This is a genomic window from Haloparvum alkalitolerans, from assembly GCF_055381565.1.
Genome location: NZ_AP043938.1, coordinates 1,329,668 through 1,385,550, shown reverse-complemented (window position 1 = coordinate 1,385,550; position 55,883 = coordinate 1,329,668). Strand labels below are relative to the sequence as shown.

The following is a 55,883-nucleotide window of genomic DNA, read 5'->3' as shown; positions in this document are numbered from 1 at the left end:
GTTCTCGGTCGTCGCGAACGAGAGCGGCGCCTCCTTCTTCTGTGCCTCGATGGTGAGTTGCTCCTCGGCGCGGAGGAGGAAGCTCGCGGCCTCCGTCTTGACCTCATCGATCTCGCTTTCGACGGTGTCGAGCTTCGACTCCAGTTCGCGGATGCGCTGTTCGCGCTCCGCGACGTAGCTCTCGGGGTCCGCGCCCGACTCGGGCACCTCGAGGAAGGTGATGTCGACGCCCACGAGCGCGTCCTGCAGGACGCCTTCGTCGGCCTCGTCGGCGGGGCGGGCGAAGATCGCCGCGGTGTCGCCGCCGGAGAAGACCTCGAAGGCGTCGATGCCGGACGCCGTCGCGACCGCGGACTCCACGTCGTCCGCGGACGCCTGACCGACGACCACCTCGAGTTCGTCGTAGCCGCGGAGGAGGTCGAGCTCGATCCCCAGCTCCGCGAACGGTTCGACCGCGGCGACCTCCTCCTCGAGGTCGCGGATCTCCGTCCGGAGGTCGTCACGGCGGTCGTTGAGGTCGTTGACGCGCTCGCGCACGTCGTCGAGTTCGGCCTCCAGCTCCTCGTCGCCAAGCGCGCCGCGGCCGTCGGCGTCCGCGTCCTCGACCTCGAGGATGCTCTCCAGCGAGCGGACGGTCACGAGCTTCTCGTTGACCGCCTCGGCGCCCTCGAGGGACTCGCCCGGCTGGAACCCCTCGTAGCGGCCGTCGTAGTCGGTGACGTGGAGGCTGTGGTGCTCGTAGGCCGTCTCGATCACGTCGTCGATGACGCGCTTCGAGCCCGTCACCGACACCTTGCTCATCTGCTCAGGCCTGAGCATTCACCGCCTCCTCGAACTGGTCGACGGCGTACTCGACCGCCTCGTCGACGCGTTCGCGCGCCTCGCTTTCGAGCTCCTCGCGGTCCTGTTCTCCCTCGGCGAGGATCTCCGATTTCCGCTCCTCGATATCCTCGCGGGCGGACTCGAGACGCTCCTCCGCCTCGGCGGACGCCTCCTCCTCGGCCTCGGAGCGGATCTCCTCCGCCCGTTTGCGGGCCTCGGAGAGGCGCTCCTCGGCGTCGGCCTCCGCCTCGGCGATGATCTCGTCCGCCTCTTCCTCGGCATCCTTGATCCGTTCGAGAACCTCTGGTCTCGCCATACTCACTAATCGTCCGAAAGTACCGACAGCGCCGTATAAGGTGTTTGCGAAAGCCATCGCGGCTCGCGCGGCTCTCGCCGCCGGTCGCGACCCCGCGTCAGTGGCGTGGTTCCCCCGCAGGACGGCGGGAGGAACGGTCGCTCGCGCGTACATTTAAGTGGTCGCTGCCGGTGGATGGCCGTATGGCAACGGTCTATGCGGTCGCCTCGGCGAAGGGCGGCGTCGGCAAGACGACGACGACCGCGAACCTCGCGGCGATCCTCTCCGCGGCGGGCGAGGACACCGTCGTCGTCGACGCCGACCTGGGCATGGCGAACCTCGCGGGCGCGCTCGGCGTCGACGCCGCCGAACCGACCCTCCACGACGTGCTCGCGGGCGAGGCGGACCCGGCGGACGCGGTCCGCGAGGGACCGTGCGGGCTTCGGGTCGTCCCCGGCGAAACGGAGCTGGACGCGTACGCGGCCGCGGACCCGGCGGGGCTCCGCGAGGTGATCGAGGCGTTCGACGACGCCGACGTCGTCGTGCTCGACTGTGGCGCCGGGCTCGCGCACGACTCGGCGCTCCCGCTCGCGCTGGCCGACGAGACGCTGCTGGTCTCGACGCCGGAACGCGACGCCCTGATCGACACCGACAAGACCGCGGACCTGGCCGATCGCCTCGGCGGAACCGTCGCCGGCGCGGCGCTCACGCGCGTGACCGCGGAGAACCACGACGAGGCGCTCGTCGAGAAACACCTCGACGCGCCCGTCCTCGGCAGGATCCCGGAGGACCCGACCGTCGGCGAGGCGCTGCGCGCCGGCGAGCCCCTGGCGACGTTCGCGCCCGACGCGCCGGCAACTGCGGCCTACCGCTCGCTCGCGACGGAGCTGACCGGCGTGACGCTCGAGCCCGCACCGGGCGCCGAGAAGCAGGCGGAGCCGACCGAGGCGGAACTGGCTGAGGGGGACGAAGGGGACGCCGCCGAAGCAGAACCCGAGGCGGAATCGGACGAGACCGGAGCCGACGAAGCAGAACCCGACACGACGGACGCGGAGGCCGAGGCGGAGTCGGACGAGACCGGAGCCGACGAAGCAGAGCCGGACGCGACGGAAGCGGAGGCCGAGGCGGAGTCCGACGCGACGGAAGCGGAGGCCGGGACGGGCGAGCCGCCGATCGCGGAAGCGGAGCCGGAACGGGCGGACCCGGACGCCCCCGAACCGGGTCCCGTCGACGAATCGGCCGAGACGGAAGAGGCCGACGCGGACGACGGCGGGAGCGAGGACGAGGACCTCGAGGGAAGCGTCCCGTTCCGCGACGCGGACGGCGATGACGACGGCGCGGAGGCGACGCCCGAGGACGACGGCGACGGCGCCGGCGACGCGGACGGCGAGACCGAGGAGAAGAAGGGCTTTTTCTCGCGGCTGTTCGGCCGGTGACCGCGGTGAGGGGCCGTCGCTCCCCGCGGACTACATCGACTCGGGGGCTTCGACGCCGAGGACCGCGAGCGCGTTCGCCATCGCGTGTTTCGCCAGCGCGACCGCCGCGAGCCGCGCGTCGCGGCGCTCGTCGGTCTCGGCGGTCAGGACCGGACACTCGCGGTAGAAGGCGTTGAACGCCTCGGCGAGGTCGCGGGTGTAGGTGGCGACCGTGTGGGGTTCGAGGTCGTCGGCGGCCTCCTCGACGACCGCGGGGAAGCGGGCGGCCTCCCGGAGCAGGGCCTCGGCCTCGGGCGCAACGAGGGCGTCGGCGTCGGGCGCGTCCGGGACCGCGGCGCCGGCGCGCGCTGCCTCCTCGAGGATGCCGCAACAGCGCGCGTGGACGTACTGCACGTAGGGGGCCGACTGCGCCTCGAAGTCGAGCGCGCGGTCCCACTCGAAGGTGATCGCCTTCGCGGGCTGCTTCGAGACGATGTCGTAGCGGACCGCACCGATCCCCACCTGTCGGGCGATGCGCTCCACGTCCTCGTCGTCGAGCTCGTCGTCGCGGATACGGTCGTCGAGGCGGTCCTCGACCTCCTCTCGCGCGCGGTCGATGGCCTCGTCGAGCAGGTCGTCGAGCTGGACGCCCGTCCCCGCGCGCGTCGACATCTTCCCCTCGGGGAGGTTGACGTACGAGTAGATGACGTGGCGGAGCTGGTCGGTGTCGTTGTCCAGCAGCTCCAGCGCGGCGTCGAGCTGGTCGGCCTGGAGCTTGTGGTCCTCGCCGAGGACGGTGACGGCGCGGTCGTAGTTGTCGAACTTCCACTCGTGGTGGGCCAGGTCGCGGGTCGTGTAGAGGCTGGTCCCGTCCGAGCGCAGGAAGACGAGGTTCTTGTCGATGCCCCACGCGTCGAGCTCCAGTTGCCACGCGTCCTCCTCGTAGACGGCGTGGTCCGTCGCCTTGAGCCGCTCGGCGACCTCGTCGGTGGCGCCGTCGCGCATGAACCGCGTCTCCTTGACGAACTCGTCGAACGTCGCGGGCAGGCGCGCCAGACACTCCTTCATCCCGCCGAGCACCTGGTCGACGACGGTCTGGACGCGCTCGTAGGTCTCCTCGTCGCCGGCCTCCAGCCCCTGGAGGATCGACTGGATCTCCGCCTCGGCGGCCTCGACCGCCGCCTCGTCGGCGTTCTCGAGGTAGGCGTTCCCCTTGCGGTAGTAGCGGACGAGGTCGTACTCGATCCGGTCCCGGGCCGGCTCCTCCTCGAGGTCCGACTCGTCGAACGTCTCGTAGGCCCACGTGAAGACGGCCATCTGGCGACCGGCGTCGTTGACGTAGTAGTGGCGGTCCACGTCGTAGCCGGCGAAGTCGAGCAGGTTCGCGACCGCGTCCCCCACGATGGGGTTGCGCGCGCGGCCCACGTGGACGGGACCGGTCGGGTTCGCGCTGGTGTGCTCGACGACGACGGAGGTGTCGCGGTCGGGGAGCGCGCCGAAGTCGGCGTCGACGCCCGCCGAGAGCGTGTCCGCGAGGTAGGCGTCCGTCGTGCGGAAGTTGACGTAGGGGCCGGCGGTCTCGACGCCGCCGAGGTAGTCGAAGGCACCCTCGGCGAGGACCTCGGCGACCGCCTCCGCCACCTGCTCGGCCACCTGCGGCGGGGGCGCCCCGACCTCGCCCGCGAGTCGAAACGCGACGCTGGAGGCGAGCGTCGCGTCGGTGTCGGCGGGCGGCTCCTCGATGCCGAGGTCGTCCGTCGGCAGGTCGCGGCGCGCGAGCGCGTCGGCGAGCGCCGTCTCGACCTCCGAGCGGAACTGTCTGAACATGTGGACCCGTTCGTGGGTCCCGCTAAAAGGCCCTTCCGAAGCGGGACGCCCGGAGCCCCGGCCGGACCGCGAGTCCGAGCGACCGTCGCTGTCCACGACCGCGGCCGGAACCGACGCGACCGACGGCTTTAGGCCGCTCCCGGCCGGAGTCGGGGGTAGACCGCGTGCGGTCCGCCGCAGTCCCGGCCGTCCCGCTCTCGAAACCCCGTCTCGATTCTGAGATGCTTACCATATTCGGTATGCTTTTACCGGCGAGTCGCCAAGTCGCAGGTATGCAAGACGCGGCGACGGCCACCGACGTCGGTCCGGACGAACTCGCGGCGCTGAAACACGTCGCGCTCGCGGACGGGCTGACGGAGACGAAGGTGTCGTGTGCGGCGCTCGGGGACCGCCTCGACGCCTCGACGCAGACCGCCTCGCGCCGGCTCCAGCGGCTGGAGGCCGCCGACCTGATCGAACGCGAGGTCGTCGGCGACGGCCAGTGGGTCCGAGTGACCGAGGCCGGCGAGGCGGCGCTCCGAAGCGAGTACGCCGACTACCGGCGGATCTTCGAGACGGAGACCGCGCTCACCCTCTCGGGCGTGGTGACGAGCGGGATGGGCGAGGGACGCCACTACATCACGCTCGATGGCTACATGCGCCAGTTCCGCGAGCGGCTCGGCTACGAGCCGTTCCCCGGGACGCTCAACGTCGACCTCGACGAGGCGAGCGTCCGCCGGCGGGCCGAGCTCGGCGGGATCGACGCCGTTCCCGTCGACGCGTGGGAGGGCGACGACCGGACGTACGGCGCGGCCACCTGCTTCGCGGCGACCGTCGTCGCCGGCGGCGCGACGGACGGAGACGGTACGGACGAGGAGGGCGGCCGCAGCTACGAGGGCGCCCACGTCATCGTCCCCGACCGCACCCACCACGACGAGTCGCAGATCGAGGTCATCGCGCCCGATCGGCTACGGGACGAGCTCGACCTCGACGACCGCGAGCCGGTCGACGTGCGGATCGAGCCCACGAGCCGCGCCGACGAGGAGGGCGCCTGATGCGGGCCGGCAGCGACGCGGAGTCGGCAGCGGCGGGCGAGGGGGACCGCCCGGGAACGAGCCACGCGGCCGTCGAGCGCGCCCTCGAGGCCTTCGCCGCGGGCGAGCCGGTCTGCGTCCACGACGCCGCCGACCGCGAGGGCGAGACGGACCTGATCTACCCCGCGGAGGCGGTCGGCCCGGCCGCGGTCCGCCGGATGCGTAACGACGCCGGCGGCCTGATCTGCGTCGCCGTGGGCGACGCCGTGGCGGACGCGTTCGGCCTCCCGTTCCTCGCGGACGCGCTCGACCACCCCGCGGTCGACGACAACCCCGACTACGACGACCGCTCCTCGTTCTCGCTCCCGGTGAACCACCGCGAGACGTTCACCGGCATCACCGACGACGACCGCGCGCGGACGATCTCGGAGTTGGGCAACGCCGCGGCGGCCGTCGCCCGCGACCCCGGCGGCTACACGCCCGAGGACTTCGCCGCCGAGTTCCGCGCGCCGGGTCACGTCCACGTGCTCCGCGGCGCGCCCGCGGGGCTGGCCGACCGCGAGGGCCACACCGAACTCGGGCTTGCGCTCGCGGCCGCGACCGACCGCGCGCCCGCGGCCGTGGTCTGCGAGATGCTCGACGGGGCGACCGGCGGGGCGCTCTCGCCCGCCGACGCCCGCGCGTATGCGGCCGCGAACGACATCCCCTTCGTCGAGGGCGCCGCGCTGCTCGACGCGCTCTGCTGACGGGACAGGTGTCGTCTGCCCCGCCGACTGCTGATTGCTCGTCCCGCCGACTGCTGATCCTGCTACATTTATCACGACCGCTGCCGACCCTCCGATCATGAGCTTCGACGAGATGGATGTCGACACCATCTGGAAGAACGGCGAGTTCCTCGACTGGGAGGACGCGACGACGCACGTCCTCACGCACGCGCTCCACTACGGGACCGGCGTCTTCGAGGGCGTCCGCTGTTACGACACGGAGAACGGCCCGGCGATCTTCCGGTGGGAGGAGCATCTCGACCGCCTGTTCGACTCCGCGAAGGTGTACGACATGGACATCGGCCACTCCCGCGAGGAGCTGACCGAGGCGACGCTCCGACTGCTGCGCGACCAGGACCTGGAGTCCTGCTACATCCGGCCCATCGCCTACTACGGCTACGACACGCTCGGCGTCTCGCCGAAGGACTGCCCGACCGACGTAGCCATCGCCGCGTGGCCGTGGGGCGCGTACCTCGGCGAGGAGGCGCTCAACGACGGCGTCGACGTGATGGTCTCCTCGTGGCGCAAGCACTCCTCCTCGCAGATCCCGACCAACGTCAAGACGACCGGGCTGTACGTCAACTCCATGCTCGCGGGCGAGGAGGCCCGCCGCAACGGCTACGTCGAGGCCATCGTCCTCAACAAGGAGGGCAACGTCGCGGAGGGGCCCGGCGAGAACATCTTCATGGTCGACGACGGCGAGATCTACACGACCGGCCGCGCCCAGTCGATCCTCGACGGGATCACCCGCAACACCGTCATCCAGCTCGCCCGCGAGCGCGGCTACACCGTCCACGACGAGGCGGTCATCTCCCGGGGTCAGCTGTACACCGCCGACGAGCTGTTCTTCACCGGCTCCGCGGCCGAGGTGACGCCGATCCGCTCGGTCGACGACACGCAGATCGGCGCCGGCACGCGCGGTCCCGTCACGGAGGAGCTCCAGGGGGCGTTCTTCGACCTCGTCGAGCGCCGGACCGACGACCACGACGACTGGTTCACGTACCTCTGAAAGCGCGGTCGTCCCCGCCGCGGAGGCAGGGAGAACGCGCCCGCCGACGCCTTTACGACGTTTTTGTTGACGGTTCTGGATCCTGTGGATCGGGACGGCGCCGCCTCGAAAGCCCCAGCCGGCTCGACCGCGTTTGCGGGGGCGCTGGCGCTCGTGATCGGGCGCGTTCGCGGAACCGACCGCTTATGACGCGCCGGGCCGTGAGCGTGGACAATGACCGACGCCGACACGACAGTGACGCGACTCTTCGGCGGACCGGGGAGCGGGAAGACCACCGCCCTCCTCGACCGCGTGGAGTCCATTCTGGAGGACGACGCCGCCGAGGTCCGCGACGTGCTCGTCGTCTCCTACACCCGGGCCGCGGCCGCGGAGATCCGCGAACGGCTCGCGGAGCGACTCGACATCTCGCCGCGGAGCCTGCAGGGCAACGTGGCGACGATGCACGCGAAGGCGTACGAACTGCTCGACCTCTCGCGGGGCGACGTGGTCGGCGAGGACGACAAGGGCGACTTCTGTGAGGAGTTCGGGATCGAGTTCGAGGACGAGTACGGCGGCGCCGGTCGCCGGACCGCCCGCTCGACGACCATCGGCAACAAGATCATCGCCACCTCGCAGTGGCTCCAGCGGACGAAACGCGACGTGGCCGACTGGTACGACGTGCCCTTCCAGTGGAACGTCGAGGAGGTCCGGCTCCCGCCGGAGGAGGACCCCAACGCGCAGGAGGGGAACAAGTACACGCCGACGTGGCCCTCCGACGACGACCGCATCGACGTGCCGGAGGCGATCCGCGCGTGGCGCGCCTACAAGGGCGAGCACGGGCTGGTCGGCTTCGCGGACATGCTCGAGCGCGTGAAGCAGCGCTCGCTCGTCCCGAACGTCGACTACCTCGTCATCGACGAGTTCCAGGACATCACCACGCTCCAGTACGAGGTGTACGAGGAGTGGCGTCCGCACGTCGAGAAGGCGCTGATCGCCGGCGACGACGACCAGGTCGTCTACGCGTGGCAGGGCGCGGACCCCGACCTCCTGCTGGACACGCCGGTCGACGAGGACGTGATCCTCCCGAACTCCTACCGGCTCCCCTCCGACATCCTCAACGTCGTCAACGCGGAGATCCGCCACATCGACAAGCGACAGGAGAAGGACCTCAAGCCGCGCAAGGAGGGCGGCGTCGTGGAGGGGATCGAGAGCCCCTCGATGATCGAGCTGGTGCGCAACGTCCGGTACACCGTCGACGACGACGAGGGAAGCCTGATGATCCTGTTCCGGGCGCGCTACCAGCTGTTCGACTTCATGGATGAGTTCATCGACTACGGCATCCCGTTCACCCTGCTGACGGACGGCCGGATGTGGACCGACCGCCTGCGCGACTACGTCCACGCGGTCGAGAAGTACGAGGCCGAGGAGCCGGTGAACGGGCTCGAAGCGCGCCGACTCGCGGACATGCTCCAGGAGTCCGCCTTCGGGACCAACGAGCGGGACGACTTCTACGACTTCCTGGAGGACCGCGAGGACAACGCCGGGGTCGACGACGCCGCGGAGTTCGAGGTGACCGCCGACGAACTGAAAGAGTACGCGCCGTTCATGCCCGACACGGCCAGCGCCAGCGACATGGTGCGGAAGGTGACGAGCTTCCAGCGCAACTCGATGGAGGCGTACTTCGACGGCGACTACCGCGACGCCGACCCCGACCGCGTCCGCGTCGGCACCATCCACTCCGCGAAGGGCCGCGAGGCCGACCACGTGTTCGTCTCGACGGACCTCACCGAGAAGGTGGTCGAGCAGATGGCCGCGACCGTCGACGACCCCACGGACGTCGACGGCGTCGAGGAGTTCACCAAGACCACCAGCCCCGTCCCCATCCTCACCGACAACGAACGCCGCGTCTTCTACGTCGGCATGTCGCGGGCCCGCGAGCGCCTCGTCCTGCTGGAGAACCTGATCAACGGCGCGCCGACGCTCCCCGTCAGCGTCCTGCTGTTCGACGAGTTGCGCGACGAGCCGGTTCAGGAGCTGATCGACGAGGTGCAGGAGGAACTCGCGGTGCCGGAACCGGAGCCGTGAGCGAGGGGAACGATGCGGCCGGCGGCGCGCCGGACGGCGCGGCCGGCGACGACCGGCCCGCGAGCAACCGCTCGGCACCGGGACGGGAGCCTGCCGACGCTCGCCCGCGCCCCGACGCGCCGGCGACGGACCTGCGGGTCCTGACCGACGCGCTGGCGGCCGCGGACGCGGACGCGTTCGTCGCGGTTGGCGACCGCTTCGACGACGACCTGCGCTATCTCACCCGGTTCGCGGGCCCCGACCGGGACTTCGCGCTCGTGGTCACCCCGGAGACGGCGACGCTGTGTGCGCCGACGCTGTTCGCCGAGCAGGCGGAGCGGGAGTTCGCGGCCGCCGCACCCCCGGCCGAGTCGGGCGACCTCGACCGACGCGTGGAGACGGGGACCGCCGGCGACCCGGCCGGCGAGCGCGCGGCCGCGGTCGTGACCGAACGGGCCGGCGAGGAAAGCGCCGTGCTGGTCCCACAGTCGATCCCCCACGACGCCGCGGTGTATCTGGAGCAGGCCGGGCACGCGATCACGTCGACGGACGCGGTCGCGGTCGCCCGCGAGCGGAAGGAGCCGGACGAACTCGAGTGCCTGCGCCGCGTCCAGCGCGCGACCGCCCGCGGGATGGCGCGCGCCGAGACGGTCCTCGCGGAAAGCCAGGTCGGAGCGGAGTCGGGGCCCGGGGACGACGCCGAGCCAGTCCTCGTCTGGGAGGGCGGTCCGCTCTCGACCGAGCGCCTGCGCCGACAGGTGAACGCGACGCTCGCCGCCTACGGCGTCCGCGACGCCGGTAACACGGTGATCGGCGCCGGTCCCTCCGCGGCGGACCTCCACTACACCGGCGTCGACCTCGTCCGGCCCGGAGAGACGGTGCTTCTGGACCTCTCGCCGCGGGGACCGCACGGCTACTACGGGGACATGACGCGGACGTTCGTCGTCGAGGGCGAGGGCGGCTGGGAGCGCCGCGCGTACGTCGCGGTGCGGGCCGCCCGCGAGGCGGCGCTCGCGGAAGTCGAGCCCGGCGCGACGGCCGCCACGGTTCACGAGGAGGCCGCCGCCGAGCTCGCGGCGCACGGCTTCGACCCGACGGCGGGCGAGGGGGAGGCGGGCTTCACGCACGGCACCGGCCACGGCGTCGGCGTCTCGCTGCACGAGGGGCCGTCGCTCTCCGCGGCGACCGAACTCCGACCGGGCCACGTCGTCACGGTCGAACCGGGCGTCTACGACCCGGAGACCGGCGGCGTGCGGCTGGAGGACCTGGTCGCCGTCACCGAGGACGGCTACGAGATCCTCCACGAGTACCCCCTCGGAAGCGTTCCGGAGCGGCGGTAGCGATCCCGACGCGGACCTCCCGGTCCGTCGCCACGGTCGCCGTCTACCGTCGGTCCTCGCGACGCTCGATCCGGTAGTCGATGCGGAGGAACGTCGCGCCGAGGACCCACATCTCGTGCGTCGCCGTCAGCGACGCGTCCGCGGCGGGGCCTCGGTCCGCGTCCGTCGCGGCCGCATCCGTCCGGCGCACCACGAACCGCTGGCCGACCGGGAGCCGGAACGCGCCGACCGGCGTGACCAGAAACAGGCCGGGGTCGCCGCCGCCCTCGGTCGTCCACTCGACGGCGTCCTCGCGCCCGTCGGTGCCGGCCTTCCCGGTCCCGTCCACGTTCCGCGGGCGGAGGACCGTCGAGAGGTTTCCGCCCGGTAGCGGGACCGCGACGTTGACGAACCGCTCGCCGTCGGCCTCGTGAGCGCCGTAGAGCGCGACGAAGACGGCCTCGCCCGCGAGGTTCTCGCGGACCCAGCCGCGCACCTCCTCGCGCGGATCCCCCGGTACGTCGACCGGGACGAAGCGCCCGCGGAGCGGCCGCCAGCCCGACCCGCCGCCGGGGAGGTTGAGCTGTCGGACCCGGCTCGTGATCGGTCCGACGAGGCGCGCGCCGAACCGGAAGCCGCGACCCCAGCGAACGCGGTAGGTCATCCGGTAATCGCCGGTCCGCTCGTAGAACGCCCGCACCGCGGGCGCGACCGCGTCGGGGTCGAAGGAGGGGCGCGCGAACGCGCCGAGGTCGTCGAGTTCGCCCGCCGGCGTCGGCGCGTCCGGGTCGACGTAGCCGGCCCGGCGGAGGTAGTCGCTCCCGACGTACGTCCCCGCCCGAACCGGCGAAAAGGGGATCCCCCGCGCGCCGCGGCGCGCCCGTCGGAGGAGGTCGACCAGCGCGAGCAGGGCGGCGACGAGGGGGTTCCGCCTGAGCAGGCGGCCGACGACCCAGCCGCGAACGAACCGCGAAACGCGTCCCATACCGGCGGGCGGTCCCGCACACAGTTAAGTGATCGCGGGCGGCAGTTCGCGGCGTATGAAGGAGATCGTCCACACCGACGAGGCGCCGGCCGCGGTCGGCGCGTACAGCCAGGCGACGACGAACGGCGACCTCGTGTTCACCGCGGGACAGATCCCGCTCACCCCCGACGGCGACCTGCTGGACGACGCGGACGTGGCGACCCAGACGGAGCGCGCGCTCGACAACCTCGTGGCGGTGCTGGCGGAGGCGGGCGCCGAGCCGTCGGACGTGCTCAAGACCACCGTCTTCCTCGCGGATATCGACGACTTCGACGAGATGAACGAGACGTACGCGGCGTACTTCGAGGAGGCGCCGCCGGCGCGGTCGGCGGTACAGGCGGGGGCGCTCCCGAAGGGCGTCGCCGTGGAGATCGAGGCCGTCGCCAGCGTCGAGTAGATGGACGGGGCGGGAGGCGGCCGCGACGACGACGGCGAACGCGACGGCGAGCCCGGGGGCGGACCCGCGACCGCGACTCACGCGGGCGCGCTCCCGACTCCGCGGGCCCGCGTGAAGTCCGCGACGCTGTGGGGCGCGGTCGGCGCGCTCGCGTTCCTCGCGCTCGCGCAGGGGTACGCGCTCGTCGTCGGCCCGCTTCCGGTCGGCGTTCTCGGACTGCTCCCGATCGCGGCCCTCGTCGGCGTCGCCGTGAGTGGGATCGCCTACCAGACGGAGCACCGCCTGCGGGCGAAAAGAAGGGTTTAACAGTCCGACCGCAGTACGTCCAGTCGGGCCAGGATGGCCGAGTGGCAAGGCGCACGCCTGGAAAGCGTGTTCCCTTCCGGGATCGGGGGTTCAAATCCCTCTCCTGGCGTTTTTGTTTCTGATTCGCATAAATAGTCACGGCTTCGTCCGACTCGACGGCGGATTTCCGAACGAACGGCGTCCGTGTGGCCACCGCGGAAAGGTTCATAAGCATGGGTAGTGTTACCACGAGTGACGATGCCAGACACGAAGGACGGCCGCGAACGGAAGGGGCGCAACAAGCGGAGACAGCTGGAGGCTCGCCTCAACGAGCGGGAACTCACGGCCGAGGAGGAGCCCCCGGAGCCGGACGGGGTCGACTCCGACTATCTGACCGACCCGACCGAGCTGGATAGCTGATCCGCCCGGTCGCGGCCCGCGGATTTTCCGATACGCTGCGTCGCCAGCGACCGCATCGTCGGTCTCCGACCGTCGCCGCCCGCGAGAGGGCTGGCCGTCAGTAGTAGTGGCTCCGTCGGTGGGACGCCGGTCCGGACGCGGAGGCGGCGCGGGCCCACCGAGACATGTACTTAAACGTCGGCGGAGCCGCACCTCATCGCGGCGTCGTATCGTGGTAACAACCAACATGGATTCGTGCAGAATCGACCGTAGTACGTCGTTTTGTCGCATCGGACGAACACGGCGCGGTCGTGACCCGAATGGCCCGCCGACGAAGGTTTTATATAGAATCACAAACAATCCGTGGGTGTACATGAGCCAGCGAATGCAGCAGGGTCAGCCGATGATCATCATGGGAGAGGACGCGCAGCGCGTCAAGGACAAGGACGCGCAGGAGTACAACATCTCCGCGGCGCGTGCGGTCGCGGAGGCCGTCCGCTCCACGCTCGGTCCGAAAGGGATGGACAAGATGCTCGTCACGTCGATGGGCGACGTCACCATCACGAACGACGGCGTCACCATCCTGCAGGAGATGGACATCGACAACCCGACCGCGGAGATGATCGTCGAGGTCGCCGAGACCCAGGAGGACGAGGCCGGCGACGGGACGACGACCGCGGTCGCCATCGCGGGTGAGCTCCTCAAGAACGCCGAGGACCTCCTCGAGCAGGAGATCCACCCGACGGCGATCATCAAGGGCTTCCACCTCGCGAGCGAGTTCGCCCGCGAGGAGGTCGACGAGGTCGCCGAGCCGGTCGACGCCGACGACACCGAGATCCTCCAGCAGGTCGCCGAGACCTCCATGACCGGCAAGGGCGCCGAGCTCGAGAAGGACGTGCTCGCCGACCTCGTGGTCCGCGCGGTACAGGGCGTCAGCGTCGACGCCGACGACGGCTCCACGGTCGTCGACCTGGCGAACCTGAAGATCGAGACCCAGACCGGCCGCTCGGCGGGCGAGTCCGAGCTGCTCTCCGGCGCGGTCATCGACAAGGACCCGGTCCACGACGACATGCCCTCGAGCTTCGATGAGGCGAACGTTCTCCTCCTCAACGAGCCGATCGAGGTCGAGGAGGCCGACGTCGACACCTCCGTCTCCATCGAGTCGCCGGACCAGCTCCAGCAGTTCCTCGACAAGGAGGAAGAGGAGCTCCGCGGGAAGGTCGACCAGATCGTCGAGTCCGGCGCGGACGTCGTCTTCTGTCAGAAGGGCATCGACGACCTCGCGCAGCACTACCTCGCGAAGGAGGGTATCCTCGCGGTGCGCCGGACGAAGAAGTCCGACCTGAAGTTCCTGAAGAACGTCCTCGGCGCCAACATCGTCTCCGACTTGGACGACCTGACCGCTGACGACCTCGCGGTCGGCAGCGTCACCCGCGACGACGAGGACGAGCTGTTCTACGTCGAGGGCGCGGACGCCCACGGCGTCACGCTGCTCCTCCGCGGCTCCACCGAGCACGTCGTCGACGAGCTCGAGCGCGGCATCAACGACGCCATCGACGTGGTCTCGACCACGGTCTCCGACGGCCGCGTCCTCGCGGGCGGCGGCGCCATCGAGGTCGAGCTCGCCAGCCGCGTCCGCGACTTCGCCGACTCCGTCGAGGGGCGCGAGCAGCTCGCCGTCGAGGCGTTCGCGGACTCGCTGGAGCTCGTCCCGCGCGTGCTCGCCGAGAACGCCGGCCTCGACGCCATCGACCTGCTCGTGGACCTGCGCGCGGCCCACGAGTCGGGCGACTCCCGCGCCGGCCTCAACGCCTTCACGGGCGACGTGGAGGACACCTTCGAGGCGGGCGTCGTCGAGACGGCCCACGCCAAGGAGCAGGCGCTCTCCTCGGCCACCGAGGCCGCGAACCTGGTCCTGAAGATCGACGACATCATCGCGGCCGACGAGCTGTCCACCTCCGGCGACGGCGAGGAGGAGGGCGGCGCGCCCGGCGGCGGCATGGGCGGCATGGGCGGCGGCATGGGCGGCATGATGTGAGCGTCCGGTAGGACAGACTCACACCCAGCCGACCGACCGAACCGCCTTTCGATCGACCGCTTCTTTCGACCCGTCTCCGACTCGTCAGCAGTCGCGGCGCCGTCGGCCCGCCGCGTTCAGCATGACCTAAATACCCGGCCGGAAAATTTTGCGGCATGGAGACGCTGCTTCTCAACAGTGCCGACGTCGACGAGAACGCGCAGATGGACCGCGTCATCGCGGCGGTGTCGGACGCGTTCGTCGCCTACGAGGAGGGGAACGCGCAGATGCCGGCCAAGTCGTACATCGACCTGCCGGAGTACGACGGCGACTTCCGGTCGATGCCGGCCTACCTCGACGCCGGCGACTGGGACGCCGCGGGCGTCAAGTGGGTGAACGTCCACACGAACAACCCCGAGGAGTTCGGCCTCCCCACCGTGATGGGGACGATGGTCTACTCCGAGCCGGAGAACGCCTTCCCGCTGGCGATCATGGACGGCACGGAGCTGACGATGAAGCGGACGGGCGCGGCGGCCGCGGTCGCGACCGACCACCTCGCTGTCGAGGACGCCTCCTCGATGGGGATCATCGGCGCCGGCGTACAGGCGTACACCCAGCTCGAGGCGATCGCGGAGATACGCGACATCGAGACGGTCGTCGTCTCGGACCTCGACGAGGGGCGCGTCCGCCGATTCATCGAGACGTTCGAGGACCGCTTCACCGTCCGCGCGGGCTCGGTCGACGAGGCCGCCGCCTGCGACGTGCTCTCGACGGTCACGCCGGTCGAGGACCCGATCGTGCAGGCGGCGGACGTGGGCGAGCACACCCACGTCAACGCGATGGGCGCGGACGCCGAGGGGAAACACGAACTCGCCGACGAACTGCTGCTCGACGCGAAGATCGTCATCGACGACCACGAGCAGTGCACCCACTCCGGCGAGATCAACGTCCCCTACGCGGACGGCACGCTCACGGACGACGACATCTACGGCGAGATCGGCCAGATCGTCACCGGGAAGATCGCGGGGCGGACGGCCGACGACGGCGTCACCGTCTTCGACTCGACGGGGCTCGCGATCCAGGACGTGGCCGCGGCCCACGTCGTCTACGAGTACGCCGACGACAACGACAACGGCTACCCCTTCGACCTGCTCGGCCTCGCGGAGTAGGCGCAGTCACCGCTCCGGGTGCGTCGGCGCGTCGAACCCGCCGCGGACGAGCGGCTTGGCGACGTGGCGGCGGGCGCAGGGCGGCACCTCGTACCAGCCGCGGTCGAGCGCCCGGTCGACCGACGCTGCAATTTTTCCGGGCGCCGCGGTCCCGCAGTCCCGGCACCGATATCCCTGCCCGCGGCCGGCCGAGGACATCGTCCGGCCGCAGTCCGGACACGTCGGCGTGACGAGTTCGGTCCCCACGAGCTCGCGGACCGCGAACTTCTCCAGCTTCAGCGTCCCCGCCTCGTACTCGCCGCAGGCGGTCAGCCGGTCGCCCGGACGGAGCGCGCGCACGCGGTCGCGGAACCGGTCCGTCGGCGCGAACGCGGCCCCCTGCGCGGTCGCGTCGTCCGGGAGGTCCGCGTCCGCGACCGCCGAGGGGTGATCGCGGTCGTCGGGCACCGCGTCGGGACGCGCGAGGGGGACGAACACGTGGCCGCCGCGGCGCGTTTCGGGGGCGCCCGCGACGACGCAGTCGACGCGGTAGCCCGCCCCCTCGCGGAGGTCGCCGAGCCGCCCGGGCGCGAGGTGCGCGTCGGTCCCCTGGTTGGTCAGGAACGTCGCGGCGCGGTCGACGGACTCGGCGTCGATGCGGGCCGCGACCTCCCGGCATGCCTCTGGCTCGTCGCCCCGGATCCCGTAGAGGATCGGTCCGGGCGCGTTGGGGACACAGACCGCCTCGCCCGTCCCGCGGTCGACCGTGTCCCAGACCGTCGGGTAGCCGAACTCGGCGGCCGCGAAGACGGACTCCTCGTCCACCCTCCGAGGCGTCCCGCACCGCTCGAACCGCCGATACGCGACGTGCTCGTGAGTCCAGTCGTCGAAGGCCGCGAGCGCCCCGACCGCGGCGATCGCGCCGATTCGGCCGCGTCCCTCGACGCTTCGGTCCCCCGCGTCCGCGTCCGGGTCGCCGCCGGCGCCGAAGCCGGCGTGATCGAACCCGTGTTCGTCGGCGAGCGCGGTGGCCTCGTCGAGGTCCAGGCGCTCGCGGAGCGCCCGCCGAGCGAATCCGGCCACCTCGTCGGGAATCGCCGCGGGCGCGTCCGGCGGGAGCGGGGCGACGACGACCCCCGGCGACGTCCGGGGGTCGTCCGCCTCGGCGAGCCCCGCCAGCAGGTCGCCCGCGAGTTCGAACGCCTCGTCCGCGGGCAGGTCCGTGTGGAGCGCGAGCGCCGCGTTCCCCCGCGTCTTGTGTTTCACCCCGGGGTTGAGGCGCACGAGGAGCCGGCACTCGACGCGGCCGCCCGCGGCCGCGATCCGCTCCGCGAGTCGCGTCGCGGCGTAGGTCGTACACATCCCGCGCTCGCGGGAGTCGGTGTCGTCGAGCCCGACGATGGTCACGGTCGGCGTACGGGCCCGACCGGCAAGCGGCTTTCGCGTCGGGAGGAGTATATAACTCTACCGCCGAAGAAGCGCGAAAAACCGCCAGAGCGCGCCGAGACCGGCCGCTCCCCGGCCGGCACAACGTATTTATGTGGCGAAGGGCGTATCAACGGCTATGTCCCGGAGTGCGCTCGTCGGGAACGTCACCGCCATGCTGGAGGACGCGGGGTTCCTCGTGAGCGACCGGTGTGCGGTCCGGCCCAAGAGCTTCGACCTGGCCGCTCGCCGCGGGGAGGACCTGGTCCTCCTGAAGATCCTCGGCAACGTCGACGCGCTCGACGCCGAGACCGGCGCGGAGATGCGCCGCCTCGGGGAGTACCTCGACGCGACGCCGATGGTGGTCGGGCTGCGGACGCGCGACGAGGACCTGAAGCCGGAGGTCGTCTACTTCCGGCACGGCGTCCCCGTCATCAACCCCGACACCGCGGTCGACCTGTTCATCGAGGAGATCCCGCCGCTGATCTACGCCGCGCCCGGCGGCCTCTACGTCAGCATCGACGGCGAACTGCTCGCTGACGAGCGCGAGGAGCGCGGCTGGTCGCTCGGCCGGCTCGCCTCCGAACTCGGCGTCTCGCGACGCACCGTCTCGAAGTACGAGGACGGGATGAACGCCTCCATCGAGGTGGCCGTCCAACTGGAGCAGATCTTCGACGAGCCGTTCTCCAGCCCGGTGAACGTGATGGAGGGGGCCGAGGAGGTCCACGACGCGGACCCGACCCCCGACGCGCCCGAGGCCGACCCCGACGACGAGCACGTCGTCCACGTGCTGACGCGCGCGGGCTTCACCGTCCACCCGACCGCCCGCGCCCCGTTCAAGGCCGTCTCGGAGGACGAGGACAGCCGCCGGATGCGCGTGCTCACCGGCCACTCCTCGTTCACCCCGGCCGCGGAGAAGCGCGCGCGGATCATGTCCTCCATCGGCGAGGTGGCCCAGACCCGGTCGGTCTACTTCACCGAGGAGGAGAACCGCCGCGAGTCCGTCGACGGCACCGCCCTCGTCTCCTGTGAGGAGCTCGCGGAGATCGACGACCCCGAGTCGATCCGCGACCTGATCCGGGAGCGGGCCGAGCGCCCGAACGAGGCGTAGCGGCGCGGGAACCGCTCACTACTCCGTGACCCATAGCCCGGCCGCCAGCACCGCGGCACCGACCTGCGAGGCCGCCAGCAGCGCGAACGCGACCCGGAAGCCGGCGGCGTCCGCGAGGGTGCCGACGACCGCGGGCGCGAACGCGCCGGCGCCCATCAGCAGGGTGCGGACCACGCCGAGCCCGCCGCCGGCCATCCAGTCGGGCAGGATCTCCACGAGGTGTGCACCACGGACCGGCCGGAAGCCGTGCGCGCCCAGTCCCAGCAGGACGACGACCGCGCCCAGCGCGACCGGGCCGGCGCCGACGGCCGGCAGGACGACCGCCGCCGCGAGCGCCGCGCCCGCCAGCGCCAGCGTCGCGACGATGACCGGGAGTCGACCCACGCGGTCGCTGAGGTCGCCGGAGACGAGTTGGACCAGACTCACGACGAACAGCGCCGAGTAGATCAGGTTCGCGGTCGCGGTCGACAGCCCGCCGGCGTCCGCGAGGTACAGCGGCAGGAACGCCACCGTCCCGTTGTAGGCGAACGAGAACAGCACCGTGACGCCGACGAACGCGGAGAACCGAGGGGCACGGAACAGGTCGACGTAGTCGCGGACGCCGGGCTCGTCCCGGTCCTCGTCGTCCGTCTCGACCGGCGATTCGTCCGCGTGCTCGTCCGTGGAGTCCGATCCCTCGGAGAGCCGGCGCGGCACGCGGATCCGGAACGCGGTCGCCAGTCCGAGCGCGACGACGCCGGCGATCAGGAACACGGCGCGCCAGTCGGCGCCCGGCAGCCGCGACAGCGCCGCCGCGAGCGCGGGCGGCGCGGACAGAAACAGCACGACGGCCGCGGGCGCGACCACGCCGCCGAACGCGCCGAACGTGTCGAGCGCGCCGAGCGCGCGTCCGGTCCGAGCGGGGTACACCCGCGAGAGCAGGCGAACGGCGACGGTCTTGTGCGCGCCGGTCCCCGCGCCCATCACGAGCATCGCGCCGACCAGAACCGCGAACGGCGAGTCGACGACGAGCACGAGCGCGCCCGCCCCCGCGAGCACGGCGCCCGCGACGACGACTCGCACCGCCCCCAACCGGTCCGCGAGGACGCCGCTGGGGAACTGCATCGCCGCGTAGACGATCATGAACCCGGTGAAGGCGGTCCCGACCGCGGCGTTGCTGACGCCGTAGCTCGCCTGCAGTGGCTCGAACAGCGGCGGGAACGCGTAGCGCAGGAACTTCGCGAGGAACCAGATCAGCGCCGTCACCACGAGCACGTCGTACTCGCGGAGGCGGCCGAACGCGGTCATCGTTCCCTCGGTCGCCGACGAGGGGGTTAAACCGTCCGACTCCGGCAGCCCGGCGGCACGCGGTCGGCGCGCTCGCCGGTACGTCGGGGACCTACCGCTCGTCGAGCGGGACGATCTCGGCGTCCTCGGGACCGGTGTAGCGGGCGCGCGGGCGGATCAGGCGGTTGTCCTCCTGGTACTCGAGCACGTGGGCGATCCAGCCGCCGGCCCGGGACATCGCGAAGATGGGGGTGTACATGTCCATCGGGATGCCGAGGTGGTCGTAGACGGAGCCGGAGTAGAAGTCGACGTTGGGCGCGATCCCCTTCTCGACGAGGCCCTCGTCGGTGAGGTACTCCTCGATGGCGGACGTGTAGTCGAGCCACTTCGTGTCGCCGGTCGACTCGGAGAGGTCGCGCAGTTTCTCCTCTAAGATCTCCGCGCGGGGGTCCTTCACCTCGTAGACGCGGTGGCCGAAGCCGGGGATGCGGCGGCCGTTCGCGCGGGCGTCCTTCGCCCACTCGACGGGGTCCTTCCCGGAGGCGTCGACCTCGTGGAGGGTCTCCATCACGTCCTGGTTGGCGCCGCCGTGGAGCGGGCCCGAGAGCGCGCCGATGCCGCCGACGACCGCGGAGTAGATGTCGGCCATCGTCGAACCGATCACCATCGCCGTGAACGTCGACGCGTTGAGCCCGTGGTCGGCGTGCAGCGTCAGCGCCATGTCGAACGTCTCCTCGGCCACCGCGTCCGGCTCGACGCCGGTGAGCATGTAGAGGAAGTTGCCGGCGTGGGACAGCTCCGGGTCCGGCGCGACCGGCTCCTCGCCCTGCCGCGCGCGCTCGAAGGCGGCGAGGATCGTGGGGATCTTCGCGGTGATCCGCCGGCCCTGCCGGAGCGAGTGGTTGAGGTCCTCCGGCTCGCCGTCCGGCTCGGGGTCGTAGCTGCCGAGCATCGACACCCCGGTCCGCAGCGCCGCCATCGGCTTGGCGTTCGCCTCCGCGAGGGTCGCGACCGTCTCCAGCACGTCGTCGTCGACCGCGCGCTCGCTCGCGAGGTCCGCCGCGAACGCGTCGAGCTCGTCCGCGGTCGGTAACTCGCCGTGCCACAGCAGATAGAGCACCTCCTCGTAGGTAGCCTCGCGGGCGAGATCCCCGATGTCGTAGCCGCGGTACACGAGTTTGCCGACGCTACCGTCGATGTAGCTCAGCTCGGACTCCGCGACGAGAACACCCTCCAAGCCCCGCTTCAGCTCGTCTGACATACCCGAACGGTTCCCGCCACCCTCAAAAAAGCGTTATCGTTTAGGAGGGTTTTCGTTCGACAGTCGTCGAACCGCAGGGCGACGTTGCACGGCGACGGCGGGTCACTCGGAGAATCCTTTTTCACGGCGGGGCGCCAAGGCGAACGGCGACCGGCCGGTCGATCCGGCCCTGATATCTTCGTGCCGACCGCGCGCCCATCACCCGCGCGCCGGGACGACGGTGATCCGCTGTTTGCGGTCGATGGCGTCCTCGAGCTCCTCGGCGATGGCGGAGCCGCGGGAGACCTGCACCTCGCCGCCGCGGCCGACGGTCGCGGTGAACAGGTACTCGTCGCCCGCGCGCACCTCGACGGTGTCGCCGACGTGTTCGTCCATCGGGATGACGACGTGCCGGGAAGTTATCTCCGGCTGGACCACCTGCTCGCGCTCCGCGCCGACCTGCCCGTTGCCGGTGCCCGCGGGACCGCCGGAGCCGGACGCGGCGCCGCCGCGACCGGGCTTTTCGTCGTGCGTGCGCACGTCGATGTCGATGCCGAGCCTGTTCTCGATGTCGGTGATCCGGCCGCCGCCCTTCCCGATGACGGAGGCGATGTCGTCCTCCTCGACGTAGACGACCGCGTCGTCGTTGCCCTGCAGTTCGACGTCGACGTGTCCGCGGGCGACCGACCGGATCTCGCGTTCGATCTCCTTTTTCGCGATGCGGCCGACGCCCGTCTCGGCGCTCCCCTCGCCGTCCTCGCCGAGCGGGACGGTGACGACCTGTCGGTTGAAGGTGTAGATCTCGTACTCCGGCCGGCCGGTCTCGAAGTTCGTCACCTGAATGACCGGGCGCGCGAGGTCCTCCGCGGTGAGCCCCTCGGGCACCTTCACCTCCGTCTCCACGTCGTAGACGGTCTCGACCTCTCCGGCCTCGATGTAGACGACGGTGTCGACGATCTGCGGGATCATCCCGAGCTCGACGCGGCCGACGAGCCGCTGGAGCGAGTCGATGGCCCGCGAGGCGTGGACGACGCCGACCATGCCGACGCCGGCCATCCGCATGTCCGCGAACACCTCGAAGTCGTCCGTCTTCCGGACCTCGTCGTAGATGGTGTAGTCCGGGCGGACCAGAAGCAGGGAGTCGGCCGTGTTGGCCATCTCGCCGCCGAGCGCGCCGTACTGGGTGATCTCCGGCCCGACCTGCAGGTCCCGGGGCTTCTCCATCGTCTTGACCGCGTAGTCGCTGTCGTTGAGGAACTCCGCGACCGCCTGCGCGAACGTCGACTTCCCGGCCCCGGGCGACCCCGAGATCAGGACGCCGCGTTTCGACTCCAGGAACCGCTCGCGGAGCTCGTCCGCGAACTCGTAGTCGTCGAGGACGGTCTTCGCGATGGGACGCACGGCCGTGATCTCGACGCCGTCCGAGAAGGGCGGCCGCGCGACCGCGATCCGGTAGTTGCGGTACTGGACGATGTCCATACCCTCGTCCGAGAGTTCGACGTAGCCGTCGTTGGACTGCCGCGCGAGGTTGACGATGGCGGTGGCCCACTCGCGCATCTGCTCGTCGCCGGTGGGCTCGTCGTCGATGACCTCGTAGCGCATCTCGCCGAGCGTGCCGCGTTTCGCCTTCGGCTTCGTGTCGGTCTTGAGGTGGACCGACATCGTCTCGTCGGTGAAGAACCGCTCGATGGGGAGCTCCTCGACCACGCCGCGGGTGACGGGTTCGAGGTAGTCGACCGCGAGCCCCTTCGCCTTCGCGACCTCCGCCTGCACCACGTCGCTGGTGAGCAGGGTGGCGTCGTGTTCGCCGGCCGCGTCGCGGATCACCGCGTCGATCTCGCCCTCGTCGGCGGCGTCCTGCCGGCCGGCTCCGGGGCGGACGCCGACGTACGTCAGGTCGATCCGTCCCTCGTCGGCCATCGTCGCGAGCCGCTGGAGCTCCGAGAGCCCGTCCCAGCCGGAGTCGCGGCCGTCGTTGGCCTGCGCCTCCAGTTCGCCGACGACGGCCTCGGGGACGACCACCGTCGCGCCCTCGTAGGTCCCGTCCTCGACGCGTTCGGACACGCGGCCGTCGACGACCGCACTGGTGTCCGGTACTACGTTCATACCGACGCTGGGGGCGCGTGCCGTATAAGGGTGTTCGACCGCCGGCCCCCCGGCGGGCTTATAAATTCCGGCGCGACCGTCCGTCTCGCAGCGGCGCTGTTGCGAGGGCGTGTGTCGCGAGGGCGCGCCGTCCTGCGGACGCGCCCTGAAAAATGGGAGTTCGAGGGGACCGCTCGCCGCTCAGGCGAACAGCTGTCGCGCCTCGTCGACCGCTTCGACGAGCGCGTCGATCTCCTCGGTCGTGTTGTAGACGTAGAACGACGCCCGCGCCGAGGAGTTCGCGCCCAGCTCGTCGTGAAGCGGCTGGGTGCAGTGGTCGCCCGCGCGGACGGCCACGCCGAAGTCGTTGAGGATGCTGGAGAGGTCGTGAGCGTGGACGCCGTCGAGGTTGAACGCCACCAGCCCGCCGCGCTCGTCGCCCGGGGGGCCGTAGATCGTCACGTCGTCGAACTCCGTCAGGCGGTCGTAGGCGTACTCGGCCAGCCGGTCCTCGTGGGCCTGCACGTTCTCCATGCCGATCCCCTCGAGGTAGTCGATGGCGGCCGCGAGCCCGATCCCCTGTGCGATGTTGGGCGTGCCCGCCTCGAACTTCCACGGGAGGTCCTCCCACGTCGCGTCCTCGAAGCTGACCCGGCGGATCATGTCGCCGCCGTAGAGGTACGGCTGCATCGAGTCGAGCAACGACTCGCGGCCGTAGAGGACGCCGATCCCCGTCGGACCGCACATCTTGTGGCCCGAGAAGGCGAGGAAGTCGACCCCGAGTTCGCCCACGTCGACCGGTCGGGTGGGGACCGATTGGGCGCCGTCCGCGAACAGGTACGCGTCGTGCTCGTGGGCCATCTCCGCCAGCTCACTGACGGGGTTTATCGTCCCGAGCGTGTTCGAGACGTGGACGACCGAGACCATCTTCGTCGAGTCGTCGATGCAGTCGGCGGCGTGGTCCATGTCGAGGGTTCCGTCCTCCTCGACCTCGATGAACCGCACGTCAGCGCCGGTGCGCTTGCCGATCTGCTGCCACGTCACGAGCGCGGAGTGGTGCTCCATCTGCGTGAGCACGACGCTGTCGCCCGGGCCGAGCTCCTCCAACCCCCAGGCGTACGCGACGAGGTTCATCGCCTCGGTCGTGTTCTTCGTGAAGACGATCTCCTCGCGTCCCTCGGCGCCGATGAACTCGGCGACGCGGTCGTGGGCCTCCTCGTAGGCGACGCTCGCCTCCTGGCTCAGCTGGTGGATCCCGCGGTGGACGTTCGCATTGTACTCGCGGTAGTAGTCCGCGATCGCGTCGATCACCTGGTTCGGCTTCTGCGTCGTCGCGCCGTTGTCGAGGTAGACGAGCGGCGTCTCGTCGCCCGGCCCCTCGCCGGGAACCGTCACGTCGCCGCCGACCTTCCGCTCCAGGATCGGGAAGTCGTCGCGGAGCGCGTCGACGTCGAAGGGGGACTGTTCTTGAACTCCCATTACCGAAAGGGACGGGTTGGAGGACTAACACCCCTTCGGTCGGCCGAGGGGCCCGACTGGAGCCCGCGGCGTCAGTCTCGGCTCCGGTAGCCCCTGATCTCCACGTACGTGCTCCGGACGGTCACCGGCGTCACGTCCGCCACGTCCGCGGCCTCCCGCTGGGTGACCGCCCCACCCGCGTCGACCTGCTGACCCGCGGTGTACAGACACGCCGCCGCGACGCCGCTGGGATCGCGCCCGCCCGCGGTCCCCTCCTCGACCGCTCGCCGCGCGAGCTCGCGGGCGCGCCGCTCGACCGCGGTCGAACAGCCGAGCTCCGAGGCGAACCGCGGGAGGTACTCCGCGGGGTCGGTCGGGCCGACCGGAAGCCCCAGTTCGCGGTTCATGGCGTCGAAGGCGGCGTCCTGTTCGCCGGCGGTCGCCTTCGCGGCCTCGCGCACCTCCGTGCGCGTCCGGGCGACGTTGGCCGCCCGGGCGGCGGCGTACACGGCGGCCGCCGAGAACCCCTCCAGCGAGCGCCCGCGAAGCAGGTTCGCGTCCTGCGCCGAGTCGAACAGCGCACACGCCTGGTCGCGGACGCTCTCGGGCAGCCCGAGTTCGCCGACCAGCCGCCGGATCTCCGTGTAGGAGTAGACGCGGTTCCGCTCCCGCTTCGAGCCGATCTTCGAGCGCTTGTGGTGCGTCCGCATCCGTGCGAGACGGCGCTTCTTCCGACCGGTGAGCCGCGTCGACCGGCCGATCTCCGTCGAGAGCCCGCGGTCGTGTCTGGCCCGCGTCCGCGGCGCGCCGGTCCGCTCGGGGCTGGTGTCGTCGTCCGCGAACGAGCGCCACTCGGGACCGTGGTCGATGCGGTCGGCCTCGACCACGAGCCCGCAGTCGCCGCAGACGCGTTCGGTGCCGTCGGTACGAACCTGACCGTCACACTCGGGGCAACCCGGCGAGCGCGACGGCGTGGAGCGTGTTCCACTCATACACGACAGGCTTGGCGCCGATTCCTTACTTAAACCCGGGACGGATCGGGGGTGATCGGCGCGGATCGTCCGGAACAACCGACCGGTGACCGTTCGGTTCCCTCCCCCGTGTTTTCTCTTTTCAGTTCGTGCAGAAAAGTTAAGTAGAAAGCCGCGTCAGTCGGTCGCGTGACGCTCTCGGAGATCGCGGCCGGCATCGAGGTGACGAGCGAGCAGCGCGACCGCGGCGCGGCGGTCGTCGACGACACGGACGTGCCGACGGTCGAGCGCTTCCGCGAGCACGCCGACGCGCTCCCCTGTACCCCCGAGGCGGTCGCGACGCTGGTCGACGCCTACACCGTCGGGTCGAGCGTGGGCGCGGCCGCACGCGAGGCGGGCGTGGCGCCGATGGTCGCCGCGAAGGCGCTCTACCGCTGCGGGCTCACGGGCGTCCGCCCCCTCGCGCCGAGCCGGCGCGGCGCCGTCCGCGACTGGCTCGACGGCGATCTCTCTCGCAGCGAGGCGGTCGCGCTCGCGGGCGGCGACGAAGCCGACTTCGCGCTCGCGACGTACGCCGAGACCCACGACCCGGTGCCGGAGCTCTCCGACGCCGTCGCGGCCGACCCCGTGGACCCGCTCGGCGACGGGCTGGGGGCGGGACTGGACGAGCGGCGCTGAGGCTCAGTTCCCGATCCGGTCCAGCAAGCCCTCGTCCTCGAAGCTCACCTCGAGCGACGCGTCGAACGCCGCCTCGAAGCCGGCCGCGACCGCCTCGCCGTAGGCCCCGTCGTCGGTTCCCGCGACCGGCGCGGCGGCGACCGTCGGGTCGGTCGCGGGCAGGGTCGCGTCCGCGCCGCGGTCAGTCGCCGCGGCTTCCCCGCCGTCACCGAACCGGTCGACAGCGAGCGTCGCGTCCAGTCCGCTCCCGACGTCGTCGAGCCGACCGCGGAGTCGCTGGAGCGCGTCGCGCCCGTGTCTGCTCGCCGGGCGTACGCCCGCGACTCGATCGGTTTCGGTGACGGCCGCGACCGCCTGATTGGCGGCGACGGGCGGCGTGTCGACGATCACGCGGTCGTGCTCGGCGGCGGCCGCGCCGATCCGGTCCGACAGCGCGCGGGCGGCCGCCGCGGTCTTGGCCCTCGCGACGCGCTCGAAGGGTGCGCGGGCGGGGACGAACGTGACGTTCCCGGGGAGCGCGTCGCCCGCGCCGTGGGCCGCGTCGGCGAGGGGGCGCTCCCGCTCGTCGGTCACGAGCGCCGTGAGGTCGGGGTCGATGCGGCCGGAGACGTACTCCGAGAGTCCCTGGGTCGCGTAGGCGGCGTCGAGCACGGCGACGTTCTCCCCCGTCCGCGCACCCATCGCCGCCAACTCGACCGCGGTCCGCGTCGTTCCCGCGCCGCCGGTCGCCCCGACGAGCGCGAGCGTCGTGCCGGTCATGGGCCTACTGGCGCGCTTTCGGGTTTAAATTCTTCGAGGAAGAGGTTGAATTTGTACCGAGATGGGGGTTACTCAGCGGTCGAGTTCGGCCACGATGTCGGCCGCGACCTCGTCGAGTTCCGCGTCGCTCAGGTCGGGGCGCTCGCCCGCGACCGCGTGGATCGGGGCGCCGCCGTCCCCCTCGAACCGCGGGACGATGTGCGCGTGGACGTGCGGGACTTCCTGACCGGCCGCCTCGCCGTCGTTGAGGCCGACGTTGGCGGCGTCCGCGTCCACGGCGGCTTGCACGCGCGGGGTGAGGTCCGCGACCGCGTCGAAGACGGCGCTCGCGAGGTCGGCCGGCAGGTCCCCGACGTGCCGGTGGTGCGCCTTGGGGATGACGAGCGTGTGGCCCGGTGCGAGGGGGTTCGCGTCCAGGAACGCCAGGACGTCGTCGGTCTCGTGGACGGTGCGCGCGGGGATGTCGCCCGCGACGATCGCACAGAAGATGCAGTCGTCGGCCATACGCGATGGGTCGACCCGGTTCGACAAGAAGCTTCGGCGGAATGCGGACGGTTCGGGATGCGGACGGTGCAGGATGCGGACGGTTCGGGACGCAGACGGTTCGGGACCAGACGGCTCCTCGCGGCGATTCACTCCTCCACGTCGACGAGCTTCATCAGCGGATAGCCGCCCTCCATCTCCATCCGCGTGCGCACGACGACGTCCTCGTAGACGACGCGCATCGTCACGTCCATCAGGGAGCCCGTGAGCTCCGTGTAGCCGTTCTCGTGGTCGATCGCCTCGCGCACGCGGTCGTCGTGGACCGTCACCTCGACCGACTCGCAGTACGGCTGGTTCTCGATGGCCTCCGCCATCGCGGTCTCGAGGCTCCGCGTCGACGCGGGGCTGACGGGCGTCCCCGCGAACTGGTGGTACAGCGAGCCGAACTTGATGCCCGCCTCGAAGCAGGCCTGCTGGGCGTCGGTGGACATGGCTCGGCGGTCGCCGCGCGGGCGCTTATAACGAGGTGGTGAGGGATCGGCCGCGTCCGCCGCGGTCGCCATCGCCGTTGCAACGATTCGACCGCTCACGGTCGTCTCGGCCACCGTGGTGGCGCGATCCGGACGATCGACGGGCCCGAGCGCTTAACCCGGGAAAAACGGCCGCAATCCGACTTCAGCGTCTCGACCCCTTATGGTTGGACCGGGGCAATACGGGCGTGTATGAGAACCAACTGGCTGCTCCCGCTGGTCGCGCTGGTCCTACTCGCGAGCGTCGCGGTCGCGCCGGCCGCCGCGCAACCGGGCGACCAAACGGACGAATGCATGAATGCCGACGAGGGGCCGGGCCCGAACGGACCGCCGGGGTTCGTGGCGGACCTCGTGCCGGACTTCCTCTCGGACCTGATCGGGTCGCTGCCGGTGCCGAACTTCGTGAAGGCACTGTTCGGGGCGCCGACCTGTTAGGCTGGCCGTCGGACGGCGTGAACGCGGTCCGCGAACACGTCAAAGCGCAAAAACCGAAGCCGGATTTCCCCGCTCAGTTCCCGGTCCACCGCAGCAGCGCGAGCGTCCCCTCGTAGAGGACGATCATCGTCAGCGTGACGATGATCGGGGCCATCCCGGTCGGGTCGGGGCTGAACAGGAACGCGATGCCGAGGAACACGCCCCAGAACACCAGCCGCTTCTGTTCGAGCCACCGGCGCGTGACGAGGTTCATCATGATCGCGAGCATGATGAACAGCGGGATCTGGAAGACGACGGCCATGAACGCCAGCATGACGACGATCAGGTTGAACGTCTCCGCGAGGCCGAACGCGATGACGGCCGCGCCCGTCGTGTAGGTCGTGAAGTAGCTGAAGATGGCGGGGAGCACGAGGAAGTGCGCGAACAGGATCCCGATGGATCCTAAGATCAGGCTCGTCGGCACCGCCGCGAGGTAGTAGCGCCGCTCCGTGCGGTAGAGCCCGGGGCGCATGAACCGGTACGTCTCGTAGACGAAGACGGGGAGCCCGACGACCACGCCCGCGAGCGCGGCCACCTTCAGCCGCGTTAAGACGAGTTCGAGGGGGCCGTAGAGCCGCGGCCGGTTCGCCATCGGCTCCGGGATGTGGAACTGCCAGAAGTACTCGATCAGGTCCGTCGCGGTCGGGAACGCGATCAGCGTCGCGATGCCGCCGAACAGGAAGACGATGCCGAGCCGCCGCATCATCTCCTCGATGTGGACCGCCAACGGCATCTCCTCGTCCGACTCGGGGCCCTCGAAGAGCTCCTCGTCCTCCTCGTCCCCCTCGTCGCTCATCCCGTAGGGGTCCTCGTCGAGGCCATCCGCGGTCGGCTCGGCCACGTCTGTCGAGTCGTTCGCGGCGTCCATCGATCCGTCGGCGTCCCCGTCGGCGTCGTCCTCCGTGTCGTCGCCCTCGTCCGAGCGCCTCGTGACCGCCTCCTCGCGGTCGAGCGGGGGAGCCACCGCGCGCGCCTCCTCCAGCTCGTCCTCGTCGGGCGCGTTCGGCTCCGGATCGGACGCTTCGTCGTCGGTCGCTTCGTCGTCGGTCGCTTCGTCGTCGGACGCTTCGTCGTCGGACGCTTCGTCGTCGCCTGACTCGTCCCTCGCGTCGTCCGCATCTGCGCCGTCGTCCGCATCTGCGCCGTCGTCCGCGTCAGCACCGCCGTCGCCGGACTCTTCGCCCGCGGTTGACGCGTCGCTATCGGGGTCCGTGACCGGGTCGGCCTCGGCCTCGGCGTCCGGCGCTCCCTCGCTCGGCGTCGTCTCGTCGGCGTCCGACGGCGCGTTCCCCTCGTCGCCGTCGGGATCCGAGTCCTCACCCATTCATCCGACATACGCCACCGGGCTATTATAGGCCTTTTTGGATAGCGCCGCCGGATCGCCCCCGACGGCGGGGGTTCGGGAGCGTCGGCGTTCGAAAAGGTTGATAACCGCGACGCGCTTCCGGCCCGGTATGGCGAGTGCCCTCGACGAGGACACCCAGCAGACCTTATCGGAGGGGCGCGACGCGGCCGCGACCGTGTTGCGCTCGGTCCAGAAGGACCTCCAGAAGGTGTTCATCGTCTTCCTGATCGGCTTCATGGGCACGTTCTACGCCCTCCGACTCTACGTCTGGGACACGCTGAAGGCCAACACCAAGTCCAACATGCCGCCGGACGTGGCCGCCGAGACCGAGATCATCGCCCAGACGCCCTTCGAGGTCATCCTGCTGCAGGCGAAGATCGGCCTGATCGTCGGCGGGATCGTCGCCGCGCCGGTGCTCATCTACTTCGCGCGCGACGAGCTCCGCGAGCGCGGCGCGTGGCCCCAGACGCCGGTCGCACGGTGGAAGCTCGCGCTGATCGGCCTGCTCGCGGTCGCCCTGTTCACGGGCGGCGTGGCCTACGGCTACTTCGTCTTCTTCCCGGTGATGTTCTCGTTCCTCGCGTCGTTCGGCCTCGACGCGGGGCTGAACCCCAGCTACTCCATCGTGATGTGGACGGAGTTCATCGTCTTCCTCTCGCTGTCGTTCGGGCTGGCGGGACAGATGCCGCTCCTCATCACCGGCCTCTCCTACGCCGAAATCGTCCCCTACGAGACGTTCCGCGACAAGTGGCGCCACGCGGTCGTCCTCATCTTCGTCTTCGGCGCCATGTTCTCGCCGCCGGACCCGTTCACGCAGATCATGTGGGCGGTGCCGCTGATCGCGCTGTACGGCTTCAGCCTCTACCTCGCGAAGGTCGTCGTCACCGCGAGGCGCTCCTCGGACCGCATCGACGTGCTCGGGTCGATGCGCCGCCACTGGAACGTCGTCGCGGGCGCGGCGGTGCTGGGCGGCGGCCTCGTCTACGCGTTCTACGAATACGGCGGCCGCGCGGCGGTCAACGACCTGCTCCGGTCGCTCGGGAGCACGCGGCGGTTCCTCGCGCCGGGCGAGGGGCTCGGCCTCGACCCCGCGACGGCGGCCGGTATCTACGCCGGCCTGTGGGCGCTGCTTTTCGTCGTCGTCGCGACGCTGGCGGTCGTCTACCGCGACCTGGACACCGTCGCACCGGGCGGCGAGTACGGCGACCCGACCGCCATCGACATCGGCGGGCTCGACGCCGGCGGCGTCCGCGCCGCGCCCGAGCAGGCGTTCGCGTCCCTCGCCGAGGAGGAGGCGCTCGCGCTCGCCAGCGAGGCGATGGACGACGACGACCCCGAGAAGGCGCAGGCGATCCTCGACCGCTTCGACGAGGCGACGCCGGACGAGGAGACGGACGAGGAGGCCGGCGCGGACGCCGAAGCGGGGACCGACGACGGCGGGGCGGCCGGCGAGTCCGCCGGCGCCGAGCCGGCTGCGGAGGTGAACGCCGTCGCCGAGGAGACGCCGGGCATCGCCGACGACGTGGGAGAGCGCGCCTCCCGGGCGAGCTCGACGTTCCTCGACGAGCTGACCGAGGAGGGCGCCGACGAGGACGACATCGGCGGCTACTACACCGACCTGAAGTTCATCTTCGACTCGTTGCGCTCGCGGTCGTTCCTCCTCGTGGCCTGGTTCCTGATCTGGATGGCCGGGACGTTCACCGCCCTGTATCTCGGCGGTCTCGGCCGCGTCCGCGAGGACTTCATCAGCCGCGTGCCCCCGGCGCTCGACACCTCCTCGTTCACGATCATCACGCTCCACCCGGTCGAGGCGCTGATCTTCCTCGTGAAGTTCTCGGTGCTCGCGGGCGCGTTGATGACGCTGCCGGTGTTGGCGTACTCCGCGTGGCCCGCCCTGCGCGACCGCGGGTTCGTCCGCGGCCGCCGGAACGTCATCTTCGGCTGGGCCGCGGCGCTCGCGGCCGGCCTGATCGGCGGATTCGTACTCGGCTACTCGTACATCGCTCCGACGATCATCAGCTACCTCGTGACGGACGCGCTGAACGCCAACATGGTGATCACCTACCGGATCAACGACTTCTTCTGGCTCATCGTGTTCACCACCATCGGCATCGGCCTGCTCGCGGACGTGCCCGTGCTGATGGTCCTTCTGAACTCCGTGGGGATCACCTACGGCGCGTTCCGCGGCCGCTGGCGCGAGGTGACCATCGCAATGTTGACCGTCGCCGCGATCTTCACGCCCGCGGACATCATCACGATGTTCCTCGTGACGGTGCCCCTGATGGCCGCTTACGGCATCGGGATCGCCGCCCTGTTCGTCGTGACGCTCGGCGGCCGGCGGAACCTCGCGCCGCCCTCGGCGATCATCGAGACCGGCCAGCGCGTCGAGAGCGAAGTGCAGGACCGGATGTAGGGCGCGGTGCCGGTCGGACGCGCCCCAGTTCGGTTCCGACGCCGCCGATCGGCACGGCGACGGTCGAACGGCTCCGTCGGCTCGCCGGGCTACTGGTCGGGTTCTCCGGCTGCACTCACTGGTTCGATAGTGGTCCCTCGACGGCCGCACCCGCCGCAACTGCACGGGGACCGCGGACTGGGCGTCCTGGGTGTCGCCGTCCCAGGAAGCGGGGGCGACGACCGAGACGGGCACCGGGCCGACACCGTCAGTCGTCGCGCTCGATCCGCACCTCGTCGCCGACCTCGATGCCGCGCTCGTCGGCGTAGCCGGCCCGCACTTCGAGCACGTACAGCCCCTCGCCTTCGTAGCGCGTGTACGGGGGTTCCTCGGGCTCGGCCCCGCGGTGGATCTCGGTCACCGCGCCGTCCGCACTCACGAACAGGATGTCGATGGCGAAGGCCATCTCGCGCATCACGTACGCGCGCTCGGCCGACTCGTCGTGGACGAACAGCATCCCCTCGTCGGGGTCCAGCGACTCGGTCGCAGAGAGGCCGACGTACTGCTTCACCGGGCCGTCCGCGACGCGGGCGTCGACCGTCGCGAGCGTCGCGCCCGAGTCGTCGTCGGTCACCGTCACGGTCGCCTCCTCGTAGCCGACGATCAGCAGCGCGGGGTTGGCCCACGCGACGACGACGAGGGCCGCGAACAGCAGGCCCGCGGCCGCGACGAGGTGGCGGCGGTTCACGGCCGCGACTCGGGGGGCGCGAGGGATAGCGGTTGCGCCGCAGGTGAAGACCGGTTCGCGGTCGGAGGGGCGAGAGCCGCCGCGGCCGCCGCCCGGATGGGAAACCGTTTTGAGCGCGGGAGCGTTTCGGAACGTTGCGGGCTTGTGGTCTAGCTGGTCATGACGCGGCCTTTACAAGGCTGAGGTCGGCGGTTCGAACCCGCCCAAGCCCACTTCCGTCGTTGACCGATCGGGGAGCCGTGGGTGCGGACGGCGGCCTCAGACGTCCGTTTCTCCCTCCCCGTTCTCCGCCCCGGCAATCGCCTCGTCGCTCCGGGTGATGCGCACGCGCTTGATCCGCGTGCCGGTCGCCTCGACCACCTCCAGCGTGGTCGCGCCGAGTTCGACGCGGTCGCCCGCCTCGGCGAGGCGGCCGAGGTGGGCGTGGATCAGCCCGCCGACGGTCTCGACCCCGCTCTCGGCGGGCAGGTCGGTGTCGAGCGTCTCGTTGACGTGCGCGACGGTCGCCCAGCCGCGGACGACCGCGACGCCGCCCTCGCCGACGCGGACCGCCTGCGTCTCCCCCCGCCCGACGATCTCGCCGACGACCTCCTCCAGAACGTCCTCCAGCGTCACCAGTCCGGTGACCGCTCCGAACTCGTCGACCGCGAGCATCAGCCCCGCGCCCGTCGCGCGGAACTCCGCGAGCAGCTCGTCCACGGGCTTCGTCTCCGGGACGAAGTGCGGCTCGTGGACGGCGGCCGACAGCTCGTCGCCGGCGTCCCGGGCGGCGATGGCGTCCCGGACGTCCACGACGCCCACCACGTCGTCGCGGTTCTCGCCGTAGACCGGGAGCCGGACGACCCCCTCTCGGACGGCCGCATCGACCGCCTCGGCCGGCGAGCTGGTCGCCGGGAGCGAAACCATGTCCGTCCGCGGGACCATGATCTCTCGGACGCGCGTCCGTTCGAGGTCGAGCACGCCGCGGATCATCGCCCCCTCGGCGGGGTCGAGGGCTCCGGCCTCCTGTCCGGAGACCACGAGCGTCTCGATCTCCTCGCGGGTGACGTACGACTCGATCTCGCCCTCGCCGCCCGTGAGTCGGTTCACGGCCGCGGTCGTCACCTCGAAGATGTAGAGTACGGGCCTGATGACGCGCTGGACGGCTCGGACGGGGCGGGCGACCCGGAGGGCGTGGCGCTCGGCGTTGGCGACCGCGTACGACTTCGGCGCGATCTCGCCGAAGACGATGACGAAGAAGCTCGTGACGACGGTCGACCCCGTCGCCGCCTGCGAGGCGGGGAGGTACTGGACGAGCACCGCGGTCGCGACCGAGGCCGCGGCGATGTTGGCGACGTTGTTGCTCACGAGCACGGTCACGAGGAAGCGGTGGGGGTCCCCCCGGAGCGCCGACAGCGCCGCCGCGCCCGGCACGTCCGACGCAACGACCGCGTCGAGGCGGTGTTTCGCAACGGAGAAGACCGCGAGTTCGCTGCTTGAGAAGAAGGCGCTGATCGCGGTCAACAACACGATGGCCGCGATCCCGATCAGGGTGACAGTGAGACTCATGCCCGTAGTTGCACGCCGTGCGACAAAAGGGACCATCCCGAACCGGCGATCGCGGTCGGGCCGAAACCGGATCGCCGGGCCGTCGATAGTGTAGTCACGAACGCGGTGTTTCCAGTCGAAGTGAAGGGAGACGATATGCACACACGCGGATCGAACCGCCCGGCAAAACGGCGCGATGAGGAAAGCGTTAACCCCGCGCCGCCGGTTGCTCGGAGTATGAAGGTACTCGTGACCGACCCCATCGCCGACCCGGGGTTGGACCGACTCCGCGAGGCGGGCTACGAGGTGGAGACCGACTACGAGGTCGAAGGTGACGCGTTGCTCGACGCGGTCGCCGACGCGAACGCGCTGATCGTCCGGTCCGGAACCGACGTCTCCCGCGAGGTGTTCGAGGCCGCGGAGGACCTCGTCATCGTCGGCCGCGCCGGCATCGGCGTGGACAACATCGACATCGAGGCGGCGACCGACCACGGCGTCATCGTCGCCAACGCGCCGGAGGGGAACGTCCGCGCGGCCGCCGAGCACACGGTCGCGATGACGTTCGCGGTCGCGCGCTCCATCCCGCAGGCGCACGGCCGCCTCGTCGACGGCGAGTGGGCGAAAGGGGAGTACCTCGGCACCGAGGTGAACAACAAGACGCTCGCGATCATCGGCCTCGGCCGCGTCGGCCAGCAGGTCGCGAAGCGCCTCGACTCGCTCGGGATGGATCTCGTCGTCTACGACCCCTACATCTCCGAGGAGCGCGCCGCGCGGCTCGGCGCCGAACTGGAGGAGGACCTCCACGCGGCGCTCGGCCGCGCCGACTTCGCAACGATCCACACCCCGCTGCTGCCCGAGACCGAGGGGATGATCGGCGAGGAGGAGCTCGCCCAGCTCGAGGGCGGCTACCTGATCAACTGCGCGCGCGGCGGCATCGTCGACGAGGACGCGCTCGCGGCGGCGGTCGACGACGGGACGCTCGCGGGCGCCGCGCTCGACTCCTTCGCGGAGGAGCCGCTCGACCCCGACTCGCCGCTGCTCGACGTGGACGAGGTCGTCGTCACGCCGCACCTCGGCGCCTCGACCGAGGCGGCCCAGGAGAACGTCGCCACCGACACCGCCGACGCCGTCATCGCCGCGTTCCGCGACGAGCCGGTGATCAACGCGCTGAACGCGCCCTCCGTCGACGAGACCGCCTTCCCGCGCATCAAGCCCTACATCGACGTGGCCGAGACCGCGGGGAAGGTCGCCGCACAGCTGCTCGACGGCCGCGTCTCCTCCATCGAGGTCACCTACGAGGGCGACATCGCCGAGGAGGACGTGGAACTCGTCACCGCCAGCGCGCTGAAGGGCGTCTTCGAGCCGCTGGAGTGGCAGGTCAACGCGGTCAACGCCCCCCAGCTCGCGGAGGACCGCGGCATCGAGGTGACGGAGTCGAAGACGCGCCAGACCGAGGACTTCCAGAGCCTCGTCCGCGTCGCGGTGAGCGCGAACGGCGAGACGCTCGCGGTCGAGGGGACGCTGTTCGCGGGCGAGGACCCGCGCATCGTCCGCATCGACGGCTTCCGCGTCGACGCGGTGCCGTACGGCCACATGCTCGTCGCGCGCAACGTCGACGAGCCGGGCGTCATCGGCCTCATCGGCACCGTCCTCGGCGACCACGGCGTGAACATCGCAGGGATGTACAACGCCCGCGAGGTCCACGGCGGCGAGGCGATCACCGTCTACAACCTCGACTCCGACGTGCCGGACGACGCGGTCGCCGACCTGCTCGCGGACGACCGGATCGTCGAGGTGACCGAGATCGTCCTCGACGAGCCGAACGGTCGCTCCGAGGAGTAGCGCGGACGTCTCTGCCGGCCCTGCGGCCGGCCGCTTTTCACAACTCGAACCGCGCGACGGTCTCGTACTCCGGCCCCTCGTGGGTGAGATGGGAGGCTTTCAGCCGCAGCTCCGTCGCCTCGAACCGCCCCACGTCCGGGGTCGTCTCGCGGACGGCCTCCTGAACCAGTTCCTTCCCACGGGTGTCCCGCATCCGCGCGAGCGTGACGTGCGGCGTGAACGCGCGGTCGTCCGGTTCGAACCCCAGCTCCGTCGTCCGCGTCTCCAGTTCCTCGTGGAGCGCCGCGAGTTCGGCCGCGCCGTCGCCGACGCCGGCCCAGACGACGCTGATGTAGTCGAGCGAGGGGAACACGCCGAGTCCCCCGACGCCGACCTCGAAGGACCCCACGTCTGCCGCCGCGACCGCCGCCGCGCCCGCCTCGACCACCGCATCGTACTCGTCGTCGGTCACCTCGCCCAGGAAGTCCAGCGTGACGTGGGCGTTCGCGGGGTCGACGGGGTCGAGCCCCGCGGCGTCGGCGAGCGGTTCCTGAACCTTTTCGACCGCGTCCGCGAGTTCGGGCGGCAGGTCGACCGCGAAGAACGCGCGCATGGATCGGTCCCCGGTAGCGCCGGCGACCCGATAAAGCGGTCGGCGCGCGCGAGAAACGCGCGCGAGGGAGGCGGCGGCGCGGCCGCCCTGCGGTGCGGTTTCGCGGCCGCGCCGTCGCCGAGGTTGGGGAGGTGCGAGGCTGCTGTGCTGTGCGGGGCGGTCGCGGTGCTGTGCGGAGGGTGGGCTGAAAGGGGCAGCCGGCTCGATCCCGCCCGGACGACGCAAGCACCGCAGCGGGCTGTGGGGAGAGCGAGGAGCGCAGCGAGGGTCCCGCGAGCTTGCCGAGTGGGACGACGGCAGTCGCAGCCCGGCAGTCCGCTACTGCAGGCAGCCCGGACCGTCTGCCGGAACCCGGCGCGGTCGAGCCGGCTGGGGCTTTCTGAGTGTTTCCGTCCCGATCAACAGGATCCGCATCGAAACCGCTTCGGACCGATCGGTTCACGAGGGCTAAGACGAACGCCTCGCGTTGACCGGCATCCGCGACGTAACCCTTACCCTCCGCGACCGCCAAGTTGCGCCCATATGACCGACCAGCAGGACGACCGCCACGAGTTCTCGTCCGGACAGGGGCTCGACGAGGACTACGAGGAGTTCACGCTCGACCCGCCGGAGCTGAAAGCCGACCCGACGAAGGAGGACCCGGTCGACACGCGCGTCATCACCGACGAGTTGGACCGTCGCAACATCGCCAGCGACGAAGTCGACGTCGACCAGATCCTCGACGTGGGGCTGTCGTACATGGGGATCAATCGGTTCGAGGAGGCGACCTCGACGTTCGAGCGCGCCGCCATGTTCGCCGAGGACGACTCCCTCGAGGAGCAGGAGGCGTGGGTGAACAAGGGCGCCGCACACGCGGAGCTGGAGGAGTACGACCAGGCGATCGGCGCCTACGAGGAGGCGCTCCGGATCGACGACGACTCGGAGCACGCCGCGACCGCGGAGACGAACCTCGCCTACTCGCTGTGGGAGTTCGGCCGTCACGAGCAGGCGCTCGAACACGCCGAGCGCGCCGTCGAGATCGACCCCCGGTTCGCACAGGCGTGGTACAACCGGGGCTTCTTCTTGGTCGAGCGCGGTCTCGCGGAGGACGCCGTCACCTGCTTCGACAACGCGATCCGCCTCGGCCACCGGAACGCCGACGTGCTGGAGGAGAAGGCCCGCGCACTCGAGAAAGCGGGCGAGACCGAACAGGCAGAGGAGGTCGCCGAACAGGCTGAAGAGCTCCGCCAACAGCAGGAACAGGAACTCGTCGAGGAGCACGGCGGGGGCGGTCCCGGCGGTGCGCCCGGCGGAAGCGGTGCGCCCGGCGGAAGCGGTGCGCCCGGCGCCCCCCCGACGGGCGAGCCGGCGTCCGAGGAGTCCCCCTTCGACGGGCGACAGCTCGAGGGAGAGGGCCCGGAGGGGTTCTAGGTGCTGCTCCGCGAGCGGGAGACGAACGAGGGGCTGCTCGTCTCCGTCTGCGACCCGGACTGCATCGGCGAGACCTACGAGAACGGGCGCGCCTCCATCACCGTCGAGGAGAACTTCTACGGCGGCCCCGAGGCCGTGGAGGCGACCCGCGAGGAGGTCGTCGCCGGCCTCAAGCGCGCGCAGGTGGCGAACATCGTCGGCACCGAGGCGGTCGGCGTCGCCGTCGAGGCCGGCCTCGTCGACGAGGACGCCGTGCTGGAGTTCGGCGAGACGCGCCACGCGCAACTGCTCTGGCTGTAGCCGCTCGGGATCCGCTTTTCGGCCCGGTCAGTCCGCCGGCACGCGATCGGCCAGCGATCGCACCGCCGCGGCCGCGTCGCTTTCCGGCGCCGCGTCGACGACCGGCTCCTCCTCGGTCACCGAACGCCCTACCCGCGGGTCCGCCGGAATGACGCGAACCGGCGCGCCCAGCGCGTCCGCGACGCGACCGGTCGGTACCTCGGCGGGATCGACGGCGCGGTTGACCGCCGCGGCGACGAGCCCGGCGCCCAGCTCGCGGGCGAGTTCCCGCGTCCGGATCGCGTCCGCCAGCGCGAACGCGCGCGGGGAGACGGCGAGCAGGCAGGCGTCCGCGGCCGCCAGCGGCACGCCGGCGTCCGCCCGGCGGCCGGCCGGGCAGTCCACGACGACGGTCTCGTGACGCCGTTCGACCGCGCGGAGCGCGCCCGCGAGTTCGGCGAGATCGCACGCCCGAGCGCCGGCGAACGATCGCCCGCAGGGAACCACCGGGACCGGCCCGCCGCGAACGCACTCGATCGGGTCCGCGCGGCCGGCGAGGACGTCGTGAAGGTCCGGTCCGCTTCCCCGGCCGGTCGGGAGGTCGGCCATGCCGAGGTCGGCGTCGACGACGACGGCCGACAGCGCGGCCGCGAGGTTGTACGCCAGCGTCGTCTTGCCGACGCCCCCCTTTCCGCCCGCGACGGCGAGGATCACGCCAGCCGGTCGAACGCGTCGGTCGGTGGCTCCGCAGCCGCCGCGCGCTCCGCGAGGCTCTCGGCCCGCTCGGCAACGGTCGCCAAACGGTCCGCGTCCGACTCGACCCGAGCGACGAGGTCCGCGGCCGCCGCGGCCCCGCCGGTCGCCGCGAACACCTCCGTTGCGGTCGCCACGTCCGCGCCGTCGAGCCGCTCCGCCCGGACGACGCGCCGCTCGACAGCGTCCAGCCACGCCTCGACCGCGGCGGGCTCCGCGGGCGTGACCGCCGTCCCGTCTTCCTGTTCGTCGCCCGACCGGTCCTCGACGCTCGCGGTGGCGGAGTCGCCATCAGACTCGATCGCGGGCGCCTCTGCGGTCGATGACGCCGTTGCGGACGGCTCCGTCGCGGGCGGGGCGTTCACGGTCGGGCGAGAGTCGCACGCTTCCCTCGGCGGGCGGTGGTCACCGAGTGTCCGGATCGCCGCGGCCGGGTCGGGATCGTTCCCGGGACCATCCGTCTCCGCCTCGTCGGCACGTTCGACGCCCGCCAGTTCGACCGGCGCCCCGTCGCTCCCCGCGGCCGGCGCCGGACAGGCGTAGCCGACCGCACGCGTCCCGCCGGCGTCGACCGCGAGCGTCGCCCCGTCCGCGTCCCAGCCCGCCTCGGGGACCCCGCCGCGACGCGGGGGAAGCACCGGCCCGTCGAGTCGGTTTTCGAGTCGGGCACGTCGGGGCACGCTCGCGTCATTGACGAGGCGGCAGGCGACGAACGCGACGCCCGCCTCGCGGCGGCGGGTCCACTGCAGGTCCATGCGCCGGAGTGGCTCGCTTTCGAACATAAATGTCCGTTCGGTCGCGGCGGGGGCCAGCGGCTCTTCCCGGGACAGAGCGGCGATCAGAGGCGGATCACGGGGGCGTCGAGCGTCCGAGCCGCGGCTGCGGCGTCCGCGAATCGGCGACGTTCGAGTGCGAGGACGACCGGCGCGTCGAGGTCCGCGACGCGGATCGCAGCCAGCGAGACGGTCGGGAGGTCCATCGCGGAAAGGTCCCGGTCGCGGTGGCCGGTTGGCGGGACGGACCCATCAGGACCCGGGACCGCAGCGAGCGCTTCGTCGACCGCTGGACGCACGGCGTCCGCTAACTCCCGCCGAGCAGCCCGCGCGAGGTTCCCGACCGCGTCCGCGAGTTCGAGGCGGCGCTCACGGGTATCCCGTGCCTCCCGTGCCCGCCGCCGTGCGCGTTCGAGCGCCTGGTCGGCGGCGATACGCGCCGTCTCCGCCTCCGAGAGTGCCGTCGCGGCCTCCCGAAGCGCGGCTTCCGCGTCGCCGGTGGCGGCGTCGAGGTCCCGTCTGGCGTTCACCTCGCCGCGAAGCGAGGCCACGCGCTCGCGGAGCCGCTCCTCCTCGCCCCGCGCGTCGGCGGCGCGTTCGCGAGCCTCCCGAAGGTCGACCGCCGGCTCGGGCAGCGACGCGAGTTCCGCCCTGCGCGCGGTCAGCTCCGCCTCGACCGAGGCGGTTTTGCCCCGGGAACGGGCCGCGGCGGCGAGTCGCTGGCGAGCGGTTCGACCGTCCGGTACCAGCCCGAGAGCCGCGTGCCCCGGGCCGGCGTCGGGAGCCGACACCGCGACGGGGACGCCCACACACGCGGGGTCCGCTCCCGCCTCGACGGCGCTCGCCAGCGCCTCCGCGAGCGTGGCCCGGTCGGTCGGAACCTCCCCGCGCTCCACCGCGGTCGACAGGTCCACCGCCCGTCCCGACGCCTCGACGCTTCCGACGCGTACCTCCATCTACAGGTCACGCCCGCGGAGCGACTCCGGATCCGGATGCTCCGTCCCGGCGGCGAACTTCGCGTACGGCGTCGACGGTTCGTCCCGTTCCGCGTACGCGGCCGCCGCCTCGCGGACCGACGCGTCCACGTCCGCGAACTCGTTGAACGGCACCGTCCGCTCGACTTGGACGTCGCCTCCATGAGCGGCCCGAAGCCGGAGCGCGAGAAACGCGCCGTAGGCGGTCGCCTCCAGCAACGCCGCGCGACCGAATCGCCGTACGACGCTGCCCTCATGACGTCGGCACGCGTTCCGGAGCGCCGTCCGTGCGTCCGGTGAATACGTCACCACCAACAACATACCACCTTTTCCGAATGTTACTAAATTAAGTCTATCGGGAGAGAATATTTATCGGAGAGGCGAAGGGGGACCGCCTCTCAGACACGTTCGATCTCGAAGGAGCAGTCTCCGTCCTGGGCGATCCGGTCATCGTCCGCGCCGCTCCGGATACTCGCGCGCTCACGGACGCGCTCGCGGGCCGCCGGTTTCGAAGGGGCGACCACGACGGTCCCGTCCGCGGGCGGATCGCCGACCGCGCGGAACACGTCGCCGTCGCCGTCGAACTCCGTCGCGTATGTCCGGAGGATCGACGCCACCCGGCGCTCGGTCTCGGAGAGGTCACGCTCGCCGTCCTCGAACGACCGGATCGCGTCCTCGATGTTGCGGATGGCGGAGATGCGGTCCATCGATCAGGTCGTGCGGAGGTGGTTCTGCTGCGGTTCGTACACCTCGCCCTTCCGGCGGAGTTTCTCGATCTCCTCCTCCGCCTTGTCGGGGTCCGTCCCGATCTCGCTGGCGCGGTCGAGCACCTCGTCGACCGGCGCTCCCTCCTCGTACTCGTCTTCGATCTCCGCGATGAGTCCCTTGATGTTCTTGATGCGGTCGCGCTGGCTCTTCGAGGTGCCCGTCTCCACCACGTCCGCGTCGAACTGCCCCGTCTCCGGGTCGATGCCGATGTCCTGTAGACACGACTCCACGATCTCCGTCGAGCGCTCCGCGTCCTCCAGCTCGACCGTGTCGGAGAGCCGAACGCGGGCGCTGGCCTCCGCGAGCCGGACGAGCGCCTCCAGCTGACGGGCGGTGACCGGTACCGGGGAGTCCTCGTCCATCCCCTTCGAGCGCAGGTCGACGTAGAACCCCTCGATGTGCTCCTTCGCCTCGTCGGTCATCGTCGGGAAGCAGTTCCGCTTGGCGTAGGCGATGTACTTGCGCAGCAGGTCCGCGTCGATCTCCGGCGCCACCTCCTCGGTGACGTCGTCGACCTCCTGGCTGGTGAACTCGGACGTCTGAACCTCCGTCATCTGGGTGTTCAACTCGCCCGCGTAGTTCGTCTTGAGGATGTGCTTGGCGAGCTTCGAGTCGTGTTCGGGGTCCGGCTGGTCCGTCACCGTGAAGATGAGGTCGAACCGCGAGATGAGCGCCGGCTCGAGGTCGATCTGCTCGCCGATGGGCTCGTACTGGTCGAACCGCCCGTACTTCGGGTTCGCGGCGCCCAGCAGCGAACACCGCGCCTTCAGCGTCGCGTTGATCCCCGCCTTCGAGACGGAGATCTTCTGCTGTTCGAGCCCCTCGTGCATTGCCGACCTATCCGACGAGTCCATTTTGTCTAGCTCGTCGACTGCGGCGATCCCCTTGTCCGCGAGCACGAGCGCGCCCGCCTCCAGCGACCACTGCTGGCCGTCGCCGAAGTCGTCGCGGACGGCTGCGGCCGTTAACCCTGCTGCACTTGATCCCTTTCCGGACGTATAAACTGATCTTGGGGCAATATTCTCGACATAACTGATCATCTGGGAGTTGTGTGAGATGACCCCGTTCGAGACGTAATTGTGCGTTCCCGCGACCTCGAGGTCGTACACCCAGTCGGCCCCCGTATCGACCAGTTCGATGGACTCGATGCGGTCCCAACGAGCATCTCCATCTACGAACTGTCTGAGCGCAGCAATGCCGGAAAGGATCGACCCACCATCGGCTTCAGCAGTCGCATCGTGGCTGGGGCGGTCGGAGTCCGAATGGGCGTCCTCGAAAGCGTCGAGAACCTGAGCAAGGGCATCGACGCTCGGATTTCGGTTCCCCGCTTCGTAGTGGCGATACGTGTTGCGTGGCACACCACACTCGTACTGCGTGAGACCGAGAGATTCACGGAGACGACAAAGTGTTTGACCCACGTTGGGAACGACGTTCAGGTTCGTGTTTCGATCCGTTTTGAGGTGCTCTTCGGCCGCACGCTGTTTGCGGTCGGTGACGAACCCGATCTTGGTGACGTATCTGTCGAACTGGGTACCGCTGATCCGGAGGCGGTGGCTACCGTTATGGCGCTCGTGGAGTTGGGCCGAGATTCCGTGCTGAAGCAGAAGGGATCGCACGTCGATGAGGAGTTCCTCACTGATCGATGCGACGGTTATCTCTCGCTGAGTGGTGGAGACGTGTCCTTCCCCCTCGATGAACGCTTTGATAAATGCCTTCGAGATCCGTTCGGAGGCTCCGAATATCGGTGTCGGGACGCGCTTCTCTGCGGAATTTTTGAGCAGCGAATCGTCAAGGCTTCCGAGGAAGTCGACGAATTCGCCTGCGGAACACATCAACTCGCGTGCGTCCTTCCCGGGGTGTGGTTCTCGCGTGGTGGTCTCGAGACCGAGCGCGTGAAGTCCCCTCCGTGCGTCGGAGAGAACAGCTTCGTCGTTGTTCGTGATCGAGACGAAGCCGGAGTGGTCGCCACGCTTCTCAACGTAGCCCTCCGCAACGATGTAGCCGATCAGGCGGGCGAGTTCCGGCGTCCACTGCGAAGGGGGATCGAGACGCACCGCGTTGTACGACTGCGCGCGGCGGAAGTCGACGTCAAGTGAGTCGTCCGCCTGCACGTCGAGATGGTTCGGGATAGCTACGAATTCGCCAGCTTCGAGCTCGTCCGCGGTAGTCGGGGCGAACTGCCCATCCTGCTGGACGAACAGAGGATGCGACGGTGTCACCTCTATCTCTCTTCCCGACGCAGTCTCGATACGGTACATCTGCTCCGGGGCCTCTCGCTTCCAGACCTTCGTCGCGCGCGACGATCCGATCGTCCCGTCCTGCTGGAGTGCGGGGACCTCGAAGTCGACCGCGTCCCATACGCCGTCATCGATGGCTTTCGGATCGTCGAGGTTGTCCTCGACCACCTCGCGGATCGGGACCTCACGCCCGTCCCCGAGCGTCACCCTCGTGTCCCCATCCACGCACTTCCCGGTACCAGGGTCGCCGATCAGCAGCATGTGGAGGTCGCCGCGAATGCGGGAGCCGTCGGGGAGGTGTTTCGTGACGCCCGAGAAGAGCTGGAGGATCATCGCGAGCTTCTCCTCCTCGTAGCCGTAGATGGCGGGCGCGAGCGACGCCACCATGTCCTCGTACAGCGTCGGGCGATTGGAGAGCTCGATGATCTCCTCGACGTCGTCGGCCGTGATGTCCATGTCCTCGAACTCCTCGTCTTCGATGCGGACGGAGACGCCGTCCATGTAGAGGTCGAAGATGGCGGACTTCTCGTTGCCCTGCTGGACCTGCTCGATGTGGAGCACGCCGACGACGGTGACGTGGTCGCCGGGCGTGACGTTGCCGGTGATGTCGTCCTCGATGTCCACGTCGATGGACTGGGGGGTCTCGCCGCCGCGGAGCCCCTCGGGGGACTCCTGAATGCGGAGCTTCTGGGAGTCGACGAACTCCGACTGGTCGAAGTTGACGTTGAACGGCCCCTGTCGCTCGCAGCCCTGGCACTCGTGGGGCTCCTGGAAGCCACCGTCGGCCTGCGGGATGTACGTCATCGTGCCGCAGCGCTGGCACTCGAAGGCGGCCTCGGTCACCTTCGGGCGGACGTCGGTGGCCTTGCGGACGATGCCCTTGATGGAGACGAGCTTGCCGATGTGGTTGTCGTGGACGCGGATGCCGCGGATGTCGATGCTCTCCGGGAGGTTCTCCAGCCGGACGTGGGCCTGCCCGAGGCTCACGTCCGCGGGGAGGTCGTAGAGCCGGAGCGCCTCCTCGGCGTACTCCTGCATCTGGTCCGGCTGGCTGCGGAAGTCCTCCGCGAGGTCGCGGTCGAACTGGTAGAGGTCGTCGTAGTCGAGGAACAGCGACCGCTGCTCGTTCGGGTAGTTCTGCGCGAGCGTCCCGATCTCGTCGCGGTAGTAGTTCCGGTAGAACTGGATGAACCGCTCCGTGAGGTCCTGATTCCCGGCCTGAGCCATTGAGACACCCTTCGGCGCCATCACCTATGAACCTCATGCCTCCGGGGTGGAAGTGGACCGGCGGCGGTGCGGATCGACCGCCGAGGGGACGGCGGAGCGCCGTTCGTCGCGGCCAGTCGCTCGGCGGGTCCTGGACCCGCTGTCGGGCGAGCGCGGCCACTCATCTCCCCAGCCTCGACCGCGAGCCGGGCGCGGAACCGCAGCGCGGGACAACCCGCGACCGCGCGAGGTCGCCGCGGCGCGCGCCGGTGTGGGACGGCCGGCGAAGCGACGTGCGCGACCGACGGCGGCTCGCTCGCCACCTGTTTCGAGACGCTGGAACCGGAGTAACGGTTATTAGGACGTGTGATACATACCCACGCGTGATGAGCGGGTCGACACGACACAACGGCGCCCGCGTCGCGGAGTGGGCAGCGCTCATCGGGGAGGAGGTCCCCGAGGAGGTCGCCGACCGCGGACCGGGCGCCGGGACGGACGCGAGCGAGGGCACGTAAGGGTAGAGGGCGCGGAGCGACCGCGTTCCCGCGCCCCCGACCGCGGCGGAGCGCCGCAGGGCGCCGGAGCGTTCCGTGCGCCGACCACTTCCACCTCGCTTCGCGAAGCCTTATCCGCGAGAGCGGACAAGGAGGCACGATGGCGACGGAGGCCGACGCGGCGAGCATCGAGCACCCCCTGCTGGATCCGGGCTTTCTACAGCGGCGACGCTACCAGCTGCAGCTGGCCGACGCGGCCCGGAACAGTCACACGCTGGTCTGCCTTCCGACCGGCCTCGGCAAGACGACGGTGAGCCTGCTCGTGACCGCCGAGCGGCTTCAGGAGGCGGGCGGGACAGCGCTGTTTCTCGCGCCGACGAAGCCGCTCGTCCAGCAGCACGCCGATTTCTACCGCGAGGCGCTGTCGATCCCGGACGACGAGATCGTCGTCTTCACCGGCGACGTGAAGCCGGCCGACCGCGCGGCGCTGTGGGACTCCGCGCGGATCGTGATCGCGACGCCGCAGGTGGTCGAGAACGACCTCGTCGGCAACCGGATCTCGCTGCGGGACGTGACGCACCTCACCTTCGACGAGTGCCACCGCGCGACCGGCGACTACGCGTACGTCTACATCGCCGAGCGCTACCACGCCGACGCGGCCGATCCCCTCGTGACGGGGATGTCCGCCTCCCCCGGCGGCGACACCGAGGAGATCGAGATCGTCTGCGAGAACCTCGGGCTCTCGAACGTCGAGGTGATGACGGAGGAGGACGCGGACGTCGACGAGTACACCCACGACACGGACGTGCGCTGGGAGGAAGTGACGCTACCCGAGGAGGTACTGGAGATCCGCGACGCGCTCAACGAGGTGATCGCCGACCGGCTGGAGACACTGAAGGAGCTCGGCGTGACCAACCGAACGAGCCCCGACCTCTCCCAGAAGCAGCTCAACAAGATGCGCGGCAAGCTCAAGCGCATGATGGACAACGACCAGTCGGAGGGGTACAAGGGGATGTCCACGCACGCGGAGGTGATGAAGCTCCGCCGCGCCGTCGAGTTGGTGGAGACCCAGTCCGTCGAGTCCGTCCGGCGCTACTTCGAGCGCCAGCGGCAGGCCGCCCGCTCGTCGGGCGCCTCGAAGGCCAGCCAGCGCATGGTCGCGGAGCCGAAGGTGCGCGAGGCGATGCGGCGGGTCGAGTCGTTCGACGACCTCCATCCGAAGTTCTCGAAGACCCGCATCCTGCTCGCGGAGACGCTCGGGATCAACGAGGGCGAGCGCGCCATCGTCTTCACCGAGTCCCGCGACACGGCCGAGGCGCTCGTCGACTTCCTCTCGGCCAGTTTCGACGTGCGGAAGTTCGTCGGACAGGGCGACAAGGAGGGCTCGGACGGGATGAGTCAGACGCAGCAGCAGGAGACGCTGGACGCGTTCCGCGCCGGCGAGTTCGAGGTGCTCGTCTCCACCTCCGTCGCGGAGGAGGGCCTCGACGTCCCCGAGGTCGACCTCGTCCTGTTCTACGAGCCGGTACCGACCGCGATCCGCTCGATCCAGCGGAAGGGCCGGACCGGTCGACAGGCCGAGGGGCAGGTCGTCGTGCTGATGGCCGAGGACACCCGCGACGAGGCGTTCTTCTGGATCTCGCGACGGCGCGAGAAGCAGATGGAGTCCGAGCTCTCCGACCTGAAGGCCGCCACCGACGAGATCGAGGAGTCGGTCGGGGGCGGCGACCAGACCGGGCTCGACGCGTTCGGCGGGGAGACCGCCGAGGTCGGGGACGCGGAGGCCGCGGCGAACTCGGACGCCCGGACCGACGCGAGCGCGGGGGCGGACGCGAACGCGGAGGCGGACGCGTCTCCGGAGGAGCACGCGGGACTCGCGGACTACGCGAGCGAGGTCCGCGAGACCGAGGGGGAGGACGACGACGCGGAGGAGGGCGTCGTCGCCACCCCCGAGTCGGACGACAGCGTCGAGGTCGTCGTCGACCAGCGCGAACTCGACTCCAACATCGCCCGCGACCTCTCGAAGCGCGACGGGCTCACGACGCGGCTGGAGACGCTCGCGGTCGGCGACTACGTGCTCTCGGACCGGGTGGCCGTCGAGCGGAAAGCCGCGGCCGACTTCGTGGACTCGCTGCTCGACGGCGACCGCTCCGTCTTCGAGCAGGTGGGCGACATGGCCCGGGCGTACGGCCGCCCGGTGATGGTCGTCGAGGGCGCGGACCTGTACGGCCAGCGCAACGTGAACCCGAACGCGATCCGCGGCGCGCTGGCGTCGCTCGCGGTCGACTTCGACGTGAGCGTCCTCCGGACCGAGGACGAGGCGGACACCGCCGAACTGCTGGAGACCATCGCCCGCCGGGAACAGGAGACGGCCGACCGCGAGGTGAGCGTCCACGGCGAGAAGAGCTCGAAGACCCTGCCGGAACAGCAGGAGTACGTCGTCTCCGCCATCGCCGACATCGGCCCCGTGACCGCTCGGTCGCTGCTGGAGCACTTCGGGACGGTCGAGGGCGTGATGACCGCCCGCGAGGAGGACCTGCTCGAGGTCGACGGCGTCGGCTCCGTCACCGCCGAGCGCATCCGCGAAGTCGTCGGCAGCGAGTACCAGTAGCCCGGCGACGACCCCCGAGGGCGCGCTCGGCGACGTGGCCGCGGTCGTGTTGTCCTTTAGGTCGTATTAGGTTAACAGTATCAAATATATATTTTCGGCGGTGGATTTATGTTCTATCCCCAGAAGAAATTACTCGAAGATGAGTAAAGAAACGAGCGAAGCGGTCTACGGCGCGGCACAACACGGCTCCTCGGGCGGCGCGGACACGTACTACGGGATCCGTGAGTCGGCGTCGACGGCGGACGGCACGACCGCGGAACGGGCCGTCTACGCGAACGCCGGCTCCGGCACGGCGTGGTTCGCGGTCGCCGAGAAGTCGGCGAGCCTCGACCGGTCCGGGACGGCCACTCCCACCGGACGCGACGGCTCCCGCGCCGGCTTCGCGCTGCGGTCGGACTGAGTCACGCCCGCATTCGGCCGCGCGGTCCGGCGGGGTTTCCCGCAGGCGCGTCCGTTCGGTCCCGCGACGTGCCGGCCGGGTCAACGCAGCGCCGCCAGCGCCTCGGCCGCCTCGCGAGCCGCCTCGAGGTGTTCGCGGGCGCGCCGCGGGTCCTCGGTCGTCCGGGCGCGTTCCGCGAACGTCGCGACGGTGCGCGCGAGCGACGCGCGGGCGCCGTCGAGATCTCCTCCGGTAGACTCGGTCGGCGTCGGTTCCGACGGCATCGGTTCCGTCGGCGTCGAGTTCTCCGCCGTCTCCGGACTCCCGCTCGTCGGAGCCGCCGCCGTCTCCGCACGCTCGCTCGCCGGTTCGACGTCGACGCTCTCCCCCTCCGGTCGGGCGCCGTTCGCGGACCGCGTCGCCGCGGTCGCGGACTCGTCGCCCGTCGTTTCGGGTCGAGCCGAGTCCCCGTCGTCGGCGGGCCGGTCCGCTGCCGCGGCGTCCTGACTACCGGTGTCACAGGAGGGACAGAACTCCTGCCCCTCGTGCCGGAAGATGGGGTCGCCACAGCGGTCGCAGTGCCGGTTCGTCATCGTCGCGCCCTTCAACAGGAGCTCCGAGAGCTGCTGGGTGTGCTGTCGCTTCTCGCGGTCGTCCGCCAGCTTCTCGCGGAGCTTCTCCCGTTCCGCTTCCTTGTCGAAGTCGCTCATGGGGGGAACAACGCCGTGCGCGGGCAAAAACGCGGCGGGCCGCGGCCGGCTGCGGTCGGGTGCAGCCGGTGGCGCGGAACGGGGGGCGCGGGAGCGGTACGGCGGCAGGACCGCCGGTGGCGCTACTCCTCGGTCTTCGTCCGGTCGAGGTCCATCTCGCCGAGATGGATCTTCGCGCCGTCCTGTGCGACCTGCCGGCCGAGAACGGCGCACTTGACCCGCATCGGGGAGATGTCGACGCCGAGCATCTCCGTCACGTCCTCGGTGTCCATCTCCTTCAGCTCGTCGAGCGTCATGCCGGAGAGGCGCTCCGAGAGCATGCTCGCGGACGCCATCGAGATGGCGCAGCCGTCGCCCGTGAACGTGACGTACTCGATCGTCTCGCCGTCGTCCGCGAGCCGGACGTCCATCCGGATCGTGTCCCCGCAAGAGGGGTTCTCGCCGACGTGGGTGTAGTCCGGATCCTCCATCTCCCCGTAATTGCGGGGGTTCTTGTAGTGATCGAGGATCTGCTGTCTGTACATGTCCGAGCCCAGTCCCATCGTTACCCGAGATAGACCATACCGGTGGAAAAGCGTTCCGCAGGCCGGAACTTCCGGAGCAGCGTCGCGGTCGGTACGCGGCACCGCGCCCGCGGTCGCTGCGGAGACCGGCGTCCGCGGCCGCGCCCGCAATGCGATAATTGACAACGTCCGACAGGGTTCGGCCGGGTGACGACAATACAGCTCCTGATGCTCTGAGAAGGGAGGGGGTAAATCCAGCGATCCGGGAACTCCACCGGGCGGTAAATACCTCGCTCCCGTCGGCCGATTCATGGGTTCCCGCAAGCGACTGCTGACCCGACGTACCGTCCTCACCGGCGCCGCGGCCACCGGCGTCGCCGCGCTCGCAGGCTGCACCGGCAGCGAGGGTGAGGCGACGGCGACCGACGACGAGACGACCGCGACCGAGGGGTCCCCGGATGGCGGAACGGCGACCGAGGAGAGCACCTACGCCACCGAGGGCGACCTCACGGTCGACGCGTCCTGGGAGGGCGAGGAGGCCTCCGCCTCCGGTACCGTCACCGTCGCGGCCGACACCGAGGTCACTGCGTTCGTCGAAGCCGGCGCGGGCGTCGTCGTCGAGTCCGGCGCCGTCGTCGAGGGGTCCGTCCGCAGCCTCGGCGCGGTCGAGGTCCGCGAGGGCGCGACCGTCACGGGCGACGTGGAGGGAACGGCCGTGACGCTCGGCGACGCCACGACCGTCGAGGGCGCGATCTCCGCGAACGGCGACCTGACGGTCGGTGCCGACGCCACGGTCGCGGGGCAGGTCTCCGCCTCCGGCGCCCTGACCGCGGCCGACGGCGCCTCGTTCAGGAGCTTCGTCGGCGCGACCGGCGCGGTCGAGCTGGGCGAGGGCGTCACCGTCGAGCGGACCGTCTCCGGCGGCTCGGACGTGACCGTCGGCGCCGAGTCGACCGTCGGCGGCGGGCTCGTCACCGGCGCGTTCACCACCGGCGCGAACGTGACCGTCACCGGCGACGTGGAGGCCGCCTCCATCGAACTCGGCGAGGGCAACGAGGTCGAGGGCTCGCTGTCGGCCGACGGCGCGGTCGTCGTCGGCGCGGACTCGACGGTCGCGGGCGACGCGACCGGCGAGACGGTCGAACTCGGTAGCGAGGCCACGGTCGAGGGCGAGGTCTCCGAGACCGGCGGCGACGACGCGTAAACCGGCTACAGCGACTTTTTGAACCGCGGTTCGAACTCGGTTGTAGACCCCGCTGATCGGGAGTGAGACGTTCGGTGAATCCCAGCCGACTCCCGCTACGATTTGTGTGGCTCTGCTGTTGATCCTGCTGTTTGGAACAGCACCACCCAGAAAGCCCCAGCCGGCTCGACCGTCCGCGGCACGCTCTGCGCTCCTCGCTCCCCGCACAGCTCGCTGCGGTGCTTGAGGCGCCGGGGCCGGATCGAGCCGGCAGCCCCTTTCAGTCCCACCCCGCTCCGCACCGTAGGCCTCGCACCTCCCCAACCTCGGCCGCGGGCCGGCCGCGAAACCGCAGCGCGGGACAACCCGCGTCCCGCTGGCCTCCAGCGTGCAGTAGCGCGCTGGAGACACCGCAGGCAGCCGGCCCGCGACCTCCCTCGCGCGCGCCGACCGCAACCGTGCCACAGCACCGCGGTGGGCCGCGACAGTACGCGGCCACGCGGCGGTCGGCCGCCCGTCGCTTCCGGTCCGCCGCCGAACCCTTTTGTACGAAACCGCGGCCATGTTCGGGCATGCAGCGACCGACGCGCGAGCGTGCCGTTGGAGCGTCGAAACCGCGAGACTGCGGCGTCTCACCGGGGCAAGGACAACGCTTATGCGCGGGCTCACCAACTCACGACGTAGGATTATGGGAGTGATCGAGGACGTCTACGAGGACCTCGACACCGACGTCGCCTACGAGGAGTTCGAGGCGGCCGTCGAGGACAAGGTCGAGCAGATGGGGGGCCTCGCGGACGAGGAGACGGCGGCGATGCTCATCGCCCACGAGCTGAAGGACGGCGAGGCCGACACGATCGCCGACATCGAGCCGGGCATGGACGAGGTGAAGTTCCTCGGCAAGGTGACCTCCATCGGAGAGATCCGCACCTTCGACCGCGAGGGCGACGACGGCGAGGAGAGCGAGGGTCGCGTCTGCAACGTCGAGATCGCGGACGCCTCCGGCTCCGTCCGCGTCGCGCTGTGGGACGAGATGGCCGTCGCCACGGAGGAAGAACTGGAGGTCGGCGACGTGTTGCGCGTCGCGGGCCGCCCCAAGGAGGGGTACAACGGCCTCGAGGTGAGCGCCAACAAGGTCGAGATCGACGAGGACGCGGAGGTCGACGTGCAGGTGCTCGACACCTACCAGGTCGAGGACCTCACGCTCGGCGCCTCCGACGTGGATCTGGTCGGGAAGGTGCTCGACACCGACTCCGTGCGTACGTTCGACCGCGACGACGGCAGCGAGGGCCGCGTCGCCAACCTCACCGTCGGCGACGAGACCGGCCGCGTCCGGATCACGCTGTGGGACGGCAAGGCCGACCTCGCGGAGGAGTTCGAACCCGGCGAGGTCGTCGAGATCGTGGACGGCTACGTCCGCGAGCGCGACGGCGACCTCGAGCTCCACGTCGGGGATCGCGGCTCCCTCGAGCGCGTCGACGAAGAGGTGGAGTACGTTCCCGAGACGACCGATATCGCGGACGTGGAGCTCGACCGGACCGTCGACATCGCTGGCGGCGTCATCGAGACCGACCCCAAGCGCACGTTCGACCGCGACGATGGAAGCGAGGGACAGGTCCGCAACGTCCGGATCAAGGACGAAACCGGCGAGATCCGCGTCGCGCTGTGGGGCGACAAGGCCGACGCCGACATCGATCTGGCCGACCGCGTCGTCTTCACCGACGTGGAGATCCAGGACGGCTGGCAGGACGACCTCGAGGCGTCCGCGAACTGGCGCTCCACGGTGAGCGTGCTGGACGGGGACGCGGCGACCGGCGGGTCGGCCGGCTCCGCGGACCCTGCGGACTCCGCGGACGCCGCCGGCGACGAAACGGGACTCGGCGCGTTCTCGGACGACGGTGGCTCGGCTGGCGGCTCCGACGGCGGGTCGTCGGACGCCGACGTGGGGTCCGACGACGCCGGAAGCGCGGCCGTCTCGGGCGGTGCGACCGGCTCCGGCGGCGCGGCCGCGGCGACCGCGGAGGCGGGCGAAGTCGAGTTCACCGGAACCGTCGTGCAGGCGGGCGAGCCGGTCGTGCTCGACGACGGCCGGAAGACCAAGAGCGTGGAGACGGACGCCAACCTCCGGCTCGGCGAGGAAGTGACCGTCCGCGGGACGGAGCGGGACGGCACCATCGACGCCGACGAGGTCTTCTGACCGGCGGTCGAGCCGGCCCCTCGCGACCGCTCGTCCCGTTCAATCCGCCGGCGCGAAAACGAGCGTCTGAGCGACGCCGATGGGGCGGATCGGTGGTTGAGACGGCGTTACACCGAGACGCAACGGAAACCGTTATACGGGGCAGGTCCCCGTGTGTGGGTATGAGTGTCGAGCTACCGTTCGCCCCGGTCGACCAGATAATCCGGCGCAACGCGGGCGACCTCCGCGTGAGCGCCGGCGCGGCCGAGGCGCTCGCGCGTCGCGTACAGGAGCACGGCGCGACGCTGGCCGAGGACGCGGCCGAGCGGGCGACGGCGGACGGTCGGAAGACCCTGATGGCGGCGGATTTCGGCGTCGAACAGGTCGTCGACCGCGAGGACCTCACGCTCCCGGTCGCGCCGGTCGACCGCATCGCCCGGCTCCATATCGACGACCGCTACCGGGTCGGGATGGACGCCCGGATCGCGCTCGCCGACATCCTCGAGGACTACGCCGACAACGTCGCGAGCGCGGCCGCGACCCTGGCGCACCACGCCGACCGCCGGACGATCCAGGCGGAGGACATCGAGACGTACTTCGCGCTCTTCGAGTAGGATGCAGTTCGGCTACAACGAGGTCTGTCTCGACCACGATACCGGCGAACGACACCCCGAGACCGCCGACCGGCTCCGGGCGATCCGCCGCGGGCTCAACAAGCGGCACGGCGTCGAGTACGTCGACGCGCCGCCCGCGAGCCGCGCGGCCGTGGAGGCGGTCCACGACGAGGGATACGTCGGCGAGTTCGAGCGGTTCTGCGCGGACGGCGGCGGTAACTGGGACCCCGACACCGTCGCCTGCGGGGCGACGTGGGACGCCGCGCTCGCCTCGGCCGGGCTCTCGCAGTGGGCCGCAACCGCCGCGCTGGAGGGAGCCGACGGCCGGAAGACGCCGTTCGCGATCGGGCGACCGCCGGGACATCACGCGGTCGAGGAGGACGCGATGGGCTTCTGTTTCTTCAACAACGCGGCGGTCGCGGCCCAGACCGCACTCGACGACGACCTCGCCGAGCGCGTCGCGATCTTCGACTGGGACGTCCACCACGGAAACGGCACGCAGGACATCTTCTACGACCGCGGCGACGTGTTCTACGCCTCCGCTCACGAGGACGGGCTCTACCCCGGCACCGGCGCGGCCGACGAGACGGGCGAGGGCGACGGCGACGGAACGACGCTCAACGCGCCGCTTGCCGCCGGAGCGGGCGACGCGGACTACGCCCACGTGATCGAGGGGGCGCTCGCCCCCGCGCTCGACCGCTTCGACCCCGACCTCGTCATCGTCTCGGCGGGCTTCGACGCCCACAGACACGACCCCATCTCCCGGATGCGCGTCTCCTCGGAGGGATACGCGCTGATGACCGACCTGCTGCGCGACGTCGCGGACGCCTCGGACGCGGCGCTCGCGTTCGTGCTCGAAGGGGGCTACGGCCTCGACACGCTGTCGGAAGGCGTCGCGATGGTTCACGAGACGTTCGACGGGCGGTCCCCGGTCGCTCCCGACGGGGAGCCCGACGAGGCGACGATCGACCTCGTGGAGAGCCTCCGGACGCGGTTCGACCTGTAGGGTCCCTCAGGGCCGCGGATCGAAGTGCTCTCGCAGCGCGTCGCCGAACCCGTCCGCGAGCGCCGCCACGTCGTCGCCGACGAGCACCTCCCGCTCCTCGAGCGCGGTGGCGACGTGGACCCCGAGCCCGACGTCGAACACCGCCTCGCTTGCGAGGAACGCCGCGGCGGTCGTGAACTCTCGCTCCCGCTCCACGACGTAACGGTCGCCGTCGAGGAAGGGACCGTACGCGTCCGCGTCGTCGCCGTAGGCCGCGTAGAATCCCTCGGCGTGGTCGCGGACGTGGACCGGCGGCCCGCCGTGGGACTCGACGGTAGGTCGCTCCGCCACCGAGAGTTCGGCGAACAGCGCCGCGCGGTCGCCCTCCGCGTCGACCATCGCCCGCGAGCGGAGTGGCTCGAACCCCCGATCACCGAGTCCACCCACGATCCCCGAGAGCGATTTGCGGAGCTGCGGCCACAGCTGGTCGGGGACCAGGTCCGGCGCGTCGAAGACGACCGCGACGGGCGTCGTCCCGCGCCGGTCGATGTGCTCGCGCACGTCGGCGGGCGAAAGCGGGTCGCGTTCGGGCGGGAAGAACCGCTCCTCGGAGGGGTCCCGGAGCAACGCCCGGGCGTGGTGCTGGAGCCGGGCGACGTTCTCGGCGTCACAGACGGCGGCGACGTTGCGCTCGGGGTCGGTGGGGTCGATCACCACGAGCGGGTCGTCGAACGTCCGCTCGGCGTGGTCCTCGGGGTCGAGTTCGACCGGCGGGCGCCAGTCGGCGGCCGCCTCGACCAGCGGGACGAACCCCCCGTACTCCGCGACGAGCAACTCGGTGAGGTACCCCGAGAAGCCGCGCGTCCGGAGGTCGCTCCCGTAGGCGCCGACCCCCTTCAGGAACCGTTTGGCGAGGCGGACGCCGTCCGCGAGGTCGTCGTCGAGCCGCGCCTCCAGGTAGGCGTTGTGGAAGGGCGTGCGGTCGACCGCCGACTGGATGGCGGTCGCGTCGGCCACGTCGTAGCAGGGGACGAGATCCACGTCGAAGCCGCGGTACTCGCCTTTCACGTAGGGGTGTTCGGCGTACTCCTCGTGACCGTCCGGAAGGACGTGGTGGCCCACCTCCAG

At 70.6% G+C, this 55,883-nt stretch carries 50 protein-coding genes, 2 tRNA genes and 1 pseudogene (2 of these 53 running past the window's edge); 27 read left to right on the top strand and 26 right to left on the bottom strand.

The window, feature by feature from the left end; translation table 11 throughout:
• Window positions 1–819, bottom strand: partial view of a V-type ATP synthase subunit I gene (locus ACZ432_RS09280; protein WP_426962574.1) — the start only. It extends 1,371 nt beyond the left edge of the window; 819 of the gene's 2,190 nt are visible here — the first part of the coding sequence; its start codon is at window positions 817–819; its stop codon lies off the left edge, out of view.
• Entirely contained in the window at window positions 806–1,138 is a 333-nt protein-coding gene (gene ahaH / locus ACZ432_RS09275) for an ATP synthase archaeal subunit H (RefSeq protein ID WP_426962575.1), read from the bottom strand. The genes ACZ432_RS09280 and ahaH overlap by 14 nt, the downstream gene beginning before the upstream one ends.
• 182 nt (window positions 1,139–1,320) lie before the next feature.
• On the opposite strand from ahaH, the pseudogene minD reads away from it, so the two are divergent.
• Window positions 1,321–2,067: pseudogene (gene minD, locus ACZ432_RS09270) on the top strand (cell division ATPase MinD); the annotation flags it as partial.
• Between the two features lie 516 nt (window positions 2,068–2,583).
• On the opposite strand, the gene argS reads toward minD, so the two are convergent.
• Complete coding sequence (gene argS, locus ACZ432_RS09265) at window positions 2,584–4,359, bottom strand: arginine--tRNA ligase (protein ID WP_426962576.1); 1,776 nt, start codon at window positions 4,357–4,359, stop codon at window positions 2,584–2,586.
• A gap of 272 nt (window positions 4,360–4,631) precedes the next feature.
• Here argS and ACZ432_RS09260 point away from each other — a divergent pair, with 272 nt between their 5' ends.
• The 5 genes from ACZ432_RS09260 to ACZ432_RS09240 all read left to right on the top strand — a co-directional run bounded on the left by ACZ432_RS09260 (window position 4,632) and on the right by ACZ432_RS09240 (window position 10,528).
• The gene (locus ACZ432_RS09260) at window positions 4,632–5,393 is read left to right on the top strand and encodes a DUF120 domain-containing protein (RefSeq protein WP_426962577.1); all 762 of its coding nucleotides are present in this window, start codon (window positions 4,632–4,634) and stop codon (window positions 5,391–5,393) included.
• The gene (gene ribB / locus ACZ432_RS09255; RefSeq protein ID WP_426962578.1) at window positions 5,393–6,118 is read left to right on the top strand and encodes a 3,4-dihydroxy-2-butanone-4-phosphate synthase; all 726 of its coding nucleotides are present in this window, start codon (window positions 5,393–5,395) and stop codon (window positions 6,116–6,118) included. The genes ACZ432_RS09260 and ribB overlap by 1 nt, the downstream gene beginning before the upstream one ends.
• Before the next feature lie 97 nt (window positions 6,119–6,215).
• Window positions 6,216–7,145 (top strand): branched-chain amino acid transaminase, encoded by a 930-nt coding sequence (locus ACZ432_RS09250; protein ID WP_426962579.1) that lies wholly within the window; start codon window positions 6,216–6,218, stop codon window positions 7,143–7,145.
• Window positions 7,146–7,358: 213 nt separating this feature from the next.
• Window positions 7,359–9,209: a UvrD-helicase domain-containing protein gene (locus tag ACZ432_RS09245; RefSeq protein ID WP_426962580.1), complete on the top strand. Its 1,851-nt coding sequence runs from the start codon at window positions 7,359–7,361 to the stop codon at window positions 9,207–9,209.
• Window positions 9,206–10,528, top strand: a complete 1,323-nt coding sequence (locus tag ACZ432_RS09240; RefSeq protein WP_426962581.1) for a M24 family metallopeptidase — start codon at window positions 9,206–9,208, stop codon at window positions 10,526–10,528. Before ACZ432_RS09245 ends, ACZ432_RS09240 begins: the two co-directional genes overlap by 4 nt.
• A 43-nt stretch (window positions 10,529–10,571) precedes the next feature.
• Here ACZ432_RS09240 and ACZ432_RS09235 read toward each other — a convergent pair whose 3' ends face one another.
• Window positions 10,572–11,492 (bottom strand): hypothetical protein, encoded by a 921-nt coding sequence (locus ACZ432_RS09235; protein ID WP_426962582.1) that lies wholly within the window; start codon window positions 11,490–11,492, stop codon window positions 10,572–10,574.
• A 55-nt stretch (window positions 11,493–11,547) separates the two neighbouring features.
• Here ACZ432_RS09235 and ACZ432_RS09230 point away from each other — a divergent pair, with 55 nt between their 5' ends.
• The 6 genes from ACZ432_RS09230 (at window position 11,548) to ACZ432_RS09205 (ending at window position 15,798) form a co-directional block, all read left to right on the top strand.
• A complete protein-coding gene (locus ACZ432_RS09230; RefSeq protein WP_426962583.1) occupies window positions 11,548–11,928 on the top strand; it encodes a Rid family detoxifying hydrolase in 381 nt (126 codons plus the stop codon).
• Window positions 11,929–12,234, top strand: a complete 306-nt coding sequence (locus ACZ432_RS09225; protein WP_426962584.1) for a hypothetical protein — start codon at window positions 11,929–11,931, stop codon at window positions 12,232–12,234.
• A gap of 27 nt (window positions 12,235–12,261) precedes the next feature.
• Window positions 12,262–12,343, top strand: a tRNA-Ser gene (locus ACZ432_RS09220).
• Window positions 12,344–12,471: 128 nt separating this feature from the next.
• Window positions 12,472–12,633 (top strand): hypothetical protein, encoded by a 162-nt coding sequence (locus tag ACZ432_RS09215; RefSeq protein WP_176696690.1) that lies wholly within the window; start codon window positions 12,472–12,474, stop codon window positions 12,631–12,633.
• Between the two features lie 364 nt (window positions 12,634–12,997).
• A complete protein-coding gene (gene thsB, locus ACZ432_RS09210) occupies window positions 12,998–14,650 on the top strand; it encodes a thermosome subunit beta (RefSeq protein ID WP_426962786.1) in 1,653 nt (550 codons plus the stop codon).
• A gap of 155 nt (window positions 14,651–14,805) precedes the next feature.
• Entirely contained in the window at window positions 14,806–15,798 is a 993-nt protein-coding gene (locus ACZ432_RS09205) for an ornithine cyclodeaminase family protein (RefSeq protein ID WP_426962585.1), read from the top strand.
• A 6-nt stretch (window positions 15,799–15,804) separates the two neighbouring features.
• On the opposite strand, the gene ACZ432_RS09200 is transcribed toward ACZ432_RS09205, so the two are convergent.
• Window positions 15,805–17,184 carry a TiaS agmantine-binding domain-containing protein gene (locus ACZ432_RS09200; RefSeq protein WP_426962586.1) on the bottom strand — a complete coding sequence of 460 codons (1,380 nt, stop codon included), beginning with the start codon at window positions 17,182–17,184 and terminating at the stop codon, window positions 15,805–15,807.
• A 157-nt stretch (window positions 17,185–17,341) separates the two neighbouring features.
• Between ACZ432_RS09200 and ACZ432_RS09195 the strand changes: the two genes are divergently transcribed.
• Window positions 17,342–18,313 carry a transcriptional regulator gene (locus tag ACZ432_RS09195; RefSeq protein WP_426962587.1) on the top strand — a complete coding sequence of 324 codons (972 nt, stop codon included), beginning with the start codon at window positions 17,342–17,344 and terminating at the stop codon, window positions 18,311–18,313.
• Between the two features lie 18 nt (window positions 18,314–18,331).
• Here ACZ432_RS09195 and ACZ432_RS09190 read toward each other — a convergent pair whose 3' ends face one another.
• The 5 genes from ACZ432_RS09190 to ACZ432_RS09170 form a co-directional block, all read right to left on the bottom strand.
• Window positions 18,332–19,600 carry an MFS transporter gene (locus ACZ432_RS09190; RefSeq protein ID WP_426962588.1) on the bottom strand — a complete coding sequence of 423 codons (1,269 nt, stop codon included), beginning with the start codon at window positions 19,598–19,600 and terminating at the stop codon, window positions 18,332–18,334.
• Window positions 19,601–19,691: 91 nt separating this feature from the next.
• Complete coding sequence (gene citZ, locus ACZ432_RS09185) at window positions 19,692–20,840, bottom strand: citrate synthase (protein WP_426962589.1); 1,149 nt, start codon at window positions 20,838–20,840, stop codon at window positions 19,692–19,694.
• 198 nt (window positions 20,841–21,038) lie between these two features.
• Window positions 21,039–22,925, bottom strand: a complete 1,887-nt coding sequence (locus tag ACZ432_RS09180) for a PINc/VapC family ATPase (RefSeq protein ID WP_426962590.1) — start codon at window positions 22,923–22,925, stop codon at window positions 21,039–21,041.
• 180 nt (window positions 22,926–23,105) lie between these two features.
• Window positions 23,106–24,383 (bottom strand): aminotransferase class V-fold PLP-dependent enzyme, encoded by a 1,278-nt coding sequence (locus tag ACZ432_RS09175; protein ID WP_426962591.1) that lies wholly within the window; start codon window positions 24,381–24,383, stop codon window positions 23,106–23,108.
• Window positions 24,384–24,454: 71 nt separating this feature from the next.
• On the bottom strand, window positions 24,455–25,432 hold the full coding sequence (locus ACZ432_RS09170) for a transcription initiation factor IIB (RefSeq protein WP_426962592.1): 978 nt from the start codon (window positions 25,430–25,432) through the stop codon (window positions 24,455–24,457).
• Between the two features lie 90 nt (window positions 25,433–25,522).
• Between ACZ432_RS09170 and ACZ432_RS09165 the strand changes: the two genes are divergently transcribed.
• The gene (locus ACZ432_RS09165; RefSeq protein WP_426962593.1) at window positions 25,523–26,011 is read left to right on the top strand and encodes a DUF7858 family protein; all 489 of its coding nucleotides are present in this window, start codon (window positions 25,523–25,525) and stop codon (window positions 26,009–26,011) included.
• Between the two features lie 3 nt (window positions 26,012–26,014).
• Here the strand turns inward: ACZ432_RS09165 and ACZ432_RS09160 are convergent, their stop codons facing one another.
• The 3 genes from ACZ432_RS09160 to ACZ432_RS09150 all read right to left on the bottom strand — a co-directional run bounded on the left by ACZ432_RS09160 (window position 26,015) and on the right by ACZ432_RS09150 (window position 27,744).
• Window positions 26,015–26,770 carry an AAA family ATPase gene (locus ACZ432_RS09160; protein WP_426962594.1) on the bottom strand — a complete coding sequence of 252 codons (756 nt, stop codon included), beginning with the start codon at window positions 26,768–26,770 and terminating at the stop codon, window positions 26,015–26,017.
• 72 nt (window positions 26,771–26,842) lie between these two features.
• Window positions 26,843–27,274, bottom strand: coding sequence for an HIT family protein (locus tag ACZ432_RS09155; RefSeq protein WP_426962595.1), 432 nt, complete (start codon window positions 27,272–27,274; stop codon window positions 26,843–26,845).
• A 128-nt stretch (window positions 27,275–27,402) separates the two neighbouring features.
• Window positions 27,403–27,744 carry a dihydroneopterin aldolase family protein gene (locus tag ACZ432_RS09150; protein WP_426962596.1) on the bottom strand — a complete coding sequence of 114 codons (342 nt, stop codon included), beginning with the start codon at window positions 27,742–27,744 and terminating at the stop codon, window positions 27,403–27,405.
• Between the two features lie 231 nt (window positions 27,745–27,975).
• Between ACZ432_RS09150 and ACZ432_RS09145 the strand changes: the two genes are divergently transcribed.
• Window positions 27,976–28,218: a histidine kinase gene (locus ACZ432_RS09145; RefSeq protein ID WP_426962597.1), complete on the top strand. Its 243-nt coding sequence runs from the start codon at window positions 27,976–27,978 to the stop codon at window positions 28,216–28,218.
• A gap of 73 nt (window positions 28,219–28,291) precedes the next feature.
• Here the strand turns inward: ACZ432_RS09145 and tatC (ACZ432_RS09140) are convergent, their stop codons facing one another.
• Window positions 28,292–29,581 (bottom strand): twin-arginine translocase subunit TatC, encoded by a 1,290-nt coding sequence (tatC, locus tag ACZ432_RS09140; protein ID WP_426962598.1) that lies wholly within the window; start codon window positions 29,579–29,581, stop codon window positions 28,292–28,294.
• Window positions 29,582–29,711: 130 nt separating this feature from the next.
• Between tatC (ACZ432_RS09140) and tatC (ACZ432_RS09135) the strand changes: the two genes are divergently transcribed.
• Window positions 29,712–32,015 (top strand): twin-arginine translocase subunit TatC, encoded by a 2,304-nt coding sequence (tatC, locus tag ACZ432_RS09135; RefSeq protein WP_426962599.1) that lies wholly within the window; start codon window positions 29,712–29,714, stop codon window positions 32,013–32,015.
• A 247-nt stretch (window positions 32,016–32,262) separates the two neighbouring features.
• Here the strand turns inward: tatC (ACZ432_RS09135) and ACZ432_RS09130 are convergent, their stop codons facing one another.
• Window positions 32,263–32,742, bottom strand: a complete 480-nt coding sequence (locus tag ACZ432_RS09130; RefSeq protein ID WP_426962600.1) for a DUF192 domain-containing protein — start codon at window positions 32,740–32,742, stop codon at window positions 32,263–32,265.
• Between the two features lie 138 nt (window positions 32,743–32,880).
• Here ACZ432_RS09130 and ACZ432_RS09125 point away from each other — a divergent pair.
• Window positions 32,881–32,954 (top strand) — tRNA-Val (locus tag ACZ432_RS09125).
• Window positions 32,955–33,000: 46 nt separating this feature from the next.
• Here the strand turns inward: ACZ432_RS09125 and ACZ432_RS09120 are convergent.
• The gene (locus ACZ432_RS09120; protein WP_426962601.1) at window positions 33,001–34,290 is read right to left on the bottom strand and encodes a hemolysin family protein; all 1,290 of its coding nucleotides are present in this window, start codon (window positions 34,288–34,290) and stop codon (window positions 33,001–33,003) included.
• Window positions 34,291–34,506: 216 nt separating this feature from the next.
• On the opposite strand from ACZ432_RS09120, the gene serA reads away from it, so the two are divergent.
• The gene (serA, locus tag ACZ432_RS09115; protein WP_426962602.1) at window positions 34,507–36,111 is read left to right on the top strand and encodes a phosphoglycerate dehydrogenase; all 1,605 of its coding nucleotides are present in this window, start codon (window positions 34,507–34,509) and stop codon (window positions 36,109–36,111) included.
• Window positions 36,112–36,148: 37 nt separating this feature from the next.
• Here the strand turns inward: serA and thpR are convergent, their stop codons facing one another.
• Window positions 36,149–36,703, bottom strand: a complete 555-nt coding sequence (thpR, locus tag ACZ432_RS09110; RefSeq protein WP_426962603.1) for an RNA 2',3'-cyclic phosphodiesterase — start codon at window positions 36,701–36,703, stop codon at window positions 36,149–36,151.
• Between the two features lie 522 nt (window positions 36,704–37,225).
• Between thpR and ACZ432_RS09105 the strand changes: the two genes are divergently transcribed.
• Window positions 37,226–38,113 (top strand): tetratricopeptide repeat protein, encoded by an 888-nt coding sequence (locus ACZ432_RS09105; RefSeq protein WP_426962604.1) that lies wholly within the window; start codon window positions 37,226–37,228, stop codon window positions 38,111–38,113.
• Window positions 38,114–38,413, top strand: coding sequence for a DUF424 domain-containing protein (locus ACZ432_RS09100; protein ID WP_426962605.1), 300 nt, complete (start codon window positions 38,114–38,116; stop codon window positions 38,411–38,413).
• 27 nt (window positions 38,414–38,440) lie between these two features.
• On the opposite strand, the gene ACZ432_RS09095 is transcribed toward ACZ432_RS09100, so the two are convergent.
• From ACZ432_RS09095 to ACZ432_RS09070, 6 genes are all read right to left on the bottom strand, one after another.
• A complete protein-coding gene (locus ACZ432_RS09095) occupies window positions 38,441–39,106 on the bottom strand; it encodes a nucleotide-binding protein (protein ID WP_426962606.1) in 666 nt (221 codons plus the stop codon).
• Window positions 39,103–39,900, bottom strand: a complete 798-nt coding sequence (locus ACZ432_RS09090; RefSeq protein WP_426962607.1) for a DUF7857 domain-containing protein — start codon at window positions 39,898–39,900, stop codon at window positions 39,103–39,105. Before ACZ432_RS09090 ends, ACZ432_RS09095 begins: the two co-directional genes overlap by 4 nt.
• Before the next feature lie 83 nt (window positions 39,901–39,983).
• Window positions 39,984–40,874, bottom strand: coding sequence for a DUF7856 family protein (locus ACZ432_RS09085; RefSeq protein WP_426962608.1), 891 nt, complete (start codon window positions 40,872–40,874; stop codon window positions 39,984–39,986).
• Window positions 40,875–41,213, bottom strand: a complete 339-nt coding sequence (locus ACZ432_RS09080; protein WP_426962609.1) for a DUF7855 family protein — start codon at window positions 41,211–41,213, stop codon at window positions 40,875–40,877.
• 77 nt (window positions 41,214–41,290) lie between these two features.
• Window positions 41,291–41,599, bottom strand: a complete 309-nt coding sequence (locus ACZ432_RS09075; RefSeq protein WP_426962610.1) for a DUF7854 family protein — start codon at window positions 41,597–41,599, stop codon at window positions 41,291–41,293.
• Between the two features lie 3 nt (window positions 41,600–41,602).
• Window positions 41,603–45,124, bottom strand: a complete 3,522-nt coding sequence (locus tag ACZ432_RS09070; protein WP_426962611.1) for an LAGLIDADG family homing endonuclease — start codon at window positions 45,122–45,124, stop codon at window positions 41,603–41,605.
• A 365-nt stretch (window positions 45,125–45,489) separates the two neighbouring features.
• Here ACZ432_RS09070 and ACZ432_RS09065 point away from each other — a divergent pair, with 365 nt between their 5' ends.
• From ACZ432_RS09065 to ACZ432_RS09055, 3 genes are all read left to right on the top strand, one after another.
• Window positions 45,490–45,618 (top strand): hypothetical protein, encoded by a 129-nt coding sequence (locus tag ACZ432_RS09065; protein WP_426962612.1) that lies wholly within the window; start codon window positions 45,490–45,492, stop codon window positions 45,616–45,618.
• 139 nt (window positions 45,619–45,757) lie between these two features.
• A complete protein-coding gene (locus ACZ432_RS09060; RefSeq protein ID WP_426962613.1) occupies window positions 45,758–48,208 on the top strand; it encodes a DEAD/DEAH box helicase in 2,451 nt (816 codons plus the stop codon).
• 139 nt (window positions 48,209–48,347) lie between these two features.
• On the top strand, window positions 48,348–48,608 hold the full coding sequence (locus ACZ432_RS09055) for a hypothetical protein (RefSeq protein WP_426962614.1): 261 nt from the start codon (window positions 48,348–48,350) through the stop codon (window positions 48,606–48,608).
• Between the two features lie 80 nt (window positions 48,609–48,688).
• On the opposite strand, the gene ACZ432_RS09050 is transcribed toward ACZ432_RS09055, so the two are convergent.
• Window positions 48,689–49,297, bottom strand: coding sequence for an Sjogren's syndrome/scleroderma autoantigen 1 family protein (locus tag ACZ432_RS09050; protein WP_426962615.1), 609 nt, complete (start codon window positions 49,295–49,297; stop codon window positions 48,689–48,691).
• Window positions 49,298–49,419: 122 nt separating this feature from the next.
• Complete coding sequence (gene sufU, locus ACZ432_RS09045) at window positions 49,420–49,839, bottom strand: Fe-S cluster assembly sulfur transfer protein SufU (protein ID WP_426962616.1); 420 nt, start codon at window positions 49,837–49,839, stop codon at window positions 49,420–49,422.
• 271 nt (window positions 49,840–50,110) lie between these two features.
• Between sufU and ACZ432_RS09040 the strand changes: the two genes are divergently transcribed.
• From ACZ432_RS09040 to ACZ432_RS09025, 4 genes are all read left to right on the top strand, one after another.
• Complete coding sequence (locus tag ACZ432_RS09040) at window positions 50,111–51,004, top strand: hypothetical protein (RefSeq protein ID WP_426962617.1); 894 nt, start codon at window positions 50,111–50,113, stop codon at window positions 51,002–51,004.
• Between the two features lie 667 nt (window positions 51,005–51,671).
• Window positions 51,672–53,177 carry a single-stranded DNA binding protein gene (locus ACZ432_RS09035; protein ID WP_426962618.1) on the top strand — a complete coding sequence of 502 codons (1,506 nt, stop codon included), beginning with the start codon at window positions 51,672–51,674 and terminating at the stop codon, window positions 53,175–53,177.
• Window positions 53,178–53,338: 161 nt separating this feature from the next.
• Window positions 53,339–53,770 carry a histone gene (locus ACZ432_RS09030; RefSeq protein ID WP_426962619.1) on the top strand — a complete coding sequence of 144 codons (432 nt, stop codon included), beginning with the start codon at window positions 53,339–53,341 and terminating at the stop codon, window positions 53,768–53,770.
• 1 nt (window position 53,771) lies between these two features.
• Entirely contained in the window at window positions 53,772–54,776 is a 1,005-nt protein-coding gene (locus ACZ432_RS09025; protein WP_426962620.1) for a histone deacetylase family protein, read from the top strand.
• Between the two features lie 6 nt (window positions 54,777–54,782).
• On the opposite strand, the gene cca is transcribed toward ACZ432_RS09025, so the two are convergent.
• Window positions 54,783–55,883, bottom strand: partial view of a CCA tRNA nucleotidyltransferase gene (gene cca / locus ACZ432_RS09020; protein WP_426962621.1) — the 3' portion only. Its footprint extends 273 nt past the window's final position; 1,101 of the gene's 1,374 nt are visible here — the last part of the coding sequence; the start codon falls outside the window, past its right edge — the gene reads right to left on this strand; it ends in the stop codon at window positions 54,783–54,785.

Excerpts from the sequence above, each read along its gene's own strand:
- ACZ432_RS09155 (WP_426962595.1), bottom strand. The coding sequence starts at position 27,274 with ATGGCCGACGACTGCATCTTCTGTGCGATCGTCGCGGGCGACATCCCC.
- ACZ432_RS09145 (WP_426962597.1), top strand. The coding sequence starts at position 27,976 with ATGAGAACCAACTGGCTGCTCCCGCTGGTCGCGCTGGTCCTACTCGCG.
- ACZ432_RS09090 (WP_426962607.1), bottom strand. The coding sequence starts at position 39,900 with ATGGACCTGCAGTGGACCCGCCGCCGCGAGGCGGGCGTCGCGTTCGTC.
- ribB (WP_426962578.1), top strand. The coding sequence starts at position 5,393 with ATGCGGGCCGGCAGCGACGCGGAGTCGGCAGCGGCGGGCGAGGGGGAC.
- ACZ432_RS09030 (WP_426962619.1), top strand. The coding sequence starts at position 53,339 with ATGAGTGTCGAGCTACCGTTCGCCCCGGTCGACCAGATAATCCGGCGC.
- ACZ432_RS09070 (WP_426962611.1), bottom strand. The coding sequence starts at position 45,124 with ATGGCTCAGGCCGGGAATCAGGACCTCACGGAGCGGTTCATCCAGTTC.
- ACZ432_RS09055 (WP_426962614.1), top strand. The coding sequence starts at position 48,348 with ATGAGTAAAGAAACGAGCGAAGCGGTCTACGGCGCGGCACAACACGGC.
- thsB (WP_426962786.1), top strand. The coding sequence starts at position 12,998 with ATGCAGCAGGGTCAGCCGATGATCATCATGGGAGAGGACGCGCAGCGC.
- ACZ432_RS09040 (WP_426962617.1), top strand. The coding sequence starts at position 50,111 with ATGGGTTCCCGCAAGCGACTGCTGACCCGACGTACCGTCCTCACCGGC.
- ACZ432_RS09260 (WP_426962577.1), top strand. The coding sequence starts at position 4,632 with ATGCAAGACGCGGCGACGGCCACCGACGTCGGTCCGGACGAACTCGCG.
- ACZ432_RS09050 (WP_426962615.1), bottom strand. The coding sequence starts at position 49,297 with ATGAGCGACTTCGACAAGGAAGCGGAACGGGAGAAGCTCCGCGAGAAG.
- ACZ432_RS09120 (WP_426962601.1), bottom strand. The coding sequence starts at position 34,290 with ATGAGTCTCACTGTCACCCTGATCGGGATCGCGGCCATCGTGTTGTTG.
- ACZ432_RS09160 (WP_426962594.1), bottom strand. The coding sequence starts at position 26,770 with ATGACCGGCACGACGCTCGCGCTCGTCGGGGCGACCGGCGGCGCGGGA.
- ACZ432_RS09150 (WP_426962596.1), bottom strand. The coding sequence starts at position 27,744 with ATGTCCACCGACGCCCAGCAGGCCTGCTTCGAGGCGGGCATCAAGTTC.
- ACZ432_RS09025 (WP_426962620.1), top strand. The coding sequence starts at position 53,772 with ATGCAGTTCGGCTACAACGAGGTCTGTCTCGACCACGATACCGGCGAA.
- ACZ432_RS09205 (WP_426962585.1), top strand. The coding sequence starts at position 14,806 with ATGGAGACGCTGCTTCTCAACAGTGCCGACGTCGACGAGAACGCGCAG.
- argS (WP_426962576.1), bottom strand. The coding sequence starts at position 4,359 with ATGTTCAGACAGTTCCGCTCGGAGGTCGAGACGGCGCTCGCCGACGCG.
- ACZ432_RS09065 (WP_426962612.1), top strand. The coding sequence starts at position 45,490 with ATGAGCGGGTCGACACGACACAACGGCGCCCGCGTCGCGGAGTGGGCA.
- ACZ432_RS09035 (WP_426962618.1), top strand. The coding sequence starts at position 51,672 with ATGGGAGTGATCGAGGACGTCTACGAGGACCTCGACACCGACGTCGCC.
- ACZ432_RS09195 (WP_426962587.1), top strand. The coding sequence starts at position 17,342 with ATGTCCCGGAGTGCGCTCGTCGGGAACGTCACCGCCATGCTGGAGGAC.
- serA (WP_426962602.1), top strand. The coding sequence starts at position 34,507 with ATGAAGGTACTCGTGACCGACCCCATCGCCGACCCGGGGTTGGACCGA.
- ACZ432_RS09060 (WP_426962613.1), top strand. The coding sequence starts at position 45,758 with ATGGCGACGGAGGCCGACGCGGCGAGCATCGAGCACCCCCTGCTGGAT.
- sufU (WP_426962616.1), bottom strand. The coding sequence starts at position 49,839 with ATGGGACTGGGCTCGGACATGTACAGACAGCAGATCCTCGATCACTAC.
- ACZ432_RS09250 (WP_426962579.1), top strand. The coding sequence starts at position 6,216 with ATGAGCTTCGACGAGATGGATGTCGACACCATCTGGAAGAACGGCGAG.
- ACZ432_RS09085 (WP_426962608.1), bottom strand. The coding sequence starts at position 40,874 with ATGGAGGTACGCGTCGGAAGCGTCGAGGCGTCGGGACGGGCGGTGGAC.
- thpR (WP_426962603.1), bottom strand. The coding sequence starts at position 36,703 with ATGCGCGCGTTCTTCGCGGTCGACCTGCCGCCCGAACTCGCGGACGCG.
- tatC (WP_426962598.1), bottom strand. The coding sequence starts at position 29,581 with ATGGGTGAGGACTCGGATCCCGACGGCGACGAGGGGAACGCGCCGTCG.
- citZ (WP_426962589.1), bottom strand. The coding sequence starts at position 20,840 with ATGTCAGACGAGCTGAAGCGGGGCTTGGAGGGTGTTCTCGTCGCGGAG.
- ACZ432_RS09075 (WP_426962610.1), bottom strand. The coding sequence starts at position 41,599 with ATGGACCGCATCTCCGCCATCCGCAACATCGAGGACGCGATCCGGTCG.
- ACZ432_RS09215 (WP_176696690.1), top strand. The coding sequence starts at position 12,472 with ATGCCAGACACGAAGGACGGCCGCGAACGGAAGGGGCGCAACAAGCGG.
- ACZ432_RS09245 (WP_426962580.1), top strand. The coding sequence starts at position 7,359 with ATGACCGACGCCGACACGACAGTGACGCGACTCTTCGGCGGACCGGGG.
- ACZ432_RS09180 (WP_426962590.1), bottom strand. The coding sequence starts at position 22,925 with ATGAACGTAGTACCGGACACCAGTGCGGTCGTCGACGGCCGCGTGTCC.
- ACZ432_RS09230 (WP_426962583.1), top strand. The coding sequence starts at position 11,548 with ATGAAGGAGATCGTCCACACCGACGAGGCGCCGGCCGCGGTCGGCGCG.
- ACZ432_RS09105 (WP_426962604.1), top strand. The coding sequence starts at position 37,226 with ATGACCGACCAGCAGGACGACCGCCACGAGTTCTCGTCCGGACAGGGG.
- ahaH (WP_426962575.1), bottom strand. The coding sequence starts at position 1,138 with ATGGCGAGACCAGAGGTTCTCGAACGGATCAAGGATGCCGAGGAAGAG.
- ACZ432_RS09080 (WP_426962609.1), bottom strand. The coding sequence starts at position 41,213 with ATGTTGTTGGTGGTGACGTATTCACCGGACGCACGGACGGCGCTCCGG.
- ACZ432_RS09235 (WP_426962582.1), bottom strand. The coding sequence starts at position 11,492 with ATGGGACGCGTTTCGCGGTTCGTTCGCGGCTGGGTCGTCGGCCGCCTG.
- ACZ432_RS09225 (WP_426962584.1), top strand. The coding sequence starts at position 11,929 with ATGGACGGGGCGGGAGGCGGCCGCGACGACGACGGCGAACGCGACGGC.
- ACZ432_RS09175 (WP_426962591.1), bottom strand. The coding sequence starts at position 24,383 with ATGGGAGTTCAAGAACAGTCCCCCTTCGACGTCGACGCGCTCCGCGAC.
- ACZ432_RS09190 (WP_426962588.1), bottom strand. The coding sequence starts at position 19,600 with ATGACCGCGTTCGGCCGCCTCCGCGAGTACGACGTGCTCGTGGTGACG.
- tatC (WP_426962599.1), top strand. The coding sequence starts at position 29,712 with ATGGCGAGTGCCCTCGACGAGGACACCCAGCAGACCTTATCGGAGGGG.